At 73.6% G+C, this 56,999-nt stretch carries 46 protein-coding genes, 3 tRNA genes and 1 pseudogene; 22 read left to right on the top strand and 28 right to left on the bottom strand.

Going from position 1 to position 56,999, the window contains the following annotated elements; translation table 11 throughout:
- Positions 1-205 precede the first annotated feature (205 nt).
- From ABZ495_RS15330 to ABZ495_RS15340, 3 genes are all read right to left on the bottom strand, one after another.
- Positions 206-700, bottom strand: a complete 495-nt coding sequence (locus ABZ495_RS15330; protein ID WP_359836203.1) for a PH domain-containing protein — start codon at positions 698-700, stop codon at positions 206-208.
- Positions 701-836: 136 nt separating this feature from the next.
- Entirely contained in the window at positions 837-1,022 is a 186-nt protein-coding gene (locus ABZ495_RS15335) for a DUF397 domain-containing protein (RefSeq protein WP_359836205.1), read from the bottom strand.
- A 4-nt stretch (positions 1,023-1,026) separates the two neighbouring features.
- The gene (locus tag ABZ495_RS15340; protein WP_359836207.1) at positions 1,027-1,923 is read right to left on the bottom strand and encodes a helix-turn-helix transcriptional regulator; all 897 of its coding nucleotides are present in this window, start codon (positions 1,921-1,923) and stop codon (positions 1,027-1,029) included.
- A gap of 233 nt (positions 1,924-2,156) precedes the next feature.
- Here ABZ495_RS15340 and ABZ495_RS15345 point away from each other — a divergent pair, with 233 nt between their 5' ends.
- Both ABZ495_RS15345 and ABZ495_RS15350 read left to right on the top strand, forming a co-directional pair.
- Positions 2,157-2,519, top strand: a complete 363-nt coding sequence (locus tag ABZ495_RS15345) for an ATP-binding protein (RefSeq protein WP_329487804.1) — start codon at positions 2,157-2,159, stop codon at positions 2,517-2,519.
- Complete coding sequence (locus tag ABZ495_RS15350) at positions 2,516-2,791, top strand: hypothetical protein (protein WP_329487803.1); 276 nt, start codon at positions 2,516-2,518, stop codon at positions 2,789-2,791. The genes ABZ495_RS15345 and ABZ495_RS15350 overlap by 4 nt, the downstream gene beginning before the upstream one ends.
- A gap of 102 nt (positions 2,792-2,893) precedes the next feature.
- Here ABZ495_RS15350 and ABZ495_RS15355 read toward each other — a convergent pair whose 3' ends face one another.
- Together ABZ495_RS15355 and ABZ495_RS15360 are read right to left on the bottom strand one after the other, a co-directional pair.
- Positions 2,894-3,634, bottom strand: coding sequence for a CDP-alcohol phosphatidyltransferase family protein (locus ABZ495_RS15355; protein ID WP_359805078.1), 741 nt, complete (start codon positions 3,632-3,634; stop codon positions 2,894-2,896).
- A gap of 155 nt (positions 3,635-3,789) precedes the next feature.
- Positions 3,790-4,221 (bottom strand): DoxX family membrane protein, encoded by a 432-nt coding sequence (locus ABZ495_RS15360; RefSeq protein ID WP_352293144.1) that lies wholly within the window; start codon positions 4,219-4,221, stop codon positions 3,790-3,792.
- A gap of 105 nt (positions 4,222-4,326) precedes the next feature.
- Here ABZ495_RS15360 and ABZ495_RS15365 point away from each other — a divergent pair, with 105 nt between their 5' ends.
- The gene (locus ABZ495_RS15365; RefSeq protein ID WP_359836208.1) at positions 4,327-4,881 is read left to right on the top strand and encodes a TetR/AcrR family transcriptional regulator; all 555 of its coding nucleotides are present in this window, start codon (positions 4,327-4,329) and stop codon (positions 4,879-4,881) included.
- Between the two features lie 49 nt (positions 4,882-4,930).
- On the opposite strand, the gene ABZ495_RS15370 is transcribed toward ABZ495_RS15365, so the two are convergent.
- The gene (locus ABZ495_RS15370; RefSeq protein ID WP_329487800.1) at positions 4,931-5,650 is read right to left on the bottom strand and encodes a YidC/Oxa1 family membrane protein insertase; all 720 of its coding nucleotides are present in this window, start codon (positions 5,648-5,650) and stop codon (positions 4,931-4,933) included.
- 90 nt (positions 5,651-5,740) lie between these two features.
- Positions 5,741-6,034: a DUF6412 domain-containing protein gene (locus ABZ495_RS15375; protein ID WP_329487799.1), complete on the bottom strand. Its 294-nt coding sequence runs from the start codon at positions 6,032-6,034 to the stop codon at positions 5,741-5,743.
- A 240-nt stretch (positions 6,035-6,274) separates the two neighbouring features.
- Here ABZ495_RS15375 and ABZ495_RS15380 point away from each other — a divergent pair, with 240 nt between their 5' ends.
- A complete protein-coding gene (locus ABZ495_RS15380; RefSeq protein WP_329487798.1) occupies positions 6,275-6,559 on the top strand; it encodes a type II toxin-antitoxin system Phd/YefM family antitoxin in 285 nt (94 codons plus the stop codon).
- The gene (locus tag ABZ495_RS15385; protein WP_329487797.1) at positions 6,552-6,974 is read left to right on the top strand and encodes a type II toxin-antitoxin system VapC family toxin; all 423 of its coding nucleotides are present in this window, start codon (positions 6,552-6,554) and stop codon (positions 6,972-6,974) included. The genes ABZ495_RS15380 and ABZ495_RS15385 overlap by 8 nt, the downstream gene beginning before the upstream one ends.
- A 77-nt stretch (positions 6,975-7,051) precedes the next feature.
- On the opposite strand, the gene ABZ495_RS15390 is transcribed toward ABZ495_RS15385, so the two are convergent.
- Together ABZ495_RS15390 and ABZ495_RS15395 are read right to left on the bottom strand one after the other, a co-directional pair.
- Positions 7,052-8,155, bottom strand: coding sequence for a Gfo/Idh/MocA family oxidoreductase (locus ABZ495_RS15390; protein WP_359804990.1), 1,104 nt, complete (start codon positions 8,153-8,155; stop codon positions 7,052-7,054).
- A 222-nt stretch (positions 8,156-8,377) separates the two neighbouring features.
- Positions 8,378-9,418: a lytic polysaccharide monooxygenase gene (locus tag ABZ495_RS15395; RefSeq protein WP_359836210.1), complete on the bottom strand. Its 1,041-nt coding sequence runs from the start codon at positions 9,416-9,418 to the stop codon at positions 8,378-8,380.
- Positions 9,419-9,849: 431 nt separating this feature from the next.
- Between ABZ495_RS15395 and ABZ495_RS15400 the strand changes: the two genes are divergently transcribed.
- The 4 genes from ABZ495_RS15400 (at position 9,850) to ABZ495_RS15415 (ending at position 13,984) form a co-directional block, all read left to right on the top strand.
- On the top strand, positions 9,850-10,629 hold the full coding sequence (locus ABZ495_RS15400) for an HAD-IIA family hydrolase (protein WP_329487794.1): 780 nt from the start codon (positions 9,850-9,852) through the stop codon (positions 10,627-10,629).
- Positions 10,630-10,724: 95 nt separating this feature from the next.
- Positions 10,725-11,903, top strand: coding sequence for a low temperature requirement protein A (locus ABZ495_RS15405; RefSeq protein ID WP_359836212.1), 1,179 nt, complete (start codon positions 10,725-10,727; stop codon positions 11,901-11,903).
- A gap of 200 nt (positions 11,904-12,103) precedes the next feature.
- Positions 12,104-12,781, top strand: coding sequence for a uracil-DNA glycosylase (locus tag ABZ495_RS15410; RefSeq protein ID WP_329492109.1), 678 nt, complete (start codon positions 12,104-12,106; stop codon positions 12,779-12,781).
- Between the two features lie 345 nt (positions 12,782-13,126).
- Positions 13,127-13,984, top strand: a complete 858-nt coding sequence (locus ABZ495_RS15415) for a glycoside hydrolase family 6 protein (RefSeq protein ID WP_359836214.1) — start codon at positions 13,127-13,129, stop codon at positions 13,982-13,984.
- Positions 13,985-14,055: 71 nt separating this feature from the next.
- Here the strand turns inward: ABZ495_RS15415 and ABZ495_RS15420 are convergent, their stop codons facing one another.
- The 6 genes from ABZ495_RS15420 to ABZ495_RS15445 form a co-directional block, all read right to left on the bottom strand.
- Positions 14,056-15,915 carry a galactose oxidase-like domain-containing protein gene (locus ABZ495_RS15420; RefSeq protein WP_359836411.1) on the bottom strand — a complete coding sequence of 620 codons (1,860 nt, stop codon included), beginning with the start codon at positions 15,913-15,915 and terminating at the stop codon, positions 14,056-14,058.
- Positions 15,916-16,070: 155 nt separating this feature from the next.
- Positions 16,071-17,918 carry a glycosyltransferase family 2 protein gene (locus tag ABZ495_RS15425; RefSeq protein ID WP_359836413.1) on the bottom strand — a complete coding sequence of 616 codons (1,848 nt, stop codon included), beginning with the start codon at positions 17,916-17,918 and terminating at the stop codon, positions 16,071-16,073.
- 571 nt (positions 17,919-18,489) lie between these two features.
- Complete coding sequence (locus tag ABZ495_RS15430) at positions 18,490-19,239, bottom strand: 3-oxoacid CoA-transferase subunit B (RefSeq protein WP_359836216.1); 750 nt, start codon at positions 19,237-19,239, stop codon at positions 18,490-18,492.
- 4 nt (positions 19,240-19,243) lie between these two features.
- The gene (locus ABZ495_RS15435; RefSeq protein WP_359836217.1) at positions 19,244-20,005 is read right to left on the bottom strand and encodes a CoA transferase subunit A; all 762 of its coding nucleotides are present in this window, start codon (positions 20,003-20,005) and stop codon (positions 19,244-19,246) included.
- Between the two features lie 198 nt (positions 20,006-20,203).
- Complete coding sequence (locus ABZ495_RS15440; RefSeq protein ID WP_359836219.1) at positions 20,204-21,487, bottom strand: hypothetical protein; 1,284 nt, start codon at positions 21,485-21,487, stop codon at positions 20,204-20,206.
- Between the two features lie 441 nt (positions 21,488-21,928).
- Entirely contained in the window at positions 21,929-22,525 is a 597-nt protein-coding gene (locus ABZ495_RS15445) for a hypothetical protein (RefSeq protein WP_359805003.1), read from the bottom strand.
- 496 nt (positions 22,526-23,021) lie between these two features.
- Between ABZ495_RS15445 and ABZ495_RS15450 the strand changes: the two genes are divergently transcribed.
- A complete protein-coding gene (locus tag ABZ495_RS15450; protein ID WP_329487787.1) occupies positions 23,022-24,125 on the top strand; it encodes an LLM class flavin-dependent oxidoreductase in 1,104 nt (367 codons plus the stop codon).
- 64 nt (positions 24,126-24,189) lie between these two features.
- On the opposite strand, the gene ABZ495_RS15455 is transcribed toward ABZ495_RS15450, so the two are convergent.
- Positions 24,190-26,241: an EAL domain-containing protein gene (locus tag ABZ495_RS15455; protein WP_359836221.1), complete on the bottom strand. Its 2,052-nt coding sequence runs from the start codon at positions 26,239-26,241 to the stop codon at positions 24,190-24,192.
- Positions 26,242-26,644: 403 nt separating this feature from the next.
- Positions 26,645-27,070 (bottom strand): OsmC family peroxiredoxin, encoded by a 426-nt coding sequence (locus ABZ495_RS15460; RefSeq protein ID WP_352295645.1) that lies wholly within the window; start codon positions 27,068-27,070, stop codon positions 26,645-26,647.
- Between the two features lie 326 nt (positions 27,071-27,396).
- Between ABZ495_RS15460 and ABZ495_RS15465 the strand changes: the two genes are divergently transcribed.
- Entirely contained in the window at positions 27,397-27,732 is a 336-nt protein-coding gene (locus ABZ495_RS15465) for a chorismate mutase (RefSeq protein ID WP_329487784.1), read from the top strand.
- Between the two features lie 185 nt (positions 27,733-27,917).
- Entirely contained in the window at positions 27,918-28,742 is an 825-nt protein-coding gene (lepB, locus tag ABZ495_RS15470) for a signal peptidase I (protein WP_359805009.1), read from the top strand.
- On the opposite strand, the gene ABZ495_RS15475 is transcribed toward lepB, so the two are convergent.
- The 3 genes from ABZ495_RS15475 to ABZ495_RS15485 form a co-directional block, all read right to left on the bottom strand.
- Positions 28,705-29,805, bottom strand: a complete 1,101-nt coding sequence (locus tag ABZ495_RS15475; protein WP_359836222.1) for a DMT family transporter — start codon at positions 29,803-29,805, stop codon at positions 28,705-28,707. The genes lepB and ABZ495_RS15475 overlap by 38 nt on opposite strands.
- 187 nt (positions 29,806-29,992) lie before the next feature.
- Positions 29,993-32,410: a transglycosylase domain-containing protein gene (locus ABZ495_RS15480; RefSeq protein WP_359836224.1), complete on the bottom strand. Its 2,418-nt coding sequence runs from the start codon at positions 32,408-32,410 to the stop codon at positions 29,993-29,995.
- 279 nt (positions 32,411-32,689) lie between these two features.
- Positions 32,690-32,763 (bottom strand) — tRNA-Lys (locus ABZ495_RS15485).
- A 232-nt stretch (positions 32,764-32,995) separates the two neighbouring features.
- Here ABZ495_RS15485 and ABZ495_RS15490 point away from each other — a divergent pair.
- Entirely contained in the window at positions 32,996-33,871 is an 876-nt protein-coding gene (locus tag ABZ495_RS15490; protein WP_359836226.1) for an alpha/beta hydrolase, read from the top strand.
- Positions 33,872-33,954: 83 nt separating this feature from the next.
- Here the strand turns inward: ABZ495_RS15490 and ABZ495_RS15495 are convergent.
- The 4 genes from ABZ495_RS15495 to ABZ495_RS15510 all read right to left on the bottom strand — a co-directional run bounded on the left by ABZ495_RS15495 (position 33,955) and on the right by ABZ495_RS15510 (position 38,293).
- Positions 33,955-34,028: transfer RNA gene (locus ABZ495_RS15495), tRNA-Lys, on the bottom strand.
- 95 nt (positions 34,029-34,123) lie between these two features.
- Positions 34,124-36,211, bottom strand: a complete 2,088-nt coding sequence (locus ABZ495_RS15500; protein ID WP_359836228.1) for an ABC transporter ATP-binding protein — start codon at positions 36,209-36,211, stop codon at positions 34,124-34,126.
- Complete coding sequence (locus tag ABZ495_RS15505; RefSeq protein WP_359805019.1) at positions 36,208-37,296, bottom strand: ABC transporter permease; 1,089 nt, start codon at positions 37,294-37,296, stop codon at positions 36,208-36,210. The genes ABZ495_RS15500 and ABZ495_RS15505 overlap by 4 nt, the downstream gene beginning before the upstream one ends.
- Positions 37,297-37,312: 16 nt before the next feature.
- The gene (locus tag ABZ495_RS15510; protein WP_329487777.1) at positions 37,313-38,293 is read right to left on the bottom strand and encodes an ABC transporter permease; all 981 of its coding nucleotides are present in this window, start codon (positions 38,291-38,293) and stop codon (positions 37,313-37,315) included.
- A gap of 318 nt (positions 38,294-38,611) precedes the next feature.
- On the opposite strand from ABZ495_RS15510, the gene ABZ495_RS15515 reads away from it, so the two are divergent.
- Both ABZ495_RS15515 and ABZ495_RS15520 read left to right on the top strand, forming a co-directional pair.
- Positions 38,612-40,318, top strand: coding sequence for an ABC transporter family substrate-binding protein (locus ABZ495_RS15515; RefSeq protein WP_359836230.1), 1,707 nt, complete (start codon positions 38,612-38,614; stop codon positions 40,316-40,318).
- A 558-nt stretch (positions 40,319-40,876) separates the two neighbouring features.
- Positions 40,877-42,091 carry a low temperature requirement protein A gene (locus tag ABZ495_RS15520; protein WP_359836232.1) on the top strand — a complete coding sequence of 405 codons (1,215 nt, stop codon included), beginning with the start codon at positions 40,877-40,879 and terminating at the stop codon, positions 42,089-42,091.
- Between the two features lie 188 nt (positions 42,092-42,279).
- On the opposite strand, the pseudogene ABZ495_RS15525 reads toward ABZ495_RS15520, so the two are convergent.
- Positions 42,280-43,239, bottom strand: a pseudogene (locus tag ABZ495_RS15525) (LysR family transcriptional regulator); the annotation flags it as partial.
- Between the two features lie 177 nt (positions 43,240-43,416).
- Here ABZ495_RS15525 and snpA (ABZ495_RS15530) point away from each other — a divergent pair.
- The 5 genes from snpA (ABZ495_RS15530) to ABZ495_RS15550 all read left to right on the top strand — a co-directional run bounded on the left by snpA (ABZ495_RS15530) (position 43,417) and on the right by ABZ495_RS15550 (position 48,418).
- Positions 43,417-44,064, top strand: a complete 648-nt coding sequence (gene snpA, locus ABZ495_RS15530) for a snapalysin (protein WP_352295627.1) — start codon at positions 43,417-43,419, stop codon at positions 44,062-44,064.
- Positions 44,065-44,254: 190 nt separating this feature from the next.
- The gene (snpA, locus tag ABZ495_RS15535) at positions 44,255-44,881 is read left to right on the top strand and encodes a snapalysin (RefSeq protein ID WP_359805025.1); all 627 of its coding nucleotides are present in this window, start codon (positions 44,255-44,257) and stop codon (positions 44,879-44,881) included.
- A gap of 154 nt (positions 44,882-45,035) precedes the next feature.
- Positions 45,036-45,692, top strand: a complete 657-nt coding sequence (locus tag ABZ495_RS15540; protein WP_359805027.1) for a pentapeptide repeat-containing protein — start codon at positions 45,036-45,038, stop codon at positions 45,690-45,692.
- Between the two features lie 174 nt (positions 45,693-45,866).
- Positions 45,867-47,939 (top strand): phosphocholine-specific phospholipase C, encoded by a 2,073-nt coding sequence (locus ABZ495_RS15545; protein WP_359805029.1) that lies wholly within the window; start codon positions 45,867-45,869, stop codon positions 47,937-47,939.
- A 200-nt stretch (positions 47,940-48,139) separates the two neighbouring features.
- Complete coding sequence (locus ABZ495_RS15550) at positions 48,140-48,418, top strand: hypothetical protein (RefSeq protein ID WP_329487770.1); 279 nt, start codon at positions 48,140-48,142, stop codon at positions 48,416-48,418.
- 86 nt (positions 48,419-48,504) lie between these two features.
- Here the strand turns inward: ABZ495_RS15550 and ABZ495_RS15555 are convergent, their stop codons facing one another.
- A complete protein-coding gene (locus ABZ495_RS15555; protein WP_359836234.1) occupies positions 48,505-51,873 on the bottom strand; it encodes a S41 family peptidase in 3,369 nt (1,122 codons plus the stop codon).
- A gap of 308 nt (positions 51,874-52,181) precedes the next feature.
- Between ABZ495_RS15555 and ABZ495_RS15560 the strand changes: the two genes are divergently transcribed.
- A complete protein-coding gene (locus ABZ495_RS15560; protein ID WP_359836415.1) occupies positions 52,182-53,774 on the top strand; it encodes a glycosyl hydrolase family 18 protein in 1,593 nt (530 codons plus the stop codon).
- A 156-nt stretch (positions 53,775-53,930) separates the two neighbouring features.
- Here ABZ495_RS15560 and ABZ495_RS15565 read toward each other — a convergent pair.
- Positions 53,931-54,004: transfer RNA gene (locus ABZ495_RS15565), tRNA-Lys, on the bottom strand.
- Between the two features lie 126 nt (positions 54,005-54,130).
- A complete protein-coding gene (locus ABZ495_RS15570; RefSeq protein ID WP_359836236.1) occupies positions 54,131-55,039 on the bottom strand; it encodes an NADP-dependent oxidoreductase in 909 nt (302 codons plus the stop codon).
- Between the two features lie 269 nt (positions 55,040-55,308).
- Here ABZ495_RS15570 and ABZ495_RS15575 point away from each other — a divergent pair, with 269 nt between their 5' ends.
- On the top strand, positions 55,309-56,892 hold the full coding sequence (locus ABZ495_RS15575) for a Na+/H+ antiporter (RefSeq protein ID WP_329487767.1): 1,584 nt from the start codon (positions 55,309-55,311) through the stop codon (positions 56,890-56,892).
- The last annotated feature ends 107 nt before the right edge of the window (positions 56,893-56,999 follow it).

Below are 56,999 nucleotides of genomic sequence, written 5' to 3' on the forward strand. Positions count from 1 at the left end.
GTCGCGCAGTGCCTGGCGGCCCTCCAGTCGGCTGCCGTCCCGCCGCAGAACGAGGACGTCCTCGGCGTAGGTGGCGACGAAGGCGTCGATGTCGTGGCTGTTGTAGGCGGTGAGCTGCTGCTCGACCACGTCCTGCGGGCTGGTCATGCGGGGGCGTCCTGTCGGGTTCGAGCGGGGTTCGGGGCACAGCCGAGGCACGGCCGGGTCAGTTCTTCACGACGAAGACGATTCCGACGACGACCGCGATGACGATACCGGCGATGACCCCGACCGCCATGGGGCCCACCCGGTAGCGGAGTTGCTTCGACGGATGGACGCGGATGCTCGGATCCGTGCTCAGCTCACACCAGTTGACGATGCGCCGGAAGTCCACCCGGAAGTCGGGGGAGGGGTAGATGTCGCTGTGCTGGAGCCCGGGCAATGAGCGGCGCCGGCCGTTCGTGAGGCGGATCCGGGGCACGAGCGAGTTCCCGTACTGGTTGTCGGTCTCGCGGACGTCGATCCAGCGGATCTCGTGCCAGGGATAGGTGCGGCCGCGACCGAGGCCCCAGCAGATGGTGATGCCGGAGGCGTCCACGGTGGTCCAGGACCGGAGCACGACGGAGGTGGCGAGGCCGACCAGCACCAGGGTCCCGCCGAGCACCCAGCCGAAGCCCGCCGGGCCGAGACGGTAGGCGGCGAAGACTCCCTCGACGGCCAACACCACACAGAGGACGCCGAGATGAAGCCACGACGGGCGATACCGGTCTTCCCCCCGGAAGCTCAGTTCGATCACCGTTCGCACACTACGCCCCGGGCCCGGTGGAGAGGGAGGGAGCCCGGGGCGGGCCCGGGTGTCAGACGTCGAACTCGCCGTTGCGGATCCCGGCGAGGAGGTCACGCCACTCGTCGGTGGTGAGTTGGGCGACGGCGGAGGGCTGGAGGCTGCTGCGGAGGTAGACAGTGTCGGGGGTTACGGCCACCTCGGGGCAGCTCGCGCCGTCCCCACAGACCTCGGGCCGCTTCCAGTGAAGTGCTTCCATCGCTCTATATCTCTTTCTTGATGAGCCTGATGAGGTCACGCGACTGCTTCTCGGTCAGGGAGCGCTCCGCCATCGTTTCAATGATGTGCAGATAGTTTTCGAGCTGACGCTGCTCATGGAGGAAGACTGGCCCACCAACTGCGTCCAACTGGACCGTGTCGAGACGGGGCACGGATCCACTGGCGTGGATGATGCCTTGACCGGAGCCCTTGAACCCGTGGGAACTGAAGCTGACTACGCGAAGCGACACGTGTGGCAGTTCGGAGTAGTCGAGCAGTCTGTCCAACTGCCGCCTGGCGCTGTCGCGGCCTCCGAACAACATCCGAAGCGCGGCTTCATGCACGACGGCCGAATATGGTCGGGCGCCCTCGGCCATCAGGAACGCGGATCGCTGGACTCGGTTCTCGACTCGGGCTTCAAGGAGGCGAGGTGCAAGCGGCGGATAGACATCACTGAAGATGGCTCTCCCGTATTCCTCGGTCTGCATGGCACCGGGGACATGGCTCACCTGGTAGGTGCGCATCTCTTTGGCGAAGAACTCCATCTCGGAGATGTCCAGGAAGCCAGTTGGTACCGCACCGCGGTACTCCTCCCACCAGCCCTTGTGACGTTCCTCGGCCATGTCTGCGAGGGCGTCGACGTAGGCGGTGTCACTCTCCTCGAAGTCGGAGGCCAGGATGCGCACCCTCTCCGGCGTGACCGGGTAGTGCGCCTTCTCGATTTGAGTGATCTTCGTGCGGTCAAGCCCGAGCAGAGCGGCAGCCTGAGCAGTTGTGCGGCCTGCGGCGTCGCGCATCTTCCGCAGTTCGATACCTACCCGCTCCTGCCTGATCGTCGGGGTTGTTCGTGGTGGCATGCCCTCAGCATCCACCTCGATCCACTGGCTGGTCCAGCCATCCATCGATCGAGTGAAGAGAAGGGCAGAAGTGTGGGCACATGTGCCCCGAATGGTTTACGTTCTGTGATGCACCGCTCACCGGATGGCGTGTCAGTAACGCCAACCCCTAGGGCAGTTGGTACCTGCTGCCCGGGCACCGAAGAGCATCCGTAGGTGGTCCTTCCAGTGCCGCTGCGGACTTGCTCACGGCGGAACCCTCACCGGTGTGCCCCATCTACACCGCAGGGAGACTCCCCGTGTGTAACCGCAACTCCCCTTCCCTCACCCTCGCCCGCGAGGGCCTCCGCAGCGCCATGGCGCGGAGCGGCTGGCACCCCGAGGTCATCGCCGACGCCGAACTCGCGCTCGCCGAACTCATCGTGAACGCCTGGCGGCACGGCCGGACGTCCTCGCCGGTCGTCCTGGTGTTCATCAACGACACCACGCTGCGGGTCTCCGTGAACGACGACAGCTGCGAGCTGCCGGAGCAGCGCCACCCCTCCGACCTCGCCGAGTGCGGGCGCGGCCTCCAGCTCATCGAGGGCCTCACCCACCGGTGGGGCGCCGAGCCCTGCAAGCGCGGCAAGGCCGTCTGGTTCGAGCTGGACGCCGTCGCGTGAACGTCGTCCACCTGCCCGTTCCCCCGCGGCCTCACGAGGCCGCCACCACCACCGTCCCCTACCTCGCCGTCGAACCCTCCCCGGACGCCGCCGTCCAGCTCCGGCTGGCCGTCGACGACCCCGTCGGTGCGGATCCCGACGAGCAGCTCGTCTTCCGTCTCACCACCCGGCAGGCCGAGGACCTCATGCACGGCCTCGCCTGGCGGCTGGGCTGGCGCTGCGGCAGGCCCCTCGGCGCCATCTCGACGAGTCCGCCGTGCTCGGACTCCTGAGCCTGATCGTCCTGTCCGCCGTCGTCGGCGCGGTCTGCCAGGCGAGGAGCGACGCCCTGCGCCGCGACGCCGCCGACCGCGCCGGGGCGGTCCGGCGGCCGGTCAGCGCAGGCGCGACGAGGAGAGGATCGACGCCAGGTGGGCGACGACCATCCCCCAGGTGATCACCGCGATCGCGGCCAGCGCGATCCGGGTCGGCCCGAGGTTGCCGACCGCCGCGTCCGCCACCGCCGTGGCCAGCAGCACCAGCGAGGCCTCGATGCCGTTGGTCACCCGGTGGATCTTGAAGATGGAGGCGAACCGTCGCGCGGTGGCGATGCCCTGCGAGCGCGGCTGGGTCGACTCCTCGTCGGCGGGCGCCAGCCCGCTGCGGGCCCGGGCCACGTCGACCAGGTCGGTGGAGGCCTTCAGCAGGACGACGCCCAGCGCCGTCGCCAGGCCGACCGAGATCCACAGGTCGGACCCGCCCCGGGCGGCCCGGATGCCCGCACCGATCATCAGCGCGGCATCGGCCAGGTAGGCGCCGAGCCGGTCGACGTACACGCCCGCCGTGCTGAACTGTCGCTTCCAGCGGGCCACCTCGCCGTCGACGCAGTCGAACAGCAGGAACCCCTGGAACAGCAGGGCGGCCAGGATCGCGCCCGTCAGTCCGGGGATCACCAGGGCGGCCCCGGCGCCGACGCCGCAGACCACCATCACCCAGGTCAGGGTGTTCGGCGAGACGGACGTCCGCACCAGCCGCCGCGTCGTCCGCAGCGAGATCCGGCGCATGTAGAGGCGGCCCGCCCAGTGCTCACCGTTGCGGCTCTGCATCTTGGCCTGCGGCTGGCAGACCTCCCGCATCTCGGCCAACGTCGGGGCTGCGACCTTCACGAATTCCTCCACCTTGTCCGGCCGGACTCAGAAACGATCAAAGGCTACGGCCTGCCGTGGCCACGGTCCGGGGCGGGTCTCCGAGTGGCGCCGCCGAGCCGGCACGGAGGCGCGAGGGCACGGGGTCAGCCCGCGAAGGTCAGTGCGGCGGCCGCGACGAACAGCACCTGCAGAGCGGTGCGGGGGCCGATCGGGGTGACGCCGGGGAGTCGGCGGCGGGCGGCCGAGACGTTCGCCGGGAACATCGCGATCATCATGAGGATCAGGCCCGCGGACGCCAGCCTGGTCGTCGCCGGGACGAGGACCAGGACGGCGCCGGCCAGCTCCAGCAGGCCGGTCAGCGTGATCAGCAGCTCCGGCCGGGGCAGGCCCGGCGGGACCATGGCGACGAGTCCGCTCCGCAGGCGCGGGAGGAAGTGCGCGGACGCGGTGAGCAGGAACATCGCGGCCAGTCCGACCCGCAGGGCGGGGTGCCAGCCGTCGAGCACGTCCACACCGGCCAGTCCGGCCAGGCGGGCGGCCAGGAATCCGGCGACAAGAGCGATCAGGGGTGCCATCTCGGCCTCCGAAGGTGCGGGTGGTGCCCTGCGTGCAGGGCATCTTGACACCATCAAGTTAGGTGCGGCCGCGCCATCTTGTCAATGGAAAGTTATGATCGGGGCATGTCTGCCCAGCCCTATCACCACGGTGACCTGAGGAATGCCCTGCTCGCCGCCGCCGCCGCGGCCATCGAACAGAACGGGCCCGCCGCGCTGAGCCTGCGCGAGCTGGCCCGCCGGGCCGGCGTCTCCCACGCCGCCCCCGCCCACCACTTCGGCGACAAGGCGGGACTGCTCACCGCACTCGCCGCCCAGGGGTACGAACTCCTCGCCGACGCGGTACGCGCTGCCGGGCCGGACCTGGCCGGGGCGGGGATCGCCTACGTCCGGTTCGCCGTCGGGCACCGCGCCCACTTCACGGTCATGTTCGAGCCCGGCCTCTACCACCCGGACGACCCGCACCTGTCCGCCGCCCGGGCCCGCGCCGACGAGGCCCTCGCCGCCGCGCTCGCGGCGTCCGCCCCGCAGCACGCGCGGGAGCGCGAGCTCAAACTGGCGGCCTGGTCGATCGTCCACGGCTTCGCCCAGCTGTGGAACAGCGGGAGCCTGCCCGACCGCGCCGGGGAGGACCCGGCGACGATCGCCCGCGCGGTGATCGGCAACCTGCTGCGCGCCTGACCCGCCCGGCGGCGGGGGCCCCGCCGCCGGACCGTACGGCGCGCGCCGGTCAGATCAGCGCCACCGCCGGCACCGGCGCGGTCCCGCCCCGGTGCAGCCAGCCGCGTTCGGCGGCCGACCAGGCGGACGTCGTCAGCAGGTAGAGCGCGGCAGCCAGCGGCACCAGCGCCGCGAACAGCACGGTGCCGAACGACAGGTACGGCATGACCGCCATCAGTCCGGCCTGCCCGGGCTGCCCCGGCTGCGCCGGCTGCTTCGGAGCGGCCGCCTGCGCACGGCGGGCCCGGCGGAAGTTGACGTACCCCACGGCGGCCAGCCCGGCGTACAGCGCGCCGAACACCACCCACTGCGCGGCGCTCTGCGCGCTGCCCGCGTGCAGGCCGAGCGGGACGCCGAAGAGGGTGTGGCCGAGCAGGTCGTTCGGGGTGGTGAACAGCCGGTACATCACCGAGAAGAACGGGATCTGGATCAGCATCGGCAGGCACCCGGCGAACGGCGAGGCCTTCTCCTCCCGGTACAGCTCGGCGAGCGCGGCCTGGAGCTTCTCCGGCTTGCCCTTGTGCTTGCGGTTCAGCTCGGCGACCTTCGGCGCGAGCCGGGCCCGCGACTTCTCGCCGCGCGCGGCCGCCCGCGCCAGCGGGTGCAGGGCGAGCCGGACGCAGACGGTGAACAGGACGATCGCCAGCGCGGTGGGCACCAGCTGGGCGAGGGAGGCGACGACGTCGTGGGCCAGGCCGACGGCCGGGTCGAGCACTGCGAAAACGGACATGGTGGAGCGAGCCCTCCGGGGTCTCAGCGTCTCAGGACATGAGTGATCGGCGGAGGGCGGCCGCGTGGACGGCGGTGGAGAAAGGGGTGGTTACGCGGCCGCCGGGGCCGCGCCCGGGGCCCTGGGGCGTCGCCTGCCCCGGGCGTCGGGATCGCGCTGCGGGAGGAAGGCCGTCCGGAGCGCCCGACGCCGCAGCGTCCCGTCCCGGACGGCGGCCGGCGCCCGCGCGCCCAGCAACCGGGCCGCGGCCAGCGTGCCCGCGACGGCGCCGGCCAGCAGCACCACGGCCGCGGCGGCGGCCACCGAGGTCAGCGTCCCACCGTCGGTGAGCGCCTCCCCGGTCAGCACCCGGAGCAGGCCGAGCAGCATCGCGACGAATCCCACGGTGAGCTCCTCTCCTGCCAAGTGCCGAGTGCCGAGTGCCGGGCACCGACTGCCGGGCGTACCGGCTGACGAACCGACTGGTGTGCCGACGGACGCGCCGTGCTCGGCGGTACCGGGTCCGGGCGTTGTCGACGATGGTACGACGCCCGGCGCTCCCGGGGGAGCGCGCGCTCACGGCGGGCGGCCCCGGCGCTCCCGCGCACCGTAGCCAGCGGTGCTACCCGGGGCTACCTTGGAAGGATGAAGACGATTACCCAGCGGGAGTTCCGGAACAACTCCGCCGCGGTGATGGACGCGGTGGAGGCGGGCGAGACCTTCCACATCACCAGGAACGGGGTCGAGGTCGCGGAGCTGCGGCCGGTCGCGGAGCGGCGGCGCCTCACGGCCGAGGAACTGGTGGCGCGGCACGTGAAGCTGCCGCGGGTGGACTACCAGCAGATGCGCAAGGAGGCCGAGGAGTACTTCGGCCCCGAGGAGCTGGTGGGGGACGACGGCGACGACCCCTTCGAGCGGCGGCGTGGCTGAGCGGCGCAGGGCGCCCCGGCGCCGCCCGGCCGGGGTACTGGACACCTGCGTCTACATCGACCTGGCGCTGCTCAACCCGGCCGAGCTGCCGGCCGTGCCGGAGCTGACCGCGATCACCTTCGCCGAGCTCCAGCAGGGCGTCTCGATGGCTCGGGACGCGGTCAGCCGGGCGTCGCGGCTGGAGGTGCTGGGCGCGGCGATGGCCGACTTCGACCCGCTGCCCTTCGACGCGGCCGCCGCCGCCCGGTACGGGACGCTGGTCACGCTGACCATCGCCGCCGGGCGCCAGCCGCGTCCGCGCCGGATCGACCTGATGATCGCGGCCGTCGCCTCCGCGCACGGGCTGCCGCTGTACACGCGCAACGTGGCGGACTTCCGGGGCCTCGGCGCGGCCGTCGAGGTCATCGGGATCTGACCGGATCCGACTCGGTCCGGCCGACTCCAGCCGGGGCCGACCAGGTCCGACCGGCCGCGCCGCGCCCCCGGAAGGGGTCAGCCGAGCCGGACGGTCGTGCCGGTGGCGGCCGAGGTGCGGGCGGCCTCCAGGACGGTCAGGGTGGCCACGGCGTCGAGCGGGTCGACCGGCGGCGCAGTGCCCGGGTCGGCCAGGGCGGCGGCGACGCCCGCGTAGAAGGCGGGGTAGTCGCCCAGGTCGGTCGGGACGGTGGTCGCGTCCTCGTCGGTGCCGACGGTGCCGTACCGGGAGGGCTGGTCGGCGCCCCACGGCGCCCCGGCGCGGCCGGTGCCGTCCGGGCGCTGACCGGCGCGGAGGTCCTCCTCCTGCGGGTCCATGCCGAACTTCACGTATCCGGCGGTGTCGCCGAGCACCCGCAGCCGGGGCCCGACGAGCGGGGTGATGGCGCTGGTCCACAGGTGGGAGCGGGTGCCGGAGGCGTGGGTGAGGGCGAGGAAGGCGTCGTCGTCGACCACCGCGCCGTCCCGGCGGGTGTCGATCTCGGCGTAGACCGTCTCGACCGGGCCGAACAGGGTGAGCGCCTGGTCGACCAGGTGGCTGCCCAGGTCGTACAGCGTGCCGCCGCCCTCGGCCGGGTCGGCCAGCTCGCGCCAGCCCGCCTTGGGCTTGGGGCGGAACCGCTCGAACCTGGACTCGAAGCGGTGGACCCGGCCCAGCGCGCCCTCGCGGACCAGCCGGGCGGCGGTGAGGAAGTCGCCGTCCCAGCGCCGGTTCTGGAAGACGGAGAGCAGGACGCCCTGCGACCGCGCCAGCGTGCAGAGCTCCCGCGCGTCGGCGGCGGTGGCGGCCAGCGGCTTGTCGACCACGGTGGCCAGCCCGGCGCGCAGCGCGGCCCGGGCGAGCGGGACGTGGGTGCGGTTGGGCGAGGCGATCACGATCAGGTCGAGCGCGTCCCGGTCGGCCAGCAGCTGCTCCGGGGTGTCCACGGCACGGGCGCCGGGGTGGTCCGTGCGCAGCTGGGCGCGGCGGTCGGGGTTGGCGGTGACCACCGCGTCCAGCCGGAGCCCGGGGGTGCTGGCGATCACCGGGGCGTGGAAGGCGGCTCCGGCCAGACCGTAGCCGATCAGGCCGACACGGAAGGGGCCGTCGTGGTCGCGGGAAGGGCGTGAGGAGGGGCTCATGCGCCTTACTCAATCACGGTGCGCCAGCACGAGGTGTCCGATTGGCCCCGGTTTCGGTGCCGTCGGTGTGACGGACGGTGAGGCGGCCGCGGTGGTTCGACCGGGACGCCCGCCGGTGGGGCGGCGGGCGTCCCGGCGGTCCGGGGGCGGGGCGGTCCGGGGTGGTCGGGGCCGGCGGGCGGGTCAGCGGGCGGTCCGGGGTGGCCGGGGCCGGCGGGCGGGTCAGCGGGCGTGGGCGCCCGGGGTGCGGCGGCGCTGACGGTGGATGACGGCGATGACGGCGCCGGCCAGGAGGAAGGCCGAGCCGATCGAGGCCAGGACGCCGAGGGAGCGGTCGGAGCCGGTCTGGGCGAGCCGCTCGTGATCGGTGGCCGGCACCGGGGCGGGCGCGGCGGCCTGCGTGGTGGGACCGGGGCCGGCCACCGCGGCGGGGCCGGCCGTGGGCGGCGGCGTGGTGGCGGAGGCGGCGGGGGTGGTGGCCGCGGCCGTCGGGGCGGCGGTCGGCGTGGCCGGAGCGGTGGTGTGGTCGTGCCCGGCGGGGTGCCCGGACGACGGAGCCGGGGCGGTGCCGCCCGGAGCGGGGGCGGGCGGCGTCGCGGGTGTCGTCGTCGGCGCGGTGCCGCTGCCGTCGAAGACCACGTCCGAACAGGAGTAGAACGCCTCCGGGCTGTCCGAGCGCTGCCAGATCGCGTAGATCAGCTGGCGTCCGGTCTTCCCCGCCGGGACCTTGCCGGGCAGCACGTAGGAACCGTCCGTCAGCTGCGGGTCGGTGACCGTGAGGAACGGCTGGGGCTCCAGGTCCGCCCAGGTCAGCGGCTTGGTCGGGGAGTAGCCGGCGTTGGTGACGAAGAGCTGGAAGGTGCCCCGGTGCGGCGCGGTGGCGCGGTAGCGGAAGGTGAAGTCCGACCCGGCCGTGAGGTTGGTGGCCGGCCAGTCGGCGCGCGGCAGGTCGAGGCCCTTGTACAGGTCCGAGCCCGCGCTGCACAGCCGGCCGTCCGGGATCAGCTCGCGGTGGCGCCCGGCGGCGTCCCCGATCCGCAGGCTCATCCAGTCGTAGAGGGCGGCCGTGCCCCCGGCGGCCACGGCGGCCCGGCAGGCCGCCGACTTCGGGTGCTCGGCGCCCTCCAGGTAGCAGCCCTCGATCCGGCTGAGCGGATTCTGCATCGAGCCGTGCGCGGCGGCGGCTCCGCCACCGACCCCGACGGTGAGGCCGGCGGCGGCGAGGGTGAGGACGGCGGCGGGGAGGCGGTGGCGCACGGGCATGGTGAGGGGACTCCTTCGCGGGAGCGGGGTGAGGGTGGTGCCGTTCACGCTAGCCGGGCGGCGGGGGCCTGCTGAGGGGCGCTCAGAGAGGTTAGGGGCGGCTTAAGGAGCCGTTGAGGCGGGAGAGCCGCAGGACGGTCCCGGAGCCCGTCCGGAGCCGGTCCCGGCCCGGGGCCCGGTGCGGGTCCCGGTGCGGGCTCCGGTGCGGGTCCCGGCGCGGTCGTCCGGACCTGGGCGTTCCGGTGGGCGGGACGTACTGCCGTCGGGCTGGTGTGCGGATTAGGCTGTGCCCCGTTGGGGCAGCCAGCAGTACCCCCGGCGGTCCGGTGTCCCGAGGTGGGTCCGGCCGGTGGGAGGCGCAACGGTGACGGCGGTGCGCCGCAGATTTGGTACGACCATCGCAAGACGTTGCAACTTCGGGAGACACGCACGTGGCAGAGCGCAAGCCCATCGAGTCCTGGCTGACCGACATGGACGGGGTCCTCATCCACGAGGGCACGCCGATCCCCGGCGCGGAGGAGTTCCTGCGCCGGCTGCGGGAGTCCGGCAAGCCCTTCCTGGTGCTCACCAACAACTCGATCTACACCCCGCGCGACCTCAGCGCGCGCCTGGCCGGCATGGGCCTGGAGGTGCCGGAGGAGTGCATCTGGACCTCCGCCCTGGCCACCGCGAAGTTCCTCAAGGGCCAGCGCCCCGGCGGCACCGCCTACGTGATCGGCGAGGCCGGCCTGACCACCGCGCTGTACCAGGCGGGCTACGTGCTGACCGACAACAACCCGGACTACGTCGTCCTCGGCGAGACCCGCACCTACAGCTTCGAGGCGCTCACCAAGGCGATCCGCCTGATCAACCAGGGTGCCCGCTTCATCTGCACCAACCCCGACGAGACCGGCCCGTCCACCGAGGGCGTGCTGCCGGCCACCGGCTCGGTCGCGGCGCTGATCACCAAGGCGACGGGCGTCGAGCCCTACTTCGTCGGCAAGCCCAACCCGCTGATGATGCGCGAGGCGCTGAACAGCGCCGGAGCCCACTCGGAGACCGCCGTGATGATCGGCGACCGGATGGACACCGACATCGTGGCGGGCATGGAGGCCGGCATGGAGACCATCCTGGTGCTCACCGGCCTCACCGCCGCCGCCGACGTGGAGCGGTTCCCGTACCGGCCGACCCGGGTCGTCCAGTCGATCGCGGACCTGGTCGACCTGGTCTAGCCTCTGCTCTGATGACGCGGGCCCCGCCCGGCCGATGGCCGGGCGGGGCCCGTCCGTTTGCGTGCGCCTGTTGCGTATGCGGAGGAGGGGGCGGGATGAGTACGGCGGGGGAGTCCATCGACGAGAAGCGGGTGACCTGGGCGGAGCTCTACTTCGACCTGGTCTTCGTCTTCGCGGTCACGCAGGTCTCCGGCCTGCTGCACCACCACCACGACTGGGGCGGCGTCGCGCGGGCGCTGGTGGTGTTCGTCCCGGTGTACTGGTGCTGGGTGGGCACCACCGTGCAGGCCAACATCCGCGACGTGGACACCCCGAGGGACCGCCTCGGGATCCTCGCCGTCGGCCTGGCCGGCCTCTTCATGGCGCTGGCCGTGCCCGGCGCCTACGAGGGCCGGGGCGTGCTGCTCGGCGCCGGCTACTGGGCGGCCCGGGTGCTGCTGCTGATGCTGCTGATCCGCGTCCCGGGCGTCTGGCGCGGACCGTACGGGGTGGGCGTGCTGGTCAGCGGGCCGCTGCTGTTCGTGGGCGGGCTGCTCCCGGAGGGGCCGCGGCTGGTGCTCTGGACGCTGGGCGCGCTCTGCGACCTGTCCGGCCCGGTGCTGTTCCGCAACCGGCTGGCCAAGGTGGCGTACCACCCGCAGCACATGCCGGAGCGGTTCGCGCTGTTCCTGCTGGTGGCGCTCGGCGAGTCGATCGTCGGGATCGGCGCCACGGCCGCCGCCGTCCGCCTCGACGCGGCCGAACTGGCCGCGGTGGCGGCGGCGTTCACCATCTCCGCCGGGCTCTGGTGGCAGTACTTCGTCTACGCGGCGGACGCCATGCGGCATGCCGTGACCGTCGCGGACTCCCGCCGGGACGTCATCCGCCGGGTGTTCCAGTACGGCCACCTCGCGCTGGTGGCCGGGGTGATCGCGGTCGCGGTCGGCTTCGGCGAGACGGTGGCCGACCCGCGGCGGGCCCTCGGGGCGGGCTCGGTGGCGCTGCTGTACGGGGGCTGCGGGCTGTACCTGCTGACCTTCGGCTACACCCGGTGGATGATGTTCCGCGCGGTGTCGACCACCCGGATCGTGGCGGCGGCGGTGGTGTTCGCCCTGGTGCCGGTGATGGTGCGGCTGCCGGCGCTCGTCGTCCTGGTGGTGCTGGCGGTGCTGGTGGTGGCGCTGAACGTGGTCGAGCACGTCCGGGTGGCGCGGGCCGCCGCTGCCGCCGCCCCCGCGGTCGGTGACGGGCCGCCCGGTGTCGAGCCGGTGGGTGCGGGCGCCGCGGCGGAGTGAGTTGTCGGTGGAGCTGTGTAGCGTTCGGTGTGGAAGAGGGCGGGCGGCGCAAGCGGCGCGGTACGCCGGAGGTCGGGGCGGTGCGGCGGTGAGCGGCCGTCCGGTGGGAGGTTGATGTCGTGACGGACACGGTCGAGGCAGGCGTGGTCGAGGCAGCCGGGGTCGAAGCAGCCGGGGTCGAAGCAGGGGCGGTCGGCGGGCTGGAGCTGCCGGAGTCCTGGCGCGAGGTGCTGGGCGCCGAGGCGGAGCAGCCGTACTTCGCCGCGCTGGCGGCCTTCGTGGCGGCGGAGCGCGCGGAGCACCAGGTCTTCCCGCCGAGCGGGCAGGAGTTCTCGGCGCTGGAGGCCACGCCCTACGAGAAGGTCCGGGTGCTCGTCCTCGGCCAGGACCCGTACCACGACGACGGCCAGGCGCACGGCATGAGCTTCTCGGTGCTCCCGGGCACCCGGACGCCCCCGTCGCTGCGCAACATCTTCAAGGAGCTGAACGCCGACCTGGGCATCCCCGCCCCGGACAACGGCTACCTGATGCACTGGGCCGAGCAGGGCGTCCTGCTGCTCAACGCGGTGCTCACGGTGCGCGCGCACGAGGCCAACTCGCACAAGGCCAAGGGCTGGGAGAAGTTCACCGACGCGGTGATCAAGGCGGTGAGCGCGCGCGACGAGCCGGTGGTCTTCGTGCTCTGGGGCAACTACGCCAAGAAGAAGCTGCCGCTGATCGACACCACCAAGCACGTCGTGGTCCAGGGCGCCCACCCGTCGCCGCTCTCCGCCAAGCTGTTCTTCGGCAGCCGCCCCTTCTCGCAGATCAACGAGGCGCTGGCCGGCTTCGGCGTCGACCCGATCGACTGGCAGGTGCCGAACCTGAAGCAGGACTGACCGCACGGCGGGCCGGGCGTCGCGCCGGCCCGCCGTCACCGGCCGTTCACCGGCGTCGGCCGGAGGCCGGTACCCGGTGTGCGAAGCTGGGTGCCGACCTGGTCGCCGGACCGGGTCTGGGAGGGGCGGTACGTGCGCCGGGTAGGGCGAGGGGCGGGGTTCCGGCTGGCCGTGGGGGCGGCGCTGCTGGGGCTGACGGCAGGGGTGGCGGGCTGCGGCGGCGGGAGTTCGGCCGACCCGCCGGGGAGTGCGGGCACGGGGTCCGCCGCGGCGCCCGCGCCCACCGGTTCCACCACGGCGAGCGCCGGCGCCGGGCCCGTCCAGCTGCCGGGTCAGACGTTCTACGTGTCCGACCGGACGTCCGCGGCCCGGCAGTTGGCCGCGCTGCGCGGTCAGGGCCGGACGGCCGAGGCCGACACCCTCGCCGGGATCGCCTCCCAGCCCTCCTCGCAGTGGCTCGTCGACCAGGCCGCCCCGGGCAGCGTCGAGCAACTGAGCCGCCTGGCCGCCGAGGTGGACCGCACCCCGGTCTTCGTCGCGTACAACATCCCGCACCGGGACTGCGGCCAGTACTCGGCCGGCGGCGCGGCCGACGCCGCCGCCTACCGCTCCTGGATCACCGGCGTCGCCGAGGCGATCGGCGACCGCAAGGCCTGGGTGGTGCTGGAGCCGGACGCCGTCGCGCACACCCTGGACGGCTGCGGGGTCAAGGGCGATACCGCCGCCGAGCGGTACGGCCTGCTGGCCTTCGCCGTACAGGAGTTGAAGAAGCGTCCGCAGGTCCGGGTCTACCTGGACGCGGGGAACCCCGGCTGGGCCCAGGACCCGTCGGCGATGGCCGGGGCGCTGAGCAAGTCCGGCGTCGCCGTGGCGGACGGCTTCGCCGTGAACGTCTCCAATTTCTACAGCACCGACCGCGACGCGGCGTACGGCGCCGAACTCTCCACCGCGCTGGGCGGGAAGCACTTCGTCATCGACACCAGCCGCAACGGCAACGGCCCGCTGAGCAGCGAGGCCTGGTGCAACCCGCCCGGCCGCGCGCTGGGCGAGCCGCCCACCGCCGCCACCGGCCGGCCCGGGGTGGACGCGTACCTGTGGATCAAGAACCCGGGTGAGTCGGACGGCGAGTGCGGCCGCGGCGAGCCCCGGGCGGGCGAGTTCTGGCTGCCGTACGCCTTGGGGCTGGTGCGCGGGGGCGGGTAGCCGGGCGGCCGCGCCGGGTGTTCGGGTGCGAGGGGCGCTCGGGCGCGTCGGGTGGTCGGGGCGCCCGGGGATCAGGCGGTCACCTGGATCCAGCGCGCGACCGAGGGGGTGCCGGCCCGGTCCGTCACGAACAGCATGTACCAGCCGGGCGGCAGCAGATCGGGGTTGCCGGGCAGGGTGAGGGCGACCCCGCCGGCCGAGCGCGCGCCGACGTCCAGGGCCACCGAGCGCTGCTCGACGTCGGTCGCGTGGGTGACCGAACTCGGCCGGACCAGCTTGGCGGTGGCGATGCCCGCCGGGTCCGGGGTGCCCACCGTGAGCGTGGTGCCGAGCTTCGCGCCGGCCGGGGCGTCGGTCACCCGCGGCCGCGCGCCGTGGAACAGGTACGGCGGGGTGTAGATCTCGATCCGCTGCTCGAAGGTGCCCGGTTCGGTGTCGGCCCTGTCCGCGAAGAGCGGGTCGGAGCCGAGGACCACCACCCGGCCGTCGGGCAGCAGCAGCGCCTCCGAGTGGTAGTCGCGTCCGACGGTCGGCTCGGCCGCGGCGCTGAAGGTGTTGGTGTCCGGGTGGTAGACCTGCGATTCGAGCAGGTCGCTGCGGTGCTTGCCGCGGTAGTCGCGGGAGCCGCCGGTGGTGAACACGGTGTCGTTCGGCAGGATCACGCTGTTGAGGTAGCGGGTGCCGCCGGCGGGCAGGTCCGGCCCGGGGGTGAAGGCGGGCTTCGGGGCGGAGAGGTCGGCGATGTCGGTGCGCGCGGTGGAGAGCGGTGACTCGCCGACGCCCCCGCCGCCGAGCACCATCACCTTCTGCGCCTGGGCGGGCGGCAGCAGGACGGAGGACGAGGTCTCGGTGAGCGCGGGGTCGCGCAGTCCCGGGACGGGCTGGAAGCTGTTGTCCCGCAAGTCCCAGAGCCCCGGGTCGCGGCCCTGGTCCGCCGGGCCGTAGCCCGCGTTGGAGCCGGAGTAGAAGAGCTTGCCGGAGGCGGTCAGGAAGATCGACGGGTAGGTCGGGAAGTAGCGGTCGGGCGCCTTCGACCAGGTCTTGCGGGCCGGGTCGTAGATCTCGTTGTCGTTGCCGCCGAGGATCTGCCCGGTGTCGTCCAGCCCGGAGACGGTGACCACCCGCCCGTCGCCCAGCCCGGTGAGCGTCGGGTACCAGCGGGCGTACGCCATGTCGGTGACCTGCTCGTACAGCTCGGTGTCCGGGTTGAACTCGAAGGCGGAGCGGATGCCCTGGAAGTCCTGCTTCTCCAGGGTCAGCCGGTCGGCCATGCCGTAGAGGTTGCGGGCGTCGGCGCCGTCCAGGCCCTTGATCGCGTACTGGGCGGGGGAGTCCTCGACGGACCCGGTGCCCGCCGCCACCGCCTCCACGAACACGTGCTGCTCGCCGGCCTTCACCACCGTCCGGTCGCCGGCGCCGGTCTTCGTCGCGGCCGGGACGGTCACCTCGGCGGTGGACAGGTAGGTGTGGCCGCCGGGGCCGGTGAACACCGTGCCCTCGGGGAAGGTGCGGGCCGCGTCCGGGTTCTCGTTGCGCACCCGCATGGTGCCGGCCGCCTTCTTCACGGCGCCGTCCAGCGCCTCGTAGCGCAGGGTGCCGCCGGCCACCAGCAGCCGGCCGTCGGGCAGCGCGGTGTGGCCGCCGCAGAACATGTCCGCCGGGGTCGGGATCCGCCGGTAGGTGTTGGCGGCGGGGTCCCAGAGCAGGCTCTTGAAGGAGCCCGCGTCGAAGCTGCGCCGGCTGTTCCCGGAGCCGGCGATGATCAGCACCTTGCCGGTGCGCAACAGGCTGGCGTGGACGGCGTTGATCCGGAACTCGGCGGGGAGGACGACGGTCTGCCAGTGGCCGTACTCGGCCTTGTAGGCCGGGCGGTTGATCACGTACTGGTGGTACTGCTCGTGGGCGAAGCCGAGGACGGCCGGCGCGTTCATCCCGGCCACGGTCAGGGCGACCGTGCTGCCGAGGGCGAAGCGCCTGGTCCGGCCGGCGTTGCGGATCCTCACGGTGGGTGGTCCCTCCTGCTGCGGCGCGACGACGGGCTGGTTCGACGGGCTGGTTCGACGGACCGGGGCTGAGCGGCCGGGTGTCAGCGGCCGGTGGCGGCGGGCGCCGTGGCCTCGGTGCTCTGCGTGCCGGGGGCGGCCCCGGCACGCTCCCCGGCCCGGGGCTGCCGCGGGACCCTCGGGGCGGCGGCGCCGGTGACCGTGAGCGTGGAGATCGGCCGGGCCCGCCTGCGGCGTACCGCGTCGGCGGCCAGCACGAGCATCGGCAGCAGGCTCAGCAGCAGCGCCAGGCAGGCCCAGGTGCGCATGGCGAGGTGGTCGTGGCCGGTGAAGAACGAGGCCGTGACCGCCCCGCCGAACACCAGCGCCCAGAACAGGTGGACGCGGAACGTCGCCACCCGGTCGGGGCTGGCCGAGTGGCCCTTCGGCGTCACCACGAACCGGCTGCGCCGGCGGAGCAGGGCCTGGAGGAGCGAGGCCGCGTAGATCGGCCCGCACAGCGCCGACATCACCATGCCCGCCACCCCGGACGACCCGGCCGGCTCGTGCGGGCTGACGTTGTGCTTGCGGTTCCAGGTGTAGAGCAGCACCTGGAGGGCGGCGGCGTCGCTGTAGAGCATCATCCAGATCTCCGAGGAGACGTGGACCCCCGAGGCCCCGAAGCCCAGGTAGAGCACGCTCGACACCCCGCCGAACAGCCAGGTCAGCGCCGCCATCGGGTAGAAGCAGACCATCAGCGTGTAGTTGAGCAGCCGGCCGGGCGTCAGCCGCCAGGCGGCCCGCCAGTACTGGGTCAGGAGCGTTTCGTAGGTGCCCCGGCTCCAGCGGAGCTGCTGGGAGAAGAAGTCCGTCCAGGAGGAGGGGCCCTCGCCGACCGCCAGGACGTCCGGGGTGTAGACCGACCGCCAGCGCGCCCCGGTGGCCGGGTTGCGGCGGCGGTGGAACTCCAGCCCGGTCGCCATGTCCTCGGTGATCGAGTCGGACAGCCCGCCGATCGACCGCAGCGCGCCGATCCGCACCGCGTTGTTGGTGCCGACGAACATCGGCGCGCCGTAACGGTTGCCCGCCCGCTGGATCAGCGCGTGGAACAGGAACTGCTGGCTCTCGGAGAACCGGGTGACCGCCGAACCCGAGCTGCGGTAGTTCCCGTACACCTGCGGGCCGACCACGAACGCCACGTCCTCGTCCCGGAAGTACCCCAGCATCCGCTCGCCGAACTCGGGGAGCGGGACGTGGTCGGTGTCCACCGAGAGCCAGAAGTCGTAGGCGGCGCCGTGGGCCTGGAGCCAGCTGTTGTAGTTGCCGTGCTTGCTCCCGGCGCGGAACCGCCCCTCGGGCCGGTTCCACGGCCCGATCCCGCGCCGGCTGAAGTGCCGCACGCCCAGGTGGGCGCAGAGCGCGCGCATCGCGGGATCGTTCCCCTCGTCGAGCAGCCAGACGTCGTACGGTCCGTCGTGCCGGACGGCGAGCGCGGCGACCAGTGTGGTGCGCACCAGCTCCGGCGGCTCCTTGCCCGGTACGCAGGTGGTGAGGAACGCGACCCGGGTGCCCGGTTCGGGCGTGACCGGCACGGGGTCGCGGGCGACCAGCGTGGCGTGGGTGTTGGAGACGACGTTGACCAGGCGGAACAGCTCGACGACCGCGATGATCGTGACCATCGCCTTGTCGGCGATCAGCAGCCAGGCGTGCGTCTCGCCCGGCCGGACCGGCCAGTGGCCTGGGAGCAGCAGCCAGACCAGCAGCACCGACTCGACCGCCGGGGCGGCCAGCAGGAGCAGCGCGGCCCGGATCCGGTGCGGCTCCCGGCGCAGCAGGCTCCGGTAGCGGACGCGGTAGGGGCCGGGGGCGTCGCCGTCGTCGCCCGGGGTGGTGGCCGGACCGGCGAGCCGGCTGAAGTGGGCGTAGTCGTACGGGGCTTCGGGGACGGCCAGGGAAGCACCGGGCGCGCTCTCCTCGCGCGGGCGCCGCGAGAACTGCTTGACCAACTGTGGCTCCCCCCGTGGCCGGCCGCTCGGGCCGGCTCGATCGTGCGTGCTCCGACCGGAGGTGTGCGATCCGATGCCCAGTGGCTGTGCCTGGGCGTCCTGGAAGGCCGCTCCCCCCGGAGCCTGGCCTTCGAAGCGGGGCGCCGCCCGGGCGACTGCGGTGTCGCCGGGCGGATCCCGGGCGGCTCCCGGGCGGCATCGGTGAAACGTGTACGACCGATCATCGCGCGCGGTCGTCCGGCCACTTCGAAGGCGGGGTCCCGGCGCGCTCTCCGGACTCCCTTCCGGGTGCGCGGGACCTTCTGGCTGCCCCAACTCTCCCGGAGGGTTGACGTGATCGCAACCAGTCCTCGAAACGATCATCGCGCCGGGGTGAGGATATGACGATTCCCGGCCATGCGGCCCGAGTTGGTGTGATGAGGGGATGATTCCTGCCTCGCGTACGCGGGCCGGTCTGACGGAGGAGCGGAGGCCGGACCGCCGTACGGGTGGTCCGGCCTCCGTGCGGGTCCCTCGGTCAGGACGGCGGCAGCAGGGCCGTGCCGGTCGCGGCGCGGACCTCGTCGAACGAGACGCCCGGCGCCGTCTCGACCAGGCGCAGCCCGCCGGGCGTGACGTCGACGACGGCCAGGTCGGTGACGATCCGGTTGACGACACCCCGCCCGGTGGCCGGGAGCGAGAGCTCCTCGACGATCTTCGGCGAACCGTCCCGGGCGGTGTGCTCCATGACCACGATCAGCCGGCGGGCGCCGTGCACGAGATCCATCGCCCCGCCCATGCCCTTGACCATCTTGCCCGGGATCATCCAGTTGGCGAGATCGCCGGCGGCCGAGACCTGCATCGCGCCGAGCACCGAGACGTCGATCCGACCGGACCGGACCATGCCGAAGGAGAACGCCGAATCGAAGTACGAGGCGCCGGCGGTGACGGTCACGGTCTCCTTGCCCGCGTTGATCAGATCGGGGTCCTCGGTGCCCTCCAGGGGGTACGGGCCGACGCCGAGGACGCCGTTCTCCGAATGCAGCACCACCCGCACGCCCGGGGGGAGGTGACCGGGGATCAGGGTCGGCAGGCCGATCCCCAGGTTCACGTACTGGCCGTCCCGGAGCTCCCGCGCGGCCCGCGCGGCGAGCGCGTTCCGGGCCTCGGCAGCGCTCCGGGCGTCCGCGTCGGAAGCGCTCCGGGCGTCCGGGGCGTTCCGGGATTCGGGCGCCCGGCCCGGGGCGGCGACGGACCGCGGGGCGGCGGCGAAGGTCTCGGCGGTCATCGGCTCAGGCCTCCTGGAGCGCGGTGCGGACGGTGCGGCGCTCGACGCGGCGGTCGGCGGGATCGGCGAGGACCAGGCGGTCGACGTACACCCCGGGCAGGTGGACGGCGTCCGGCTCCAGCACGCCCGGTTCGACGATCCGGTCGGCCTCGACCAGCGTGGTCCGGCCGGCCGTGGCGCAGAGCGGGTTGAAGTTGCGGGCGGCGGCGTGGAACACGCAGTTGCCGTGCCGGTCCGCGACCTCGGCGCGGACCAGCGCGAAGTCGGCGGTGACGGCCTCCTCCAGCAGGTAGCGGCGCCCGCCGAACTCCCTGACCTCCTTCGGCGGCGAGGCCAGCGCCACCGAACCGTCCGCGCCGTAGCGCCAGGGCAGCCCGCCCTCCTCGACCTGGGTGCCGACCCCGGCCGGGGTGAAGAACGCGGGGATGCCCGCGCCCCCGGCGCGCAGCCGTTCGGCGAGGGTGCCCTGCGGGGTCAGCTCCACCTCCAGCTCGCCGGAGAGGTACTGCCGGGCGAACTCCTTGTTCTCCCCGACGTAGGAGGAGGTCATCCGGGCGATCCGGCCGGCCCGCAGCAGCAGGCCGAGCCCCCAGTCGTCCACCCCGCAGTTGTTGGAGACGACGTGCAGGCCGGTGGCGCGGGTGGCGGCCAGGGCGCCGATCAGGGTGCTGGGGATGCCGCAGAGGCCGAAGCCGCCGACGGCCAGCACCGCTCCGTCGGGGATGTCCCCGACCGCTTCGGCGGCGGAGTCCAGGACCTTGTCCACAGGGTCACCTCGTGAGGGGGAGGGGGAGGAGGAACGCCCCACCACCGTCCCCGAGCGCGGGGCACGGCGACCATGTCGCCCGGCCCCACGCCGGTGCGCGGACACATGGCCGGCGCCCACACCCCGCACGCCCGCGCCCGGGGGTCCGCTTACCGCGCCCGCGCCCCGGGCGTCCGCTTACCGCGCCTCAGGAGTCGGTCACCCGGCGGCGCCGAGGAAGGTCCCCCACCCGCCGGCCGGGGCCTGCCCGACGTTCAGCGAACGCAGCTTGCGGATGGTGGACTGGTCCTGGACCTCCAGCCATTCGACCAGCTGGCGGAAGGAGACCAGCCGGACCTCCGGCTTGCCGGCGATGGTCTTGAGCGTCTCCTCGACGGCGTCCATGTAGATCCCGCCGTTCCACTGCTCGAAGTGGTTGCCGATGAAGAAGGGCGCGCGGTTGCCGTTGTAGGCCCGGTCGAACCCGGCCAGGTAGGAGTCCCGGGCCTGGGAGCGCCAGTCGTCGTACTTCGCCGGGTCGCCCTTGGTGCTGCCGGCCGACTGGTTGGCGAGGATGTTGTAGTCCATCGAGAGCACCTGGAACGAGTGCCCGGGGAACGGGATGCTCTGCAGCGGGAAGTCCCAGACCTTGCCGTCCTGCACCTTCTGCGGCCATATCTGGAGGCCGCCGGAGGAGCTGGCGTCGTACTTCCACCCGAGGGCGGCCGCGGTCGGCAGCAGGGCCTTCTGCCCCTCCAGGCACGGGGTCCGCCCGCCGATGAGCTCCTTCTTGTAGTCGAAGGGGAGCGGGTCGACGTCGGTGAAGCCGGTGTTGGTGCGCCACTGGGTCACGAAGGAGACCGCCTGGTCGATCTCGCTCTGCCAGTCCTCGGGCGTCCACTTGTTGACGCCGTTGCCGTCCGAACGGGTCGAGCAGAAGTGCCCGTTGAAGTGGGTGCCGATCTCGTGGCCGGCCAGCCAGGCCTGGCTGATCAGCTTGATCGTGCTCTTCACCGCGCCGTCCGAGAGGTACGGGATGTCGGACGCGCCGACCGAGTGCTTCGGCGGGTGGTACAGCTCGGCCTTGCCCTTGGGGAGGGTGTAGATCCCGGAGAGGAAGAAGGTCATGGCGGCCTTGTGTTCCTCGGCCAGCTTGAGGAAGCGGGGGAACTGGTTGTCGTCGGTGCCGCCGGCGCCGTCCCAGGAGAAGACCACGAACTGCGGCGGCCGCTCACCGGGCTTGAGCTTCTCCGGCTTGGGCTGGTTCGGCTGGGGGCCGGTGTCGGACGTGGAGCCGTCCCCGATCGGCGTGCCCTTGGCGCCCCCCTTGGTCGGCGTACCGGTCACCGCCGGCCCGCCGGTGCCGGTGCCGGTTCCGGCGCCGCCGGGGGCGGAGGAACTCGATCCTGAACCCGATCCGCTGCTGGAACACGCCGCCGCCGCCCCGAGCGCGACGGTCGCGGCGGTGGCGCTGAGCACGGTCCTGCGCGAGATGCTGGTCATGGTCTCCCCTGGGTGCCGCCGGCCGGGTCGAAGGGCGCCAGTGGGCCGCACCGGTCATATCGGGTAATTGATATGTAATACGCCGTTAGCATGGCATGTGGACGCGGAAGGCATCAAGGAAGAAGAAGTCCCCGAGGTCCAACAACAGCCAACACGCCTACCCGGCATCGACCGGCTGCAACGGCCGGCCTTCTGTTGCGGTCCTGTGACGTTTTGCACGCTCTTGGGGGATCGGCTCCCGGCGGGGCCGGGCGGGCGGTCCTCCGCGCGCTGTACCGGAACCGCGAACTCCGGTACGCCGCGGGGCCGGCGCCGCAGGGGCGGAGGCCGGAGTGAGAGTTGGGGCGGAGGCTGCACGGGCGCGGCACCGCGCGTCGACGACGCTGCGGTGCCGTAGGAGCCCTCGACGCGGTTCCGCGCCCACGCCGGTGCGGCGCGGCGTCAGGTGATGACGAGCCGGCGGTTGCGCCGCACGATCCGGGCGATCGCGGTGCTGATCACGGTCGCGGCGGCGCAGGAGACCGCGAGGCTCAGCCAGGCGGTGTCGAACCAGTGGCTGTTGAGCCAGCCCAGCGTGACGATGTAGGCGGCCCAGACCAGGGCGGCCAGGGCAGACCAGCGCAGGAAGCGGTGCGGCTCGGCGGGGGAGTGCCCGATGGCCAGGTCCAGCACGGTCCGGCCGGCCGGCACGAACCGGGCGACCACCACCATGGCGGCCGCGGCCCCGGTGGTGCGCCCGTCCAGCGCCTGCTGGACCCGGGCCACGCTGGCCGCCAGCTGCGGCCGGTGTTCGAGCCGTCGCTGCAGCGAGGGGGCGCCCCGGCGGGCCAGCCGGAGCAGCAGGAGGTCTCCCAGGAAGGAGGCGATCGCCACCCCGAACCCCAGTACCACCGGAGCGCCGTCTATCTGGGCCGTCTTGAGCACGGCCAGGATGACCAGCGTCCCGCTGGGGATGAAGGGGAGAAAGGCGTCGCCGAGTACGGCGCAGAGAGCCAGGGCGCAGATCCATGAGGATCCGATCACCGTCGCGATGTCCAAGTCAGGTACTCCCTCCAGGCTGCCCGGGGGAGCAGATGGCTGCAGGGGACAACGCTAGCGCCTCGACTTTTCATGCCATGAAGCACCCCGGCTGTGCTCGGCCTCACACGACGCGAGCCCCTGGAGCGGGGTGCCGTTCCAGGGGCTCGCGGGGATCGATCGGTGCTGGTCCAGCCCGACGACCTTGCAGGTGGGAGTGGATCCCGTTGGGTGATCCGCTCTGCGTCCTAGCCTGCCGGACGCCGCCCGCCCGTCGCGAGCCCTGCGGCTGGCGACTTCCCGCGCTGGCGTGAAGTCGCCACACGTGTTCGCGCGCTGGCTCTGAGTCAGCCGAACGGTCGGTAGGCGGGTGGTCGCACGGTGGAGCCGGGGAGCGGGAACACCCGGCCCGGCGGCGTGGTTGACCCCCCTTGGCAGTGGCGGGGCCGCGGACGAGGTGCGCGGCCGTTCCAGACGCCACACGGACACCGGCAGGACGGCCAGGAGGGCGGACGGCATGACCACCGACGACCAGCAGGAGCGCGGGCCCGGACCGCGGAGCCACGCGGCGATCCGGGGCACCGCCCGGGGCTCGGCGCCCGCGCCGCTCTCCATCCTGGACCTGGCCACCGTGGGCGCCGGCTACACCCCGGCCGAGGCGCTGGCCTCGACCACGGCCCTGGCCCGCAGCGCCGAGGAGTGGGGCTACCACCGGTTCTGGGTCGCCGAGCACCACGGCATGCCGGGCGTCGCCAGCTCGACGCCCGCCGTCCTGCTCGCCCACCTCGGGGCCCACACCACGACGCTGCGGCTCGGGTCCGGGGGCGTGATGCTGCCCAACCACGCGCCACTGGGGATCGCGGAGCAGTTCGGCCTCCTGGAGGCGCTGCACCCCGGCCGGATCGACCTCGGGCTCGGCCGCGCCCCCGGCACCGACCCCGCGACCGCCCGGGCGCTGCGGCGCGGCCTCGCCGAGGGGGCCGACGACTTCCCCCAGCAGCTCTCCGAGCTGACCCACTTCCTCGACGGCGACTTCCCGGACGGCCACCCCTACGCCCGGCTCGCGGCCGTTCCCCGGAGTGCCGGCCGGCCGCCGATCTGGCTGCTCGGCTCCTCCGGCTTCAGCGCCCAGCTGGCCGGCCGGCTCGGTCTGCCGTTCGCCTTCGCCCACCACTTCAGCAGCACCAACACCATCCCGGCCCTCGACCTCTACCGGTCGTCCTTCCGCCCCTCGGCCGTGCTCGCCGAGCCGTACGCGCTGATCGGGGTGAACGCGGTCGCGGCCGACGACCGGGAGGCCGCCCGCAGGCTCGCGCGCTCCTCGGCGCTCGGCATGCTGCGCCTGCGCCGGGGGAACCCGGGCCCGATCCCCACCCCCGAGGAGGCGGAGAGCTACCCGTACAGCCCGGTGGAGGCCGACTTCGTGGACGACTGGCTGGGCAACGTCGTCCTCGGCTCGCCGGGCGAGGTCGCCGACGGGCTGGAGTCGCTGCGCAAGCGGACGGGGGTGGACGAACTGATGGTCACCTCGCACATCCACGGCCACGAGGCCAGGCACCGCTCGTACGGGCTGATCGCCCGGGCCTACGGGCTCACCGGCGAGGCGGCCGCCGGCGCCTGAGCCCGCCGGCGGGTCCGGTTCCCGGCCCGGCCGGCCCCCGACCAGGGGCGCGGCCGGGCCGTCGTCATGACGTGGCCGGCCGCGGGCGGCGCTCGCGGAGTATCGCGGCGACGTGCTCCGCCTCCCCGGGCTTGGCGAAGTACCAGCCCTGCGCGGTGTCGCAGCCGGTGAGTCGCAGCCGTTCGGCCTGCGCCGCGCTCTCGATCCCCTCGGCGGTCACGGTCAGCCCGAGCGTGTGGGCCAACTGCACCATGGCGCCGACGATCTGCTCGTCGGCGTCGCTCCGGCGGGAGCCGGCCCCGGGGAGGCCGGTGCGGCCGGCCGGGTCCGGGTCGCGGAAGCCCTCGATGAAGGTGCCGTCCAGTTTCAGGACGTGCACCGGCAGCCGGGAGAGGTAGGCGAGGTTGGAGTAGCCGGTGCCGAAGTCGTCGATGGCGATCCGGACGCCCATGTCGGCGAGGGCCTGCAGGGACTGCAGCGGCCGCCCGCCGGGGCCGAGCAACGCGCTCTCGGTGATCTCCAGTTGCAGGAGCCGGGCCGGCAGGCCGGAGCTCTCCAGGGCCCGGGCCACGTCGGCGACCACGTCGGAGTCCCAGATCTGACGGGCGGCCAGGTTGACGCTCACGAAGGTCTCGTTGTCCGGGAACTCCGTGAGCCAGCGCCGGGCTTGGCGGCAGGACTCCTCCAGCACCCAGGTGCCCAGCGGCACGATCGCGCCGGACTCCTCGGCGAGCGGGATGAAGCGGTCGGGCGAGAGCGTCCCGTAGCGCGGGTGGCGCCAGCGGACCAGGGCCTCGGCACCGTGCACGGCGCCGTCGGCGAGGCCGACGAGCGGCTGGTACTCGACGGTGAACTCGCCGCGCTCCAGGGCCGGACGGAGCGCGGTGGCGAGCAGCTGACGGGTCAGCTGGTGGGCGCCCCGGTCCGGGTCGTAGAGGGTCCAGCGGGCCCGGCCGTCGGCCTTCGACCAGTACAGCGTGGAGTCGGCGTCCTTGACCAGGTCGGCGGGCGTGGTCTCGTGCACCGACCGTTCGACGACGCCGACGCTGGCGGTGACCGCCAGCCGGTGCCCGGACACGTCGAAGGGGCGTTCCAGCGCTTCGAGGAGCCGGGTGGCCAGTTCGGTGAGCTGCTCGCTGCCCCGGCTGTCGGCCACCAGGACGGCGAACTCGTCGCCGCCCATCCGGGCGACCAGGTGGGAGCTGTGGTCGGAGACGCCGTGCCGGAGCCGGGCGGCGACCGCGATCAGCAGCTGGTCGCCGATGTGGTGGCCGAGGGTCTCGTTGATCGCGGCGAAGCCGTCGAGGTCCAGGTAGCAGACCCCGACCCGGCGGCCGTCCGGCCGGTCCGCCGCCGTCTCCGCGGTCTCCGGCGCGGTCGCGGTGATCCCGGCCGTGAGGCAGGCCGCGTCGAGCCGGTCGAAGAAGAAGGTCCGGTTGGGGAGCCGGGTCAGCGGGTCGTGCAGCGCCTGGTACTCCAGGCGGTCGCCGAGCCGGCGCTGTTCGGTGATGTCCTCGACCATGGCGAGCGTGTACTGCGGGTTGCCGGCGCCGTCCCGGATCAGGGAGATGGTCACCTTGCTCCACACCGTGCGGCCCTCGCGGTGCTTGAGCTGCTTCTCCACCCGGACGCGTTCGCGGTCGCCGCGGACCAGCTCGGGGAAGAGCCGGTCGGGCATGCCCTCCGGGTCGATGATGTCGTGGATGTGGGTGCGGACCAGGTCGACGACCCCGCAGCCGACCAGGGTGGCGAAGGCCGGGTTGACCTCGATGATGCGGTCGTCGGGGTCGAGCAGCGCCATGCCGATCCCGGCGTCGCAGAAGGCGGCCCGGAACCGGGACTCGCTGGCGCTCAGCGCGGCCAGCAGGCGGTCGGTGCTCCCGGGCGTGGGAGCGGGACCGGCCGGGTCGGCGGGCCGGTGCGTTCCGTCGGCGAGCGGGGCCGAGCAGGTGGGACAGCGGGCGGCGCCCGCCGCATCGTCGGCCCCCGGCCCCCGTCCTGACCCCGCGTCGGACGCGCCGTCCGACGGGGCACCGGGTGCCCCGTCGGTGCCCCGGGCCGGGCGGAGGTTCGGAAAGGTGAGGTGGTGGTGCTGGTGCGGTTGTTCGTGCCGCACGCTTGGGTGTGCGTCGGCCCCCTCGTTCTGGCCCGGCACGGCATGCTCCCGTCCGCTGCTGACGCTTGATGCTGGTCAGGCCGGTCGCCTGGAACTGCGGCGGCCGGCTCCCGCGCCCTGTCGAGGTCCTCACGGTCCGGTGCGCAACGCTCGCTGTGGAGCGTTCGCGTGGGGGATCCGCGTGAAGAACAGGGCGCTGCGGCCGATCATAGGACGCGGCGGCAACACGCGGTGACCGCCGCCAGGGTGATTTGCCTGCTTTCACGGCATCTGAGGTGGTACATGCAGACGCCCCCGGTACACATCACATGATGTGCGCCAGGGGCGTGTGCTCCACAAGTGCGCCCCGGGCGCTTGTCGAGCGCTGGGAGCGCGCTGCCGGGGAGCGGCGGGCGGCGGTGCGTCAGGCCAGCGTGGCCGTCAGGGTGATGGTCGTCCCGGTCAGGGCCTGGCTCACCGGGCAGTTCGCCTTGGCGTCCTCGGCGGCCTTCACGAAGCCCGCCTCGTCGAGGCCGGGCACCTCGCCGACGACGGTCAGGTGGATGCCGGTGATGCCGGTGCCGGGCTGGAAGGTGACGTCCGCCTTGGTCTGCAGCTTGGTGGGCGGGTTGCCCGCGCCGGTGAGGCCGTGCGAAAGGGCCATCGAGAAGCACGCGGAGTGCGCGCCCGCGATGAGCTCCTCCGGGCTGGTCTTGCCGTTCGGCGTCTCGGCGCGCGCCGGCCAGGAAACCGGGAACTCGCCGATGCCGGACGAGTCGAAGGTCACCAGACCCTTGCCGTCGAGCAGGCTGCCGTCCCATTCGGTGTGCGCGGTGCGAGTGGTTGCCACGATCGGTACCTCCATTACTGGGGGACTGCCGTCCCGTCACTTCCGGTCATGCCGCGCACCAGCCTACGGGCAGGCCGGGGGGCGATCACGGGTAACGCTCCAGGGCGCCGCACCCGGCGGCGGCCGGTCCGGCCGCCGGCCGGCAACGGCCCTGGCCGGGCGGCCGATCCGCGGTCCGGCCACCGGTCCGGCCGGCGTCCGGATCGTGGACGGCTGAGCCGAATGGTGCGGATGCGCGGCGAGCGCCCTGTTAGATTTGCCCGGGCCCGAGCCCCGGCCGACGGACGGTCGGGTGCCCACCCCCAGAGAGCCGCGGAGCCGCCCCGATGACGGATCACCCCACGACCCCCGAGACCGGACCGTCCGACGGGATCGACGACGCCGTCCGGGCCGAGCTGACCAGCCTGCGCGAGAGCATCGACAACATCGACGCCGCGGTGGTCCACATGCTGGCGGAGCGGTTCAAGGCGACCCAGCGGGTCGGCCGGCTCAAGGCCGAGCACAAGCTGCCCCCGGCCGATCCGGCGCGGGAGCGCGACCAGATCCGCCGCCTGCGGGAGCTGGCGGCCGGCGCCCACCTGGACCCGGTGTTCGCGGAGAAGTTCCTCACCTTCATCATCGCCGAGGTCATCCGCCACCACGAGGCCATCGCCCGCGCCTGACCGCACCGGCCCGCGCTTCCTCGCGTTCCTTCGTGTCCCTCCGCTCCTCCCCGCGTTCCGGCGCCCGCGCCGGCCCCGGCGGGACGGGTCCGCGATGTCTGGCACGGGTAAAAGCGCGATTTCGCGTGGCTTCCCGGGTGGCGTAGCGTGCAGGTTCCCCCAGCCGGAGAGGTGGAGCAGCGACGATGGCGGTGAACCTGCCCGAAACGCACGGCGATGCCGGGAGCGCTCAGGCCCCGGCCGCCGGCCCCGGACGCGGCGCCGACGGTGCTCCCGGTGGCCGGGCGGAAGCCCGCCGGGCGCGGTCGCGCAAGGCGTCGAGGGGCGGCAAGGGGCCCAGGAGCCCGAAGGCCCGCCGGTCGGGGCGCCGCCCGCGGCCCTGGTGGATCGAGATCCCGGTGATGGCCGCGGTCGGGCTGCTGGTCGCGCTGCTGATCAAGACCTGCCTGTTCCAGGTGTTCATGATCCCGTCCGGGTCCATGGAGAACACCCTGCGGATCGGCGACCGGGTCGGCGTGAACAAGCTCGCTCCGCTCACCGGCTGGGAGCCGGAGCCCGGCCAGCCGGTGGTGTTCAAGGACCCGGGCGACTGGCTGCCGCCCCAGCCGACCGACGGGAACCCGGTCACCCGGGCCGTGGGCTCGGTGCTGGGCTTCGTCGGCCTGGTGCCGCCGAAGGACGACAACTACCTGGTCAAGCGGGTCATCGCGACCGGCGGCCAGACCGTGCAGTGCTCCGGCACCACGCTGACGGTCGACGGGGCGAAGGTGGACGAGCCCTACCTCCACCCCGGCGACGACTCCTGCGCGGGGCTGGACTTCGGTCCGGTGACCGTGCCCCAGGGGTACGTCTGGGTGGAGGGCGACCACCGGAGCGACTCCGCCGACTCGCGCTACCACCAGCGGGGCCCGGGCGGCGGCGCCGTACCGGTGGACAACGTGGTCGGGCCGGTGTCGGCCGTCGTGTGGCCGCTCAGTCACCTCGACTGGTTCGGCTGGGTCGGCCGCTGACCACGGCGGTTCCCCGCTCCCCGTCGTCCGGGGCCCCGGCGGTCCGCGCCGGGCGCTCGCCGGGCGCGGTAGCCCCCGCCTCCGCCCCCGTCAGGTCGTCCGTCGGTGCCGCGACCTCCACCGGTGCCGCGGCGGGGGACGGCTTGCTCGCCTGGGCCGCGAACGCGCCTGCCAGCACCAGCAGGCCGCCGGCCGTCTGGGGCAGGCCCAGGTGCTCGCCGAGCAGGACCCAGGCCAGCACGGTGGCGACGACCGCCTCCAGGTTGGCCACCACCCCGGCGACCGGCGGCGACAGGTGCCGGACGGAGACCACCCCGGTCAGGTAGGCGAGCACGGTCGCGACCAGGACCATCCAGGCGGCCGGGAGCAGTGCGGGCAGCGAGTGCCCGTTCATCACGACCTGCCCGCCGAGCAGCCCCCAGTCGGCCTCCCAGGGGCGGGTGAGGACGGTGAGCACGACCGCGCCGATCAGCAGCCCGAAGGCACTGACGGCGATCGGGTCGACCGGGCGGTCGCCCCGGCTGCCGGCGTCGGCCAGCACGAAGTAGCCGACCTGGCAGCAGGCCGCCCCGAGGGCGAAGAGCACGCCCAGCGCGTCGAAGCCCAGGCCGTTCCAGACCTCCACCACGCAGGCCAGACCGGCCACGGCCACCCCGGCGCCGACGGCGGCGCCCCGGCTGATCGGCTTGCGCTGGACGAACTTCACGTAGCCGATGAGCAGCGGCGGTCCGAGGTACTCGATCAACAGGGCGACGCCGACCGGGATCCGGGAGATCGCCGCGAAGTAGCAGGCCTGGACGCCGGCGACGGCGAGCAGCCCGAAGCCGATCAGCAGGCCGGGCCGGCGGAGCACGGCGGCCCGGTGGCGGTAGGCCAGCGGGAGCAGGACCACGGCGGCGCCGGTCACCCGGAGCCAGACCACGTGCAGCGGTGAGAGTCCCGCCTCGATCAGCGGCTTGGCGGCGGTGCCGGAGCCGCCGAAGGCGAACGCGGAGACCAGGGCGAGGGAGAGGCCGAGAGTTCTGCCCGGAGCGTGGCCGGTCAGGGGCTTTGAGCTGTGCACCGAGGCATTGTGACAGTCATACCGCCGATTCGGTAAGGCGCCATTTCGTCATTTGGTCCTGCACTGAACTGTGCGCAGTGGCGGGGTCCGCCACGGTGGCCGCCCTGCCGCGGGAACGCGGAACGGGCCCGGAGCGGAGCCGGGTGGCTCCGCTCCGGGCCCGTCGGACGACGACGCCCGCGGCCGGCTACTGCCCGGTGCCCGCGCCGGCCCCCGCCGGCGACCCCGCGCCCGTGCCCGAACCGGACCCCGTGCCCGTCCCCGTGCCGCCCGAAGGCTGGGGCGCGGTGGTCGGCCCGGTGGTCGGGGCCGTGGTGGGCCCGGTGGTCGGCTGCGGCGACCGGGTGGGCCGGCCGGTCGGCTGGGAGGTCGGCTGCTGGGTCGGCTGCTGAGTCGGTGCGGTGGTCGCGCCACCGGACCGCGAGCCGTCCTGGTCCGTACCGGCGGAGCCGCCCGGGCCGCCCGGCGTGCCGGTCGGGCCGGAGCCGTTGCCCGCGCCGCCGGACGTCCCGCCGGTCGCGCCGCTCCCGGGCGTGGCCGACGGCGAGGCCGACCCGGACGGCGACGGCGAGCTGTCGGCGGTGCCGGCCGTGCCGCCGCCGCCCGACCAGTCCTTGCCCGAGGGCTCGGCGAAGTCGGTGACCGGCTGCCCCTTGAGCGCGGCCTTCATGTAGCTCGTCCAGATCTGCGCGGGGTACTGGCCGCCCGCCGCGCCGTCGATCCCGCCGGTACCGCTGAGGCTGACCTGGGCGCCGCTGCCCGGGTCCTGGCCGAACAGCGCCACCGAGGTCACCAGCTCGGGGGTGTACCCGACGAACCAGACCGACTTCTGGTCGTCCGTCGTCCCGGTCTTGCCGGCGACCGGGCGGCCCAGCGACTTCGCCCGCCAGCCGGTGCCGCCCGGGTCGCTGACGACGCCCTCCAGCATCGAGGTCACCTGGCGCGCGGTCTCCTCGCCGACCGCCTGGGTGGTCTTGTGGGCCGGCAGCGCGAGCGCCTCGCCCTCGCGGTCCACCGACTGCACCAGCCACGGGGTGATCTGCTTGCCGCCGTTGTCCAGCGTGGCGTACACGCCGGCCATGTCGAGCACGCTCGGGGTGGCGGCGCCGAGCGGGATGGACGGCACCGGGTCGAGCCCGGGGGTGTTGCTGGGCAGGCCGAGCGCGACGGCGGTGTCGCGGACCTTCTGCAGGCCGGTGTCCTGGGCGAGCTGGGCGAACACCGAGTTCACCGACCAGTCGGTGGCCTGCTGCAGGGTGACCTGGCCGTAGCTCTTGTCGCCCTCGTTCGGCGGCGCGTACGGGGTGCCCTTGCCGCCGCGGACCTTGCGCCCGCTGGTGCCGTCGTAGACGGTGCGCGGGGTGACGGTCTGGCCGGACTGGGTCTTGGCGCCGTTCTCCAGGGCCGCCGCCAGGGCGATCGCCTTGAAGGTGGACCCGGCCTGGTAGTCCCGGCGGGTGGCGTTGTCCACGTAGTGCTTGGTGTAGTCGACGCCGCCGTAGAGGGCGACCACGGCACCGGTCCTCGGGTCGACGGAGACGGCGCCGGCCTGGGCGTTCGCGTCCTTCTTCCGCTTGTCCGGGTCGAGGGTGTCGTGCAGCTGCGCCTGGACCGAGTCCTGGAGGGCCTGCTGGCGCGCCGGGTCGACGCTCAGCTTGATGGTGTAGCCGCCCTTGGCCAGCTCGGACTCGGTGATGACGTTGTTGGCGGTGAGGTACTCGGTCGCCGCGTTGACCAGGTAGCCGGCCTGACCGGAGAGGCCGAGCTGGGCCTGCGGGCCCTTGACGTCGGGGAAGGCGGTGGCGGCCCGCTCCTCGGCGGAGAGCCAGCCCTCCTTCACCATGCCGTCCAGGACGTAGTTCCAGCGGTTGACCGCGTTCTGCTTGCCGGCCGGGGTGGCGGTGGCCACGTCGTAGGCGCTCGGGGCGTTCAGCAGGGCGGCCAGGTAGGCGCCCTGCGCCGGGTCGAGCGCGGCGGCGTCGACACCGAAGTACTGCTGGGCGGCGGCCTGGATCCCGTAGGCGCCGCGCCCGTAGTACGAGGTGTTGAGGTAGCCGGACAGGACGGCGTCCTTGGTCTCGGTGGCGTCCACCTTGATCGCTATGAAGAGTTCCTTCACCTTCCGGGTGACGGACTGCTTCTGGTTCAGGTAGGTGTTCTTCACGTACTGCTGGGTGATCGTCGAGCCGCCCTGGGTGCCCTCGCCCTTGGCCGTGTTGACGGCGGCGCGGACCAGACCGGACACGTTGACGGCGCCCTCGTGGTAGAAGTTGCGGTCCTCGGCGGCCAGCGCGGCGTGCTGGGCGGCGGGGGAGACCTTGTCCAGGCCCACGTTCTGCCGGTTGGTCTGGCCGGTCCGGGCGACCACCGAGCCGTCCTGGTAGAGCCAGGTGTTGCTCTGGGCGGTCGCGGCGGCGTGCGCGTCCGGCACCTTCACCAGGGCGATGCCCAGGGCGAACAGGCCGACGCCGAGCAGCAGCGCGGCCGCGAGGCCGAGCAGGCTCATCCGCCAGGTCGGGATCAGCCGGCGCCAGCCGGTGCGCTTCGGGCGGCGCGGCCTGCGGCCGCCGGCCGGACCCTCCGGCGAGCGCTTCAGGCGCTCCACCGGGCGGAGCCCGAGGGACGGCGTGCGTCGGCCGCTCCGGGTGTTTGGGGACAAAGCGGCAGCCTTTCCTGCGGGCGAACCGTGCGGCCAGCACAAAACGGGAATGTCGACGGTTGGGGACGTTTGCCCCCGTTTCCGGTGTACAGCCCAGGACGTGCCGAGCGGGCCGGTTGGCTCCGCCGAAGCGGCAAGCGAGACCGACATCACACGCAAAACGGACGTCGAAGGGCAAAAAATCAGGGAGCCTCTCGCGACTGCGAGAGGCTCCCCAAGTGTCTGTGCGCCGCCAGGGACTCGAACCCCGGACCCGCTGATTAAGAGTCAGCTGCTCTAACCAACTGAGCTAGCGGCGCCTGCTGACCTGGAGAACAATACACGGTCCGGGCGGGTGCCCCGAACCACCGGGGGCGAAGGACCCGTCCACCCCCGGCACGGCGCCCGTTTCCGCCCGGTTGGGGCGGATTTTGTGCCCGGCTAGGCTGGGAACGTGCCCAGCTCCCACCCCGGCCGCCGGGGGACACGGCTCGCCCTCGCCGCCCTCGCCGCGCTGCCGCTCCGGTCGGCGGGCGAGGGGGTGGAACCGCGATGACCGGACCGGAGGCCCGCGGCTCCGCGATGTTCCTGCGGGTCGACGGGACGCCCCTGCACGTGCGCACCGAGGGCGGCGGACCGGTCTGCCTGCTCACCGGGGGGCTGGGCAGCAGCTGGTTCGACTGGGACCTCGTGGTGCCTTTCCTCACCCCCTACCGGACGGTGGTCCGCTTCGACCGGCCCGGGTACGGGCTGAGCGCCTCCGAGCCCGCCAGCCGGCCCGCCCCGACGGCGGCGGGGGAGGCGGCCCGCATCCGGGGCGTGCTGGACGCGCTCGGACTGCGCGAGCCGTGCACGGTGGCGGGCCACTCGCTGGCGGGGTTCCACGTCGAGGCCTTCGCGCGGCTCCACCCGGGCCGGACGGCCGGACTGGTCCTGCTGGACGGCAGCGTCGAGCCGGACCCGCGGCCGCTGCCGGCCCCGGGGCTGCGCGACCTGGCGGCCCGCGCGGTCGCGGGCGCGGCCACGGCCGTCGCGGCGCCGTACCTGCTCGGGCCCACCGTGCGCGGGCTGGTCGCCCGGGCGACCACCGTCCGCCACGAGGACCTCGCCCCGGCGCCGCTGGTCCGGCACTGCTACCGGACCGGGCGCGCCCTGCGCGCCCTGCTCCGGGAGAACGCGTGCTACCTCGACATGGCCGCCGAACTGGACGAACTGCGGGGCATCGCACCGCTGCCGCCCGGACTGCCGGTCACCGTGCTCGCCGCCGACGACGGGTGCCGCGGCAGCCGCACCCGGGCCCGGCTGGCCGAGCAGCGCGGTCTCGCCGCGCTGCTCGGGGGCGACTTCCGCAGCACGGCCCCGGCCGGGCACCTGCTGATGTTCGACCGCCCGGACGCGGTGGCCTCGGCGATCCTGGACACCCGCTGAGCCCCGCGCCGGAGCCTCCCGGCGCAGGCCCCGGAAACGCCTCAGGCCGCCCACCGGAGTGGACGGCCTGAGACCTTGCCATGTGCGCCGCCAGGGACTCGAACCCCGGACCCGCTGATTAAGAGTCAGCTGCTCTAACCAACTGAGCTAGCGGCGCCTGCTGACCCGCACGACATTACACGGAGTCCGGCCGATCTGCCGAATCGAGACGATCCGGTCACGCCCGGTGACGGTCGGCGCCGCCGGGTGCCACTACTCCGGGTAGTGGCAGGCCGCCTGGTGGTCCAGGTCCGGCCCGGGGCCGGTCAGCGGCGGGGCCTCGGCCTCGCAGCGCTTCCGCGCCGCGGCTTCGAGCCCGGCGTAGACGGGGCAGCGGGTGCGGAACGGGCAGCCGGTGCGCCGCGCGGTCGGCGAGGGCGGGTCGCCGGCCAGCAGGATGCGGCTGCGGGCCCGCTCGGCGGCCGGGTCCGGCAGTGGCACGGCGGAGAGCAGCGCCCGGGTGTACGGGTGCCGGGGCCGCTCGAAGACGGCGGAGACCTCGCCCTGTTCGACGGTCCGCCCGAGGTACATCACGCTCACCCGGTCCGCGAGGTGCCGGATCACCGACAGGTCGTGCGAGACGAAGAGGTAGGACAGGCCCAGCTCGGCCTTGAGCGACTGGAGCAGGTTGAGCACCCCGGCCTGGATGGAGACGTCCAGCGCGGAGACCGGTTCGTCCAGCACCAGCAGCTTCGGCCGGACGGCCAGGGCCCGGGCGATCGAGATCCGCTGGCGCTGTCCGCCGGAGAACTGGTGCGGGTAGCGGACGGCGTGCGCCGGATCCAGGCCGACCTGCCGCAGCAGTCCGGGCACCCGGCGGCCGATCTCCGCACGGTCGGTGCCCTGGGCCCGCAGCGGTTCGGCGACGATGTCACCGATCGGCATCCGGGGGTCGAGGCTGGCCATCGGGTCCTGGAAGACGATCTGCAGGTGGGACCGCATCCGGTGGGCGGCCGAGCGGGAGAGCCCGGCGGTGTCCTGCCCGAGTAGCTCGATCCGGCCCGACTCCGGCTTCGCGAGCCGCAGCAGTTCGAACAGGGTGGTGGACTTCCCGGAGCCGGACTCGCCGACCAGGCCGAGCGTCTCGCCCTGCCGGATGTCCAGCTCGACCCCGTCCACGGCGTAGACCTCGCCGATCCGGCGCTTGAAGACGGTGCCCTTGAGCAGCGGGAACGTCTTGGTGAGGCCGCTGACGGAGAGCACCGCCGGGCGCTCCCCGCGCGGCCCGGACACGGCGGCCGCGGCCGGTGGCACCGGGGGCAGGGGGTAGACCTCGGCGGGCGCGGGCCGGCGTTCGGCCAGTTCCCCGGCCCGCACGCAGGCGGCCAGGTGCGCCTCCTCGGCACTCCCGCCGGACGCCGCCGGTCCGCCCAGGTCCGGTTCCGCCGTCCGGCACCGCTCCTCGACCAGCGGGCAGCGCGCGGCGAACGGGCAGCCGGGCGGCAGTTCGGCCATCGGCGCGGGGGCGCCGGGGATCGGCACCAGCGGTCCGCCCCGGCCGTCCAGCCTCGGCACCGCGCCGATCAGGCCCAGCGTGTAGGGGTGGCGGGGCGCGGCGAAGAGTTCGTCCACGCCGGCCGTCTCGACCACCCGGCCCGCGTACATCACGGCGACCCGGTCGGCCATCCCGGCGATCACTCCGAGGTCGTGGCTGACCAGGACGAGCGCGGCGCCGGTCTCGCGCTGGGCGGTGCGCAGGACGTCGAGCACCTGGGCCTGGATGGTGACGTCCAGGGCGGTGGTGGGCTCGTCGGCGAGCAGGATGTCGGGGTCGTTGGCGATGGCCATGGCGATCATCGCGCGCTGGCGCATCCCGCCGGAGAACTCGTGCGGGAAGCTGTCCAGCGCGCGGTCCGGGGCCGGGATGCCGACCAGGTCGAGCAGTTCGGCGGCCCGTTCGCGGGCGGCCTGCTTGTCGAGGCGCTGGTGGATCCGGAGCGCCTCGACGATCTGGTCGCCGATCCGGTAGACGGGCGTGAAGGCGGAGAGCGGGTCCTGGAAGACCATGGCGACCCGGCTGCCGCGGATGGCGGCGAGCTCACGTCCTGGCAGGCCGACCAGCTCCCTGCCGTCCAGGGCCACCGAGCCCCGGACCCGGGCGGTGCCCGGCAGCAGTCCGAGCACGGCCAGGGCGGTCACGGACTTGCCGGAGCCGGACTCGCCGACGATGCCCAGGGTCTCGCCTCGGCGCAGGCTGAGGTCGACGCCGCGGACGGCGGGGACGGTGGCGCCGCGCGGTCCGGTGAAGTCGACCCGCAGGTCGCGGACGGCCAGCAGCGGGGTCTCGACGGTGGTGGTCACGTTCTTCCGCGCTTCCTACGAGTCCTACGAGGGGTCCGGGCGACCTCGGTGGTCGGGTCGAGGGCGTCGCGCAACCCGTCCCCGATCAGGTTGACGGCCAGGACGAAGAGCACCAGCAGCCCGGCGGCGAAGTAGAACAGCCAGGGGAACACCGGGGCGTCGCTGGTCCCGGCGGCGAGCAGGGTGCCGAGCGAGACGTCGGGGGCCTTCACGCCGAAGCCGAAGTAGGAGAGCGCGGTCTCGCTCATCACGGCGCCGCCGACCGCGATGGTGGCGTCGATGATGAGGAAGGAGGCGACGTTCGGCAGGACGTGCCGGGTGATGACGCGCAGCGGCCGTACCCCCATGAACTGTGCGGCGCGGACGAATTCGCGCTCGCGCAGCGAGATGGTCATCGAGCGGACCACCCGGGCGGTGATCATCCAGTTGAAGAGGGCGAGCAGCAGCACGAAGGCGAGCCAGCCGGTGCCCTTCAGCCGGGGCGAGATGATCGTGATGATCAGGAAGCTGGGGAAGACCAGCATCAGGTCGACCAGGAACATCAGCACCCGGTCGGTCCAGCCGCCGAAGTACCCGGCGCAGGCACCGACCAGGGAGGCCAGCACGGTCGAGAAGAGCGCCACCAGCAGGCCGATCACCAGGGACTTCTGCAGTCCGCGGACGGTCTGCGCGAAGACGTCCTGGCCGACCCCGTTGGTGCCGAACCAGTGGCTGCCGGAGGGGGGTTGGCGCAGGGCGGTGTAGTCGGGGGTGGCGTAGTCCCAGGGGGTGAGGTACTGGCCGCCGAAGGCGAGCGCGAACAGCAGCAGGACGACGACGGTGCCGGCCACCGCCCAGCGGGCGGCGAGCAGCCGGGCCAGGACGAGCCGGCCGCGGCCGGCCGCCGCGGGGGCGCCGACGGGCGGGGCGGCGACGCCCGGTGCGGCCGCGACGGCGGGTAGGTCGAGCGCGCCCGGGGCGCCCGCGACGAGCGGCAGCACGGGTGCGGCCGGTGCGGCGGGTGCGGCGGGCGGAGCGGGTACGGCGGAACCGGTGGACCGGGCGGGCTCGGCGGGCTCGGCGGGTTCCGTGGTGACGGCGGTCATGGCGGCTCTCCTCCGGTCAGGACCGCACGCGCGGGTCGAGGGCGGCGTGCAGGGTGTCGGCGAGGAAGCCGGAGGCGAGCACCACCACCGCGGCGAACAGGTTCACGGCGACGACCGAGTTGACGTCCTGTTCGTTGATGGACTGGATGAACCACTCGCCCATCCCGTGCCAGCCGAAGATGGTCTCGGTGAAGGCGGCGCCGGTGAAGATGCCCAGGAAGCTGTAGGCGAACATCGTCGACATCGGGATCACCGCCGTCCGCAGCCCGTGCTTGACCAGGGCGCGGCCGCGGGTGAGGCCCTTGGCCTCGGCGGTGCGCAGGTAGTCGGAGCCGAGCACGTCGAGCATGGTGCCGCGCTGGTAGCGGCTGTAGGTGGCGAGGCCGCCGAGCGCCAGCGAGAGGGTGGGCAGCAGCAGGTGCAGCGCCCAGTCGCCGAGGTGGGCGCCGATCCCGCCGGCCAGCCCGGGGGTCTCGTAGCCGGTGAAGGGGATCACCTCGTGGCCGGCGACGTCCTTGGCGGCGATGGCGCCGTTCTTGAGGAAGAGCGCGACCAGGAAGACCGGGGTGGAGAGCATCACGAAGGAGAAGACGGTGAGCAGCCGGTCGGATATCCGGTACTGGCGCACCGCGCTCCAGGCCCCGGCGGCCACGCCCAGGGCCATCCCGAGCAGGCTGCCGATGAGCAGCAGGCGCAGTGACACCCAGATCCGCCGGCCGAAGTCGTCCGCCACCGGGGTGTCGTGGATGGTGCGCCCGAGGTCCCCGTGGAGCAGGTCGCCGGCCCAGCGGCCGAAGCGCTCGACGACGGGGGTGCGGTCGTTCAGGTTGAGGTCGGTGAGCTGGCGCTCGACCGAGGCGGCGGCCGGTCGCGGCACCTTGGCCTCGAAGTAGGCGCGCGGCTGGAGGGCGGCGGCGGACAGCGCGTACGCCAGGAACACGGCGGCTATCAGCAGCACCGCGTAGTAGCTGAGCCGCTTCGCCAGGTAGCGGAGCATCAGCGGCCGCCCGGGGTGGGGGCGGGGCCGACGCGTGGGGTGGGCATCGGTGGGTGGCCTTCGGTCGGTGGCCCTGGTGGAGCCGTCGGGGAATGTCCAGGTCAGGAGTGTTGCACCGGCTCAAGGCCGGGGTGTTGCGGCAGTGTTGCCGTCCGTTTCGTTTGGATCAGGTGTGAACTCCGCCCCCTGGTACTCGTGCTGATCGGCTGTTACGTTCGCTCCGCCGGCACCGACTTGGCTGCCCACGCTCAAGCTTCGCCACACCTCGCGACGCTCAACCCTCACCAACCTGATGGATTTCACCCGGGGGGAACCCTCATGGACGCTTCCACCACGCCCGTACGCCGTGCCGGCCGGGCCGCCGTGCTCGCCCTGGCCGTCGCGCTGGCCGCCACCGCGTGCAGTTCGGGCGGCGGCGGGTCGGCCGACAAGGTGGCCAAGAGCGAGCCCCCGAGACAGGGCGCGATCGACGTCAACGCCAAGTCGCCGGACCAGCTGCGCGACGGCGGGGAGGTCCGGTTCCCGCTCTACCAGTGGATCACCCAGTGGAACCCGTTCCAGGTGGACGGCCGCTACGGGGACGCGGTCGAGATCATGCGGGCCCTGGAGCCGAACCTCTTCACCACGGACGAGACCGGCACCTTCAAGCCGGCCCCCGACTACCTGGTGGACGCCAAGGTCACCTCGACCTCGCCGCAGGTCGTCACCTACAAGCTGAACCCGAAGGCCAAGTGGTCGGACGGCAAGCCGCTCGGCTACCTGGACTTCAAGGCGGACTGGGAGGCCAGCGGGGGCAAGAAGGACGGCTACAACATCGCCGACTCCTCCGGCTACGAGCTGATCTCCGGGATCGAGCAGGGCGCCGACGCCTCCGAGGTCAAGGTGAGCTTCTCGGAGCCGTACGCGGACTGGCAGAACCTGTTCCGCCCGCTGATCCCGGCAGCCGGGATCAGCACGGCCGACGACTTCAACAAGGGCTGGGTCGAGAGGATCCCGATCACCGCCGGCGCGTTGAAGATCGGTACGGCGGACAAGACCGCGCAGACCATCACGCTGGTCCCGGACCCGGCCTGGTGGGGGAACAAGCCCAAGGTCGAGAAGATCACCTTCCGGGTGATGTCCCAGTCGGCGACCACCCAGGCGTTCCTGAACAACGAGATCGACTTCGCCACGGCGGGCACCGCCACCGCGTACGGGCAGCTCAAGGACGCCAAGGACGCGGTGATCCGGACCGCCAGCCCGTGGGACGAGGTGCACATCTCGTTCGGCGGCGGCGGCCCGCTGGCGGACCAGAAGGTGCGCCAGGCGCTCGGCAAGGCACTGGACCGCCCCTCGCTGATCAAGATCGCCAACAACGGCGTGCCGGTGGAGTTCAAGCCGCTGGGCAACCACATCTTCATGCCCAACCAGGCCGGCTACCAGGACAACTCGGGCGAATGGGCCAAGTTCGACCTGGCCGCTGCCAAGAAGGCGCTGGACGAGGCGGGCTGGAAGGAGGCCGGCAGCGGGCAGCCGCGCACCAAGGACGGCCAGCCGCTGACCCTGCACTGGGTGCTCACCGACGCCGCTCCGCAGGCCCAGCTCGACCTGGCCACCGCGGCCCAGTCGATGTGGCTGGCGGCGGGTGTGAAGGTCGAGCTCGACAAGGTCCCGAGCAACGACTTCTTCACCAAGTACGTCAACCCGGGCAAGTTCTCCATCGCCAGCTGGCGCAACACCGACTCGTTCCCGCTCTCCAGCAGCCTCGGCAACTTCCGCCTGCCGCAGGGCGACAACGTCTTCGGCAACTACTCCAAGCTCGGCACGCCCGAGATCGACGGGCTGCTCAAGAAGGCGGCCGGCACCATCGACCCGGTGGAGGCCGCGAAGCTGTACAACCAGGCGGACGCCAAGATCTGGGAGCTCGGCCACACCGTCGAGCTGTACCAGCGGCCGACGGTCGTCGCGAGCCGCAAGGGCCTGGCGAACTACGGCGCGTTCGGCCTGGCGAGCGTCGACTACACCACGGTGGGCTGGGAGAAGTAGCGGCCGCCACCGCGGCGGTGGTGGCGCCGGCGGCACGGCGGGCGTCGACGGCACGGCGGGCGCTGGCGAGCAGCGCGGTGATCACGAGGCCGGTGGCGCGGACACGGGTGGAACGGCTCTGCCGCCCCCGCTGTCCTGCCACCGGTCTTGACCTTCCGCGATGCCCGCAGGCACCCGTGTCGTGGGGTCCGTCCGGACCCGCGCGCCTCCAACCGAGGAAAATCTAGCGGGGAGATCCGGGTGGCCGGGCCGTCCGGCGGGGGCGCGCCGGAAACCCGTCGTGCTGTCACCCGGTTCGCGCACCGCGTCGTCAACTCTCGCTGACGGCACGGCAGAACGGACCTGGGTGCCCGGAGCGGCGCGGTGCGGGAGCGGCGTGCGGGCGTACCGGGCGCGGGTCGACGTGGCGCGCCCGGGGGGTCCGAGCGGTCTCCCACGCGGGCGTGGGGGCGCTCCGGCCGGGCGCGGGGCGGCCGCGCCGGTGCGTGCGCCGGGCCCGGGCCGCTGCCAGGATGCGGCGGGTACAGCCCGCCCGCCCCGAAGCCCGGAGACCCGTCCATGACCAGCGATCCCGCCGCAGCACCCCGCCCGCACCACGTCGACTCGCGTCCGGTGCGCCGGATGGTCCCGCGCAGCCGGAACGAGCCGCACCGGGTCGCCACCCCGCTGGAGCTCTTCTTCGACCTCTGCTTCGTGGTCGCGGTCGGCCAGGCCGGTCGGGAGCTCGCCCACGACCTGGCCGCCGGCCACTACGGGGACGGCCTGCGGGGGTACGTCTTCGCCTTCTTCGCGATCTGGTGGGCCTGGATGAACTTCACCTGGTTCGCCTCCGCCTACGACTGCGACGACGTCCCCTACCGGGTCACCACGCTGGTCCAGATCGCCGGGGTGCTGATCCTCGCCGCCGGGGTGCCCCGGATGTTCGCCGAGCAGGACCTGGTGCTGTCGGTCGTCGGCTACGTGGTGATGCGGCTGGCGATGGTCACCCAGTGGCTGCGCGCGGCGGCCGGCGAGGAGGGGCAGGCCCGCGGGGTGGCACTGCGCTACGCGGCCGGCATCACGCTCTGCCAGCTCGCCTGGGTGGTGATGCTGCTGCTGCCGCACGACGCCCGGGCGTACGTGATCCCGATCGGCATCGCGGCCGAGCTGTCCGTGCCGGTGATCGCCGAACTGCGGCTCCGGACCAGCTGGCACCCGCACCACATCGCGGAGCGGTACGGCCTGTTCACCCTGATCGTGCTCGGCGAGACGGTGGCGGCGGCGACCGTGGCGGTGCAGTCGGCGGTGGACGAGCACGAGGGGCTGGCCCGGCTGCTGCCGGTGGCCGGCGGCGGTCTGCTGATCTGCTTCTCGGCCTGGTGGATCTACTTCGCCCGGCCGGTCCACGACCACCTGCGCACCAACCGGCAGGCCTTCTCCTGGGGCTACGGCCACTACCTGGTGTTCGGCTCGGCGGCGGCGATCGGCTCGGGTCTGGAGGTCGCGGTGGAGTCGGCGGTGCACAAGGCGCACGTCTCGGAGACGGTCGCCACCGCGACGGTGACCGTGCCCACCGCGATCTACCTGTTCACCGTCTGGCTGCTGCACTCGCGGCACACCAAGAGCGGGGTGGAGCAGGCCATGCTGCCCGCCGCCTCGGCGGCGGTGCTGGCGTGCACGGCGGCGGGCGGCTCCGGCGTCCTGGTGGCGGGCCTGGTGACCGCGGCCACGGTGGCGGTGGGCGTCGTGCTGCACGCGCGCAGCGACGCCCGGGCCGCCGCCGGCGCGGCCTGAGGCTCCGGCCGGCCGGGGGCGGCCGCGGCCGGGTGCCCGGCGGGGTGTCCGCCGGGGTGCCCGGGGGAGTCGCCGTGCGGGCCGCCGGCGGAGTGGCCGGCGGAGTGGCCGGTGGACTGCCCGTGGGAGTGGCCGACCAACTGCTGGAGCGCCTGGCCGTGCCGGGACAGCCAGCCGAGGTAGGTCGGACTGACCCGGGCCAGGTCCAGGTAGGCGGCCCGCAGCTCCCCGTAGAGCGCGTCCAGGGCCGGCGGGCTGAGCGCCCGCGGCCGCCAGGTGAGCAGCAGCCGGACGGCCAGCGGGTCACCGTGCACCGGCCGGACGACGGTGCCGGGCCCGGGGGCCGAGGTCGGCTGGCAGGGGCGGACGGCCTCGCCGGAGGCGACCAGCTCGGCGGCGGTCGCGTTGTCGCGCACCTGCACCACGCGGGGGTTGAGCCCGGCCTCGCTGAACACCCGGCGCATCGCGGCGTACTCGTGGTCGGCCGTCGGGTCGACCATCCAGGTGTCCTCGGCGAGGTCGGCCAGGTGGACCACCGGCCGGGCGGCGGCCGGATGGCCCGCGGCGAGCGCGACGAACTGCGGCTCCCGGGCCATCAGGACGCGGTGCTCGGTGTCCGCCGGGACCTTCAGCGGGAAGCCCTCGCTCTCGTGCACGAAGGCGACGTCCAACTGGTCGGCGGAGACCATCCGCAGCAGGGCGTTGGCGGAGATGTCGATGTGGATGGTGGTGTCGGTCTCCGGCAGCCGGTCGTGCACCCGGCGCAGCCAGGCCGCCACCGCCCTGCTGCCCACGCTGCCGATCCGCAGCCGCCGGGCGCGCTCGCCGCTGGCGGTCTCACGGGCCTCCTGGCGGGCGGCGGCGACCAGCGCGGCCATCTCGGCGATCACCGGGCGGGCCCGGGACAGCACCGAGTGTCCGAGCGCGGTGGGCCGGCTGCCGGTCTGCTCGCGGGTGAACAGCGTGCCACCGACGGCCCGTTCGATGCGGTGCAGCTGTGTGGTGAGGGAGGGCTGGGTCATGCCGAGCTGGAGCGCAGCCTTGCGGAGGCTGCCGCTGTCGGCAATCGCGCACAGCACCCGGAGGTGTCTCACGTCGAGCTCCACGTCGGGAGCATAACGGTCAATTCGGGGTGACGCCAGGGACATGACAGGTCGTCCGTCCGAACGCCCCCCGCTCCGCGGGTGATTGCCCGGTGCTATCGCCGGTTGACATCATCCGCCGCGCGGCCGCGCTGACCCAAGCTCTGGGGACAGCAAGCATTCATCCGATGCCCGCGACCGGCCCCCACCGGCCGCGGCGCACCCCACCATCGGAGCCCCCACATGCACCGCATTCCGCGGACGTTCTCCGCTGCCCTGGGCCTGGCGCTCGCCGCCGGCCTCGCCGCCCTGCCCGGCACCGCGACCGCCGCCCCCGCGACCGGCGCGGCCCAGCACTACACCGCCGCCGCCTCGGCGCACCCGGGCACCGGGAAGGCCGACAACCAGGCGTTCTACGAGGCCGTGATGAAGTCGGCGCGGGCGAAGCAGGCGGCCACGCCGTACCTGAAGGCCGTCGTGGTGACCTACGACGCGAGCAACGCGCCGTCCTTCGCCTCCGAGATATCCCGGAGCGCCCAGATCTGGAACGGCTCGGTCGCCAACGTCCGCCTCCAGTCCGGCGCGAACGCCGACTTCTCGTACTACGAGGGCGACGACCCGAGCAACGGCTCCTACGCCAGCACCGACGGCCACGGGTCCGGCTACATCTTCCTCGACTACACCCAGAACCAGGAGTACGACTCCACCCGGGTCACGGCGCACGAGACCGGCCACGTGCTGGGCCTGCCGGACCACTACTCGGGCCCGTGCAGCGAGCTGATGTCCGGCGGCGGCCCGGGCCCCTCCTGCACCAACCCGTACCCGAACAGCACCGAGCGCAGCCGGGTCAACTCCCTGTGGCGCAACGGTCTGAGCGCCACCACGCGCTGACCGGTCCGCGGGCCCCCGCGCCCCGCCGGTCCCTCCCGCCCCACCTCGTCGGGCCGCTCCACCGCCCCACGGTGGAGCGCTCCGCCCGCCCCACCGCTCCGCCCGCTCCACCGTTCATCAGTTCACCCGTTCACCCGTTCGCCGTGGCCCACCCCCAGCGGCCCCGGCACCCGCGAACAGGAGCCCCCACATGAACCGCATCTCCCGCACGCTCTCCGCGGCCGTCGGCCTGGTGCTCGCCGCCGGCCTGGCCGCCCTGCCCACCACCGCCGTCGCCGCGCCCGCCCCGGCGGTCCAGGGCTACACGGCCACCACCGCCTACGCCGGCTCGGCCGCCGAAGACGCGAACAACCAGGCGTTCTACGAGGCCGTGATGAAGTCCGCGCTGGCCAAGCAGGCGGCCACGCCGTACCTGAAGGCCGTCGTGGTGACCTACGACGCCAGCAGCGCGCCGACCTTCCGCAACCAGATATCGCAGAGCGCCCAGATCTGGAACGGCTCGGTCACCAACGTGCAGCTGCGCTCCGGGACCAACGCCGACTTCCGCTACTACGAGGGCAACGACTCGCGCGGGTCCTACGCCAGCACCAACGGGCACGGCCAGGGCTACATCTTCCTGGACTACGCCCAGAACCGTCAGTACAACTCCACCCGGGTCACCGCGCACGAGACCGGCCACGTGCTCGGCCTGCCGGACCACTACTCGGGCCCGTGCAGCGAGCTGATGTCCGGCGGCGGCCCGGGCACCTCCTGCACCAACCCCTACCCGAACAGCACCGAGCGCAGCCGGGTCAACTCGCTCTGGCTCCGGGGCTGACCCCTCGGCCGGTCCCCGGTCGGACCGCGTGACCGCGTGACCGCGTGAACCGCCGACAGGGCCCGGCCGCTCCCCCCGAGCGGCCGGGCCCTGTCGGTGCCACGTGCGAGCATGCCGACGAGGACCAGTCCACCGACCGCGAGGTACCGCCGCCATGCCGCTCTCCGTCCCCGACCGCCTGGCCGACCTGCCGTACGCCCACCTGCTGCGCCCGCACTCCGGCCCAATGCGCAGCGACGAGCGCTACGACACCGTCCACTTCGACGGCGGCGAGTACACCGACCAGTCCGCCGGCGGCGCCACCTTCCTGGAGTGCGCCTTCACCGGAGTCGCGCTGAGCGGGGTCAGGCTGCGCCGGGCCCGCTTCAACGAGGTCTGGGCCCAGGCCGGCCGCTGGGTGGCCTGCGACCTCAGCGACACCGAGTGGCAGGACAGCGCCGTCACCGGCGGGGTGCTGGCGGGGGTGGCCGCGCACGGTTCGGCGCTGCGCCGGACGGTCTTCCGCGGCTGCAAGCTGGAGGCGGTCAACCTGCGCGCCGCCGTCCTGCGCGACGTCGTCTTCGAGGACTGCCTGCTGCGCGACGTGGACTTCGGCGACGCCAAGCTGACCGAGGTCTCCTTCCCGGGCTCCACCCTGGAGGAGGTCCGGTTCCGCGGCGCCAAGCTGACCAAGGTGGACCTTCGCGGCGCCGTCCGGTTGGGCCTGCCCGACGGCCACCAGGGCCTGCAGGGCGCCGTCATCAGCTCTCCGCAGCTCCTCGAACTGGCACCGCTGTTCGCCCAGGCCCTGGGGATCACGGTGAAGGACTGACCCGGGGCGGTGAGCCCGCCGTTCAGACCGGCGTCGCCCGGTGACGACCAGGCGAACAGTCCGCCAACCCTGCCCCGGCCCTCTGGTGGGGCGGTCCGGGCGGCGGGAGGATGCTGCGCGATCGAGCCCCAACTTGTGTGCACAACATCGCCAGTGAAGGGACGGGCTGGGCTGATGGCCGAGCTGAGTCGTAGAAAGTTCGTCGCGTTGTCCGGAGCCGCCGCGGCAGGCCTGGCCGTGGCCGGGACCACCGGTGCGGGGGCGGCGCCGGGCGCGCCCGCCGCGGCGCCGTCGGCGGCGCTGTCGCAGACCGGCACCATCGCGGACGCGAAGCACATCGTCATCCTGATGCAGGAGAACCGCAGCTTCGACCACTACTTCGGGATGCTGCGCGGCGTGCGCGGCTTCGCCGACCGCAGCGCGATCCAGATCGCCAACGGGTACAGCGTCTTCAACCAGCCCAACGGGCTCGGGCGGCAGTACCCGTGGCAGTTCAGCGCCACCAAGCCGGCCGGCGGCGCCGACCCCGAGCGCCTGGCCCAGTGCAACGGCGACCTGGCTCATGGCTGGTCCGACCAGCACCGGGCGTGGAACGGCGGCAAGATGGACTCCTGGGTCGCCGCCAAGGGCAACGTCCGCACGCTCGGGTTCCTCACCCGCCAGGACATCCCGTTCCACTACGCGCTCGCCGAGAACTGGACCATCTGCGACGCCTACTTCTGTTCCGTCCTCAGCGCCACCGGCCCCAACCGCACCTACCACTGGTCCGGTCAGATCGACCCGGACGGCGCGGCGGGCGGCCCGGCGAACGACGGCGGTGACGAGAAGGGCCTGCGCTGGCAGACCTACGCCGAGGCGCTGGAGGGCGCCGGCGTGAGCTGGAAGGTCTACCAGAACGCGGCCGACAACTACGGCGACAACGCCCTGGCCTACTTCACGGCGTTCAGCTCCGCCCCGGCCGGCAGCCCGCTCGCGGTCAAGGGCATGGGCTCCGTCCCCAAGGCGACCGGCCGGACCCCGGACGACATCGTCGCCGCGCTCAGGGCCGACGCGCTGAACGGCACGCTCCCGCAGGTCTCCTGGATCGTCCCCGACCAGGGCTCCTCCGAGCACCCCTACTCGACCCCCCAGGACGGCGCGCACTTCGTCCACAACGTGATCGACGCCCTGGCCGCCGCCCCGGACGTCTTCAACTCCACCGTCCTCTTCCTCAACTACGACGAGAACGACGGCTTCTTCGACCACGTCCCGCCGCCCGCCGCGCCGGCCGGCACCCCGGGCGAGTTCTACGGCGGGACCAACATCGGCCTCGGCTTCCGCGTCCCGATGATCGCCATCTCGCCCTGGACCCGCGGCGGCTGGGTCAACTCCGAGGTCTTCGACCACACCTCGGTGCTGCGCTTCCTGGAGAAGTGGACGGCCGCCATCGGCAAGCCGGCCACCTGCCCCAACATCACCGACTGGCGCCGCCGGGTCTGCGGCGACCTCACCAGCGCCTTCGACTTCGCCAACCCGGTCTACGGCCTGCCCGCCCTGCCGAACACCGACGCGGTGATCGGCATGTCGAGCTGCGGACCGCTGCCCAACCCGGCGCCGGTCGACAACAAGCTGCCCACCCAGGAGCCCGGCACCCGTCCGGCCCGCGCCCTGCCGTACCAGCCGAACGCCAACCTGGACCGCCTGGAGTTCGGCTCCGCCGGGGCGATCAAGGTCTGGCTGAAGATGGCCAACGAGGGCGCGGTCGCCCAGAAGTCGGCGCACTTCGCGGCCTACGCCAACGCCTACCGCAGCGGCGGGCCCTGGCAGTACACCGTCGACCCGGGCGGCAACCAGAGCGACTTCTTCAACTGCGGCACCGGCTTCGGCGGCGGCCCGTACGACCTCTCGGTGGTCGGCCCCAACCGCTTCCTGCGCCGCTTCAGGGGCGATGCCACCAAGGCGGGCAAGAACGCGGCGGTCACCGCCTCGTACGCGGTCGAGCCGGGTACCGGGAAGCCGGCGCTCTACCTCAAGCTCGCCAACACCGGCACCACGGCGCTGACCTTCACCGTCACCTCGAACAACTACCGCACGGACGGCCCCTGGACGTACCAGGTGCCGGCCGGCGGCAGCGTGAGCGACTTCTTCAACGTGGTCGCCTACACCAACGGCTGGTACGACTTCACCGTCACGGTGACCGCGGACAGCTCCTGGTCGCAGCGGTTCACCGGCCATCTGGAGACCGGTACGGCCAGCGTCAGCGGCTGATCCCCGGGCGCTGGATCCAGCCACCGGATCCGGCCGCCGCCGGACTCGGCGGCCCCCGGGAGGGCGACAGTGGGTGATCCCCCGGGGGCCGTCCGCACGCGGGCTCCCGGGGGCCGGGGCCGGGCGGCCCGCAGCGGATGCGCCCGCCGGACACCGGTGTGAGAGTGGGGGCAGCCCGGAAGTCGTCCGGAGGAGGAGTCATGGGCATCTTCGACAGGTTCCGCCACAAGGCGCACGACGCCGCCGGGGAGGCCAGGTCCTCCTCACTCGGCGGGAGCCACGAACAGGACACCACCGCGATGACGGACCCCGCCCAGCGGGCCGCGCTCGCCCACGACGAGGCCGCCGACGCGTTCGGCGCCGAGACCGAACGGGCCCGCCGGGTCGGCGAGGCCCGGCAGACCCCCCGGGTCACCGAACGGGAGGCCGAGGAGCGGGCCCGCGAGGACATGACGGCCGAGGGCGATCCCTGGGACTGACGCCGACCGCTGATCGCCGACCGCTGATCGGAACGCCGTAGGGACGCGCCCGCCGGGCGCGTCCCTACGGCGTTCCCGGGCCCCGGTCAGTGCCCGCGCGGCGGCAGCGGCGGCCGCCGCAGGTTCGGCCGCGGGGTGTCGTCCGGTGGCGGGACGGCGGCCGGCGCGTCCTCCAGCAGGTCCAGCGCCAGCCGGACGGCCGTGACCAGCTCGGGGTGCTGCCCCCGGGCCCAGTCCTGCGGGGTGCGCAGCACGTGCACGTCCGGCTCCACGCCGTGGTTCTCCACCGACCAGCCGAGCCCGCCGGTGAACCAGGAGGCGTTCTTCGGCACCGAGATCTGCGTCCCGTCGCCGAGCGTGTGCCGCCCGGTCATGCCGACCACCCCGCCCCAGGTGCGGTTGCCGACCACCGGGCCGAGCCGCAGCAGCTTGATCGCGGCGATGATGACGTCGCCGTCCGAGCTGGTGGCCTCGTCGGCCAGGGCCACGATCGGTCCGCGCGGTGCGTTGCGCGGCCAGCGCACCGGCTGGCGCCCCCGGCTGAAGTCCCAGGCCAGCACCGGCCGGGTGAGCTTCTCCAGGACCAGCTCGGAGACGTTGCCGCCGGCGTTGCCGCGGACGTCCAGGACCAGCGCGGGCTTGTCCAGCTCCCGGCGGAGGTCCCGGTTGAACTGGGCCCAGCCCGAGCCGCCGAGGTCCGGGATGTGCAGGTAGCCGCACCGGCCGTCGCTGAACTCCCGGACCAGGGAGCGGCGCTTGGCCACCCAGTCCTGGTAGCGGATGGGCCGCTCGTCGGTCAGCGGGGTGACGGTGATCCGGCGGATCCCGGTGCCCCGGCCGTCCCGGCCCTCCCGGCCGCGCAGGGTCAGCTCGACGCTGGTGCCGCCGGTGCCGGCCAGCAGCGGGGCCGGACCGCGCACCCGGTCCACCGGGCGACCCGCCACCGCCAGCAGCTCGTCGCCGTCCCGGACGCCCTGGGAGGCCAGCGGGGCCCGGGCACGCGGGTCGGAGGACTCGCCGGGCAGGATGCGGTCGACCAGCCAGCGGCCGTCGGCGCAGTGGCGGGCGTTGGCGCCGAGCAGGCCGAGCGGCTGCTGGACCGGTGAGGGCCCCTCGCCGCGCCGGGACGGCGTGACGTACGCGTGCGAGGTGCCCAGCTCGCCGAGCAGTTCGCGGAGCAGGTCGGCGAAGTCGTCCGGCCCGGCGATCCGCTCCAGCAGCGGCTCGTACTGGGCGACCAGCGCGGGCCAGTCCAGTCCGGACATCCCGGCGTCCCAGAACTGGTCCCGGACGATCCGCGCCGCCTCGTGGTACGCCTGGCGCCACTCGGCGGCCGGACGCACGGTGTGGGTGATCCGCCGCAGGTCCACCGTGGTGCCGGCGGACGGCGCGGTGACCGGGACGATCCGCAGGGTGCCGGCCGAGTAGACCGCGACCGAGCCGCCGTCGCCCGAGACGGCGTAGCCGTCCAGCTTGTCGGCCAGCGTGCTGCGGGTGCCCCGGGCCAGGTCGAAGTACTCCAGCGAGGGGCGGCCGGAGGTGTCGTCCGGGTTGGTGAAGGTCTGCCCGAGGGTGCCGGAGATCGGCCAGCGCAGCCAGACCAGCCCGCCCCGCACGGCGTCGGTCGCCGAGTACTTGGAGGCGATCACCGGGAACGGCAGCAGCCGCTCGCCGATGCCCTGCGGGTCCACGTGCACGGTGCCGTCGCCGCCGCCGTCGCCGCGCGGGCCGCCGTCCTCGGCGGGGGCGGCGAACGGGGACGGGGTGTGGGCGGTGAGCGGGACGAGGTAGGGGCGGCAGCCGAGCGGGAAGGAGAGGTCGCCGGTGTGCACGTCGTGCACCGGGTCGAAGCCGCGCCAGGACAGGAAGGCCAGGTAGCGGCCGTCCCGGGTGAACACCGGCTGCTCGTCCTCGAAGCGGCCGTCGGTGATCTCGGTGATCGGCGCGGGCACGTCGGTGCGGGTCAGCCGGATCCGGCGTAGGGAGCGGCCCGCGACCGGCTGGGACCAGGCGATCCAGTGCGAGTCGGGGGAGAAGCGGGCACCGCCGACCGGCCCGTGCTCGGAGGCGGCCAGTTCGCGGACGGCGCCGTCCGCGGTGGCGACCAGCAGCAGCCGTCCGTCGGAGGCGGCGGCGGCCAGGTGGGTGCCGTCGGGGGAGGCGGTGAGCTCCAGGACGCGGCCGAGCCGGCCGGCGGCGAGCACCCGGTGCCGGTGCGTCCCCGTGCCGTCCGTCGCCGGGCCCGCGCCGTCCGCCGCCATGTGCGCGCCGTCCGCCGCCGTGTGCGCGCCGTCCGCCGCCGGGCCCGCGCCGTCCGCCGCCGGGCCCGCGCCGTCCGCCGCCGTCCCCGGATCGTCGCCCCCGTGCCCGGTGGCGTCGTGGCCGGGCAGCGGGACGATCTCGACCGCGTCCTCGCCCTGCGCGTCGGTGATCCAGCCCGCCTCACCGGTGTGCCCGAGCAGGACCGGCAGCCGGGTGCGCACGCCCGGGGTGTCGGCGAGCGCCCGGGCCGGGCCGTCCCGGTGGGTGAGCCAGTACTGGCTGCCCCGCACGGTGATCAGCCCGGCGCGGCCGGTGTGGTCGCAGGCCAGGTCCTTGACGTGGGAGGCGGCGCTCACCTGGTACGGCCGCCGGCCGGCCCGGGCGCCGCCCAGCGGCACCCGCAGCCGGTGCGGCGCGGGCGCGTCCAGGCCCTCCAGCACCCAGAGGTCGCCGGCGTGCTGGTAGACGATCCGGGTGCCGTCGGTGGCGGCCTCGCGGGCGTAGTAGGAGGCGTGGTCGGTGTGCCGGCGCAGGTCGGTGCCGTCGGGGCGGCAGGAGTAGAGGTTGCCGATGCCCTCGTGGTCGGAGAGGAAGGCGATCCGGTCGCCGACCGGCATGGGCGAGGCGAGGTGCCCCCGATGACCGGCCAGGACCTGCTCGCCGTCCACCCAGAGCCGGCCGGTGGCGCCGCCCCGGTAGCGCTTCCAGGCGGCCGGCTCGTGCGGCGCCGAGCCGGTGAGCAGCACGGTGTGCGCCCGGCTCAGCTGGGCGTCGCCGACCGGCCCCCAGGGCATCCGGCGGCCGGGGGAGCCGTCCGGCGGCAGCGCGTGCGCCCAGGTGTAGTGGCCGAAGGGCTCGTGGTAGGAGGTGACGGCGAGGAGTTCGCCGTCCGGCAGCCAGCCGCGCAGCCGGGTGTCCTGGCTGCCCCAGTAGCTGAGCCGGACGGCCTCGCCGCCCTCGACCGGCGCGGTCCAGATCTCGGGGGTCGGGCTCTGCCAGGCGGTCCAGGCCAGGGTGCGCCCGTCGGGGGAGATCCGGGGGTGGCTGACCCTGGTCCGGTCGCAGCTGACCCGCCAGGCACGGCCGACGGTGCCGCCGGGGGAGAGCGGGGCGATCCAGACGTCGTCCTCGGCGGTGAACGCCAGCAGGCCCCCGCGCAGGTGCGGGTAGCGGAGATAGCCGGGTGCCGTCATCTCTCCATGGTTCGACGGGGTGTTACGCGCGGCAACCGGACGCGCCGCGCGGCAGGGTCCGACCGGTCTGGACCATTGACACCGCACGGCCGAATCCACTTCAGTGGTCTAGTCCAACTAGGGTGCGCGGTCGGGCCGAACCCCCACTGGCACGTACCTTCGCCGTGCCCTCGGACGTCCCCCACGATCCGCGCCCCCGCAGGAGTCCCCGCATGCGCAGAACACCTGTAGCCGCACCCGTCCCGCCCCGCCGGCGCCCCCGCACACTGCTCGCCGCCGGCACCGCCTCGGCCGTCGCCGCGGCGACCATGGTCGGCCTGACCCTCGGCCTCGCGCCCGCCGCCTCGGCCGGGGAGTTCCTGGTCAACGGCGGTTTCGAGAGCGGGGCCAGCGGCCCCTGGAGCTGCTCCGCCGGCACCGGCAGCGTCGTCACCGGCCAGGCCCACAGCGGCAGTTACGCCCTCGCCGCGGCCGCCTCGGCCGGTGACACGGCCCGCTGCGCCCAGACCGTCACGGTCGCCCCCAACACCACCTACACGCTCAGCGCGTACCTCAAGGGCTCGTACGTCTACCTCGGCGTGGACGGCGGCACCAGCACCTGGACGCCGGGTACCGGCGGCGCCTACCAGAAGCTCAGCGTCAGCTTCACCACGTCCGCGACCCAGACCAGCGCCACCGTGTACACCCACGGCTGGTACGGCCAGGGCACCTACTACGCGGACGACGTCTCGCTGGACGGCCCGGGTACGCCCAGCCCGACGCCCACCGTGACGCCCACGGTCACGCCCACCGTCACCCCCACGGTGACCCCGACCGTCACGCCCACCGTGACCCCGACGGTCACCCCGACCGTGACGCCCACCGGCACGCCCACCGGGCCGGCCGGCAGCCACGCCCTGGTCGGCTACCTGCACGCCAGCTTCGCCAACGGCGCCGGCTACACCAAGGTCGCCGACGTCCCGGACTCCTGGGACTTCATCAACCTCTCCTTCGGCGAGCCGACCTCCGTCACCTCCGGCGACATCCGGTTCAACCGCTGCCCGGTCACCGAGTGCCCGGGGGTGGAGTCCGACGCGGACTTCAAGGCCGCGATCGCCGCCAAGCGGGCCAAGGGCAAGAAGGTGCTGATCTCGATCGGCGGCCAGAACGGCCAGGTCCAGCTCACCACCACGGCCGCCCGCGACGCCTTCGTCAGCTCGGTCTCGGCGATCATCGACAAGTGGGGGCTGGACGGCCTCGACATCGACTTCGAGGGCCACTCGCTCTCGCTGAACACCGGCGACACCGACTTCAAGAACCCGACCAGCCCGGTCGTCGTCAACCTGATCTCCGCCGTGAAGACGCTGAAGGCCAAGTACGGCCCGAACTTCGTCCTCACCATGGCCCCGGAGACCTTCTTCGTCCAACTCGGCTACCAGTACTACGGGTCCGGCCCGTGGGGCGGCCAGGACCCGCGCGCCGGCGCCTACCTGCCGGTGATCCACGCCCTGCGCGACGACCTCACCCTGCTGCACGTCCAGGACTACAACTCCGGCTCGATCATGGGCCTGGACAACCAGTACCACTCGATGGGCGGCGCCGACTTCCACGTCGCGATGACCGACATGCTGCTCAAGGGCTTCCCGGTGGCGGGCAACACCAACAACGTGTTCCCGGCGTTGCCCGCGAGCAAGGTCGCCATCGGCATGCCGGCCACCACCAACGCGGGCAACGGCTACGTCGCCCCCGCCGAGGTCAACAAGGCGCTGGACTGCCTCACCAAGGCCACCAACTGCGGCAGCTACGTCCCCAAGGCCGGCCCCCAGCCGAACCTGCGCGGCCTGATGACCTGGTCGATCAACTGGGACCAGTTCGGCGGCCGTGAGTTCTCCAAGAACTTCGACAGCTACTTCCGCCGCTGACCGACCGCCGCTGGCCGACCACCGCTGACCGACCGCCCCCGCCGGGCGCCGGACGGGATCGCCCCCGTCCGGCGCCCGGCGCCACGAGGTCCGGCTTCAGGGACCCGGAAACGCCGGAAGGCCCCTCGCTCTCACGAGGGGCCTTCCGGCTGTCTGTGCGCCGCCAGGGACTCGAACCCCGGACCCGCTGATTAAGAGTCAGCTGCTCTAACCAACTGAGCTAGCGGCGCCTGCTGACGCGGAGAACATTACCTGGTCAGCAGCCGAAACTCACAATCGGGGGGCCGAACGCCCCGCGCCCCGGCCCGCCGCCGGGGGCCGGGGCGCGGTGTCCGGGGAGCGGGGGCGCGCCGGGATCACGGGGTGAGCACCACCTTGCCCCGGACGTGGCCGGTGCCGACCATCCGGTGCGCCTCGGCCGCGCGCTCCAGCGGGAAGGTGTCGGCGATCTCCAGCCGCAGACCGCCCGCCTCCCAGAGTTCGACCAGCTCGGCCAGCCGGGCCGCCGTCCGCGGCCCCCGCAGCATGCGCAGGCCGAGCCGCGCGGCGGTCGGGAAGTCCACGATGGTGCCGATCCGGTCCCGGTCGGAGACCAGCTCCACGGAGGCCTCCAGGGCGCCGCGCCCGGCCGCGTCGAAGGCCGCGTCCACCCCCTGCGGCGCCACCGCCCGCACCCGCTCGACCAGCCCCTCCCCGTACCCGACCGGGATCGCGCCCAGCTCGCGCAGATAGGCGTGGTTGCGTTCGCTCGCGGTGCCGACCACGGTGGCGCCCCAGGCGCGGGCGAGCTGGACGGCGACCGTGCCGACTCCGCCCGAGGCGCCGTGGACCAGGACGGTGTCGCCCCGGCCGACCCCCAGCAGGGTCAGCGCGACATGGGCGGTCTGCCCGGAGGCGGACAGCGAGCCCGCCTGCTCCCACGGCATCCCGGCCGGCTTGGGGACCAGCTGGGAGCCGTCGACGGTGACGAACTCGGCGTGGCTGTTCAGCGGCCGGAAGCCCAGCACCTGGTCGCCGACCGCCCAGCCCCGGCTGTCGGGGCCGAGCTGGTCGACCACCCCGGCGAACTCGTTGCCCGGGACGGCCGGCAGCTCGACCCGCACGCCCGGTGGCGCCCAGCCCTCCCGGACGGCGAGGTCGGCGGGCTGCACCCCGGCCGCGTAGACGCGGACCCGCACCTCGCCCGGTCCGGCGGCGGGGGTGGGTACCTCGGTCACCCGCAGTACCTCTGGGCCGCCGAACCGGGGGACGGTCACAGCCTTCATCTGGAGCTCCTGCCTCGTGGTCTGCGCTCTCGGTCCTGCCTGCGCCCCGATCATCGAAGGTGAAGCGGACTTGAGGTCAAGGGCCCTCCGGCGTGTTGCGTCAACTGAGCGCATTGTCGGATTTATCCTCGACGGCGGCCCGAGTCGCGCCCGGCCGCCCCCGTCGTCCGCCACCTGCCCGTCGCCACCCGCTCCGCCAGCCACCCTCCGCCACCCGCTCCCCGTCACCCGCTCTCCGCCACCGATCCGCCGTCGAGAGGAACCTCCCCGTGGGCCAGCTGCCCCTGCTCTTCGTGGTGCTGCTCGCCTCCGTCGTGACCATGCCGCTCGCCCGGCGGACGGGCGTGCCGCAGCCCGTGCTGATGACCCTGCTGGGCATCGTCATGGCGCTGGTCCCGCAGATCCCGGACGTCACCCTCGACCCGGACCTGATCCTCCCGCTGGTCCTGCCGCCGCTGATCTTCGCCGTCGCCCGGCGCTCCTCGGTCCGCTACTTCCGGGCCAACATCCGCTCCATCCTGCTGCTCGCGGTCGCGCTGGTGGTGGTCACCACCACCGCGGTCGCCGGCACCGTGCACGCCCTGCTTCCCGCGCTGCCGGTCGCGGCCGCCGTCGCGGTCGGCGCGCTGGTCTCCCCGCCGGACCCGGTCGCCGCCGTCGCGGTGGCCGGCAGCATCGGCCTGCCGCGCCGGCTGGTGTCGATCCTGGAGAGCGAGGGCCTGTTCAACGACGTCACCGCGATCGTCATCTACTCGCTGGCCATCGACGCGGTGGTCAGCGGCGACTTCTCGCCCGGCCACGCGGTGCTGCGCTTCGTGCTCTCGGCCGTCCTCGCCGTCATCATCGGCGTCGGCCTCGGCTGGCTCAACGCCAAGCTCGCCTCCTTCCTGGAGGACCCCACCCAGCAGGTCGCGCTCAACCTGCTGGTGCCGTTCGCCGCCTACACCCTGGCCGAGGAGATCCACGGCTCCGGTGTGCTCGCCGTCGTGGTCTGCGCGCTCTACCTGGCGGAACGTGCCGCGGAGGCCGACGCCGTCTCCTACCGGCTGGTCGGCAACGCCTTCTGGGAGATCGTCGAGATCCTGATCACCGGAGTCGCCTTCGGCCTGATCGGCCTGGAGCTGGCCACCGTCCTGAAGGAGGCCGGCACCGGCTGGACGAGCATGCTCGGCGACGCGGCCGCCGTCATCGCCGTCGTGGTCGTGACCCGGCTGCTCTGGCTGCTGCCGGCCGGCTGGCTCTCCCGGAAGCTGCGGGCCGACGTGGAGGAGGACACCCCGATCAGCTGGCAGGAGAGCGTGGTGCTCTGGTGGTCCGGGATGCGCGGGGTGGCCACCGTCGCGCTCGCCCTGGCCGTCCCGCTGACCGTCGACTCCGGCGAGGGCTTCCCCGAACGCGGCCGGCTGGTCTTCATCGCCTTCAGCGTCGTCCTCTTCACCCTGCTGGTCCAGGGGCTCACCCTGCCGTGGCTGGCCAAGCGGCTGCACCTGGACATCGACCAGGACAAGCACGAGCAGGCGGTGCGCGAGCTCTGGTGGCGGGCCGCCCGGGCCGGGCTCGAACGGCTCGGCGAACTGGAGGAGCAGGACAAGCTGCCCGCCGAGGTCGCCGACCGCCTGCGGGACCGTCAGCACGACCGGCTGGCCCGGCTCTGCCCGGAGAAGTACGCCGAGGAGGAGGCCAGTGAGGCCAAGCTGCGGCTGAGCCAGTGGCGCGCCGCGTACAGCGTCGAGCAGGAGATGATCGCCGCCTCCCGGCGCGAGATGCTGGCCGCCCGCAGCGAGCTCGGCGCCGACCCGGAGCTGGTCGACCGGGTGCTGCGCGGGCTCGACCTCCGCTCCGAACGGAAGTGACGCGCCGTCCGGGGGCGCCGGCGGCGCCCGCGCAGCCGGCCCGGGGGCACCCCGGCGGCGGCCCGCCGGGCCGGTGGCCGCCGGGCCACGGAGCGTCCCCGAACGGA

It is taken from the genome of Kitasatospora sp. NPDC005748 (assembly GCF_040630735.1).
Classification (GTDB): Bacteria; Actinomycetota; Actinomycetes; order Streptomycetales; family Streptomycetaceae; genus Kitasatospora.

What these genes read in the sequence shown, in the direction of transcription:
- ABZ495_RS15335 (WP_359836205.1), bottom strand. Translation starts at nt 1,022, where the DNA reads ATGGAAGCACTTCACTGGAAGCGGCCCGAGGTCTGTGGGGACGGCGCG.
- ABZ495_RS15340 (WP_359836207.1), bottom strand. Translation starts at nt 1,923, where the DNA reads ATGGATGGCTGGACCAGCCAGTGGATCGAGGTGGATGCTGAGGGCATG.
- ABZ495_RS15355 (WP_359805078.1), bottom strand. Translation starts at nt 3,634, where the DNA reads ATGCGGGAGGTCTGCCAGCCGCAGGCCAAGATGCAGAGCCGCAACGGT.
- ABZ495_RS15360 (WP_352293144.1), bottom strand. Translation starts at nt 4,221, where the DNA reads ATGGCACCCCTGATCGCTCTTGTCGCCGGATTCCTGGCCGCCCGCCTG.
- ABZ495_RS15365 (WP_359836208.1), top strand. Translation starts at nt 4,327, where the DNA reads ATGTCTGCCCAGCCCTATCACCACGGTGACCTGAGGAATGCCCTGCTC.
- ABZ495_RS15370 (WP_329487800.1), bottom strand. Translation starts at nt 5,650, where the DNA reads ATGTCCGTTTTCGCAGTGCTCGACCCGGCCGTCGGCCTGGCCCACGAC.
- ABZ495_RS15380 (WP_329487798.1), top strand. Translation starts at nt 6,275, where the DNA reads ATGAAGACGATTACCCAGCGGGAGTTCCGGAACAACTCCGCCGCGGTG.
- ABZ495_RS15390 (WP_359804990.1), bottom strand. Translation starts at nt 8,155, where the DNA reads ATGAGCCCCTCCTCACGCCCTTCCCGCGACCACGACGGCCCCTTCCGT.
- ABZ495_RS15395 (WP_359836210.1), bottom strand. Translation starts at nt 9,418, where the DNA reads ATGCCCGTGCGCCACCGCCTCCCCGCCGCCGTCCTCACCCTCGCCGCC.
- ABZ495_RS15405 (WP_359836212.1), top strand. Translation starts at nt 10,725, where the DNA reads ATGAGTACGGCGGGGGAGTCCATCGACGAGAAGCGGGTGACCTGGGCG.
- ABZ495_RS15420 (WP_359836411.1), bottom strand. Translation starts at nt 15,915, where the DNA reads ATGAACGCGCCGGCCGTCCTCGGCTTCGCCCACGAGCAGTACCACCAG.
- ABZ495_RS15430 (WP_359836216.1), bottom strand. Translation starts at nt 19,239, where the DNA reads ATGACCGCCGAGACCTTCGCCGCCGCCCCGCGGTCCGTCGCCGCCCCG.
- ABZ495_RS15440 (WP_359836219.1), bottom strand. Translation starts at nt 21,487, where the DNA reads ATGACCAGCATCTCGCGCAGGACCGTGCTCAGCGCCACCGCCGCGACC.
- ABZ495_RS15450 (WP_329487787.1), top strand. Translation starts at nt 23,022, where the DNA reads ATGACCACCGACGACCAGCAGGAGCGCGGGCCCGGACCGCGGAGCCAC.
- ABZ495_RS15465 (WP_329487784.1), top strand. Translation starts at nt 27,397, where the DNA reads ATGACGGATCACCCCACGACCCCCGAGACCGGACCGTCCGACGGGATC.
- lepB (WP_359805009.1), top strand. Translation starts at nt 27,918, where the DNA reads ATGGCGGTGAACCTGCCCGAAACGCACGGCGATGCCGGGAGCGCTCAG.
- ABZ495_RS15490 (WP_359836226.1), top strand. Translation starts at nt 32,996, where the DNA reads ATGACCGGACCGGAGGCCCGCGGCTCCGCGATGTTCCTGCGGGTCGAC.
- ABZ495_RS15505 (WP_359805019.1), bottom strand. Translation starts at nt 37,296, where the DNA reads ATGACCGCCGTCACCACGGAACCCGCCGAGCCCGCCGAGCCCGCCCGG.
- ABZ495_RS15510 (WP_329487777.1), bottom strand. Translation starts at nt 38,293, where the DNA reads ATGCTCCGCTACCTGGCGAAGCGGCTCAGCTACTACGCGGTGCTGCTG.
- ABZ495_RS15515 (WP_359836230.1), top strand. Translation starts at nt 38,612, where the DNA reads ATGGACGCTTCCACCACGCCCGTACGCCGTGCCGGCCGGGCCGCCGTG.
- ABZ495_RS15520 (WP_359836232.1), top strand. Translation starts at nt 40,877, where the DNA reads ATGACCAGCGATCCCGCCGCAGCACCCCGCCCGCACCACGTCGACTCG.
- snpA (WP_352295627.1), top strand. Translation starts at nt 43,417, where the DNA reads ATGCACCGCATTCCGCGGACGTTCTCCGCTGCCCTGGGCCTGGCGCTC.
- snpA (WP_359805025.1), top strand. Translation starts at nt 44,255, where the DNA reads ATGAACCGCATCTCCCGCACGCTCTCCGCGGCCGTCGGCCTGGTGCTC.
- ABZ495_RS15540 (WP_359805027.1), top strand. Translation starts at nt 45,036, where the DNA reads ATGCCGCTCTCCGTCCCCGACCGCCTGGCCGACCTGCCGTACGCCCAC.
- ABZ495_RS15545 (WP_359805029.1), top strand. Translation starts at nt 45,867, where the DNA reads ATGGCCGAGCTGAGTCGTAGAAAGTTCGTCGCGTTGTCCGGAGCCGCC.
- ABZ495_RS15550 (WP_329487770.1), top strand. Translation starts at nt 48,140, where the DNA reads ATGGGCATCTTCGACAGGTTCCGCCACAAGGCGCACGACGCCGCCGGG.
- ABZ495_RS15555 (WP_359836234.1), bottom strand. Translation starts at nt 51,873, where the DNA reads ATGACGGCACCCGGCTATCTCCGCTACCCGCACCTGCGCGGGGGCCTG.
- ABZ495_RS15560 (WP_359836415.1), top strand. Translation starts at nt 52,182, where the DNA reads ATGGTCGGCCTGACCCTCGGCCTCGCGCCCGCCGCCTCGGCCGGGGAG.
- ABZ495_RS15570 (WP_359836236.1), bottom strand. Translation starts at nt 55,039, where the DNA reads ATGAAGGCTGTGACCGTCCCCCGGTTCGGCGGCCCAGAGGTACTGCGG.